Annotated in this window: 53 protein-coding genes and 2 tRNA genes (2 of these 55 cut by a window edge); 8 read left to right on the top strand and 47 right to left on the bottom strand. The window is 67.5% G+C overall.

All coding sequences use genetic code 11. The features are described from left to right. Window positions 1-2,739 carry the 5' portion of an isoleucine--tRNA ligase gene (ileS, locus tag ACIP5T_RS00875; protein WP_400859829.1) on the bottom strand. 627 nt of this gene lie to the left of the window's left edge, so the window shows 2,739 of its 3,366 coding nt (coding positions 1-2,739); its start codon is at window positions 2,737-2,739; its stop codon lies off the left edge, out of view. A gap of 439 nt (window positions 2,740-3,178) precedes the next feature. Continuing rightward, window positions 3,179-4,021, bottom strand: coding sequence for an endonuclease domain-containing protein (locus ACIP5T_RS00870; protein ID WP_400859827.1), 843 nt, complete (start codon window positions 4,019-4,021; stop codon window positions 3,179-3,181). A gap of 293 nt (window positions 4,022-4,314) precedes the next feature. Between ACIP5T_RS00870 and ACIP5T_RS00865 the strand changes: the two genes are divergently transcribed. Next, on the top strand, window positions 4,315-4,965 hold the full coding sequence (locus tag ACIP5T_RS00865; RefSeq protein ID WP_400859825.1) for a pentapeptide repeat-containing protein: 651 nt from the start codon (window positions 4,315-4,317) through the stop codon (window positions 4,963-4,965). Here the strand turns inward: ACIP5T_RS00865 and ACIP5T_RS00860 are convergent. From ACIP5T_RS00860 to ACIP5T_RS00845, 4 genes are all read right to left on the bottom strand, one after another. Next, complete coding sequence (locus ACIP5T_RS00860; protein WP_400859824.1) at window positions 4,955-6,463, bottom strand: ATP-binding cassette domain-containing protein; 1,509 nt, start codon at window positions 6,461-6,463, stop codon at window positions 4,955-4,957. The two genes, ACIP5T_RS00865 and ACIP5T_RS00860, sit on opposite strands and share 11 nt — an antisense overlap. Beyond that, the gene (locus ACIP5T_RS00855; protein WP_400859822.1) at window positions 6,460-7,272 is read right to left on the bottom strand and encodes an ABC transporter permease; all 813 of its coding nucleotides are present in this window, start codon (window positions 7,270-7,272) and stop codon (window positions 6,460-6,462) included. The genes ACIP5T_RS00860 and ACIP5T_RS00855 overlap by 4 nt, the downstream gene beginning before the upstream one ends. Further along, complete coding sequence (locus ACIP5T_RS00850) at window positions 7,269-8,210, bottom strand: ABC transporter permease (RefSeq protein ID WP_400859821.1); 942 nt, start codon at window positions 8,208-8,210, stop codon at window positions 7,269-7,271. Before ACIP5T_RS00850 ends, ACIP5T_RS00855 begins: the two co-directional genes overlap by 4 nt. A gap of 102 nt (window positions 8,211-8,312) precedes the next feature. Further along, window positions 8,313-9,923: an ABC transporter substrate-binding protein gene (locus tag ACIP5T_RS00845; RefSeq protein WP_400859819.1), complete on the bottom strand. Its 1,611-nt coding sequence runs from the start codon at window positions 9,921-9,923 to the stop codon at window positions 8,313-8,315. Window positions 9,924-10,124: 201 nt separating this feature from the next. On the opposite strand from ACIP5T_RS00845, the gene valS reads away from it, so the two are divergent. Beyond that, the gene (gene valS / locus ACIP5T_RS00840) at window positions 10,125-12,719 is read left to right on the top strand and encodes a valine--tRNA ligase (RefSeq protein ID WP_400859817.1); all 2,595 of its coding nucleotides are present in this window, start codon (window positions 10,125-10,127) and stop codon (window positions 12,717-12,719) included. Then, window positions 12,719-12,934, top strand: coding sequence for a hypothetical protein (locus ACIP5T_RS00835; RefSeq protein ID WP_400859815.1), 216 nt, complete (start codon window positions 12,719-12,721; stop codon window positions 12,932-12,934). Before valS ends, ACIP5T_RS00835 begins: the two co-directional genes overlap by 1 nt. A gap of 75 nt (window positions 12,935-13,009) precedes the next feature. On the opposite strand, the gene ACIP5T_RS00830 is transcribed toward ACIP5T_RS00835, so the two are convergent. Together ACIP5T_RS00830 and ACIP5T_RS00825 are read right to left on the bottom strand one after the other, a co-directional pair. Continuing rightward, complete coding sequence (locus tag ACIP5T_RS00830; RefSeq protein ID WP_400859813.1) at window positions 13,010-13,228, bottom strand: hypothetical protein; 219 nt, start codon at window positions 13,226-13,228, stop codon at window positions 13,010-13,012. Beyond that, the gene (locus ACIP5T_RS00825) at window positions 13,225-13,848 is read right to left on the bottom strand and encodes an ArsR/SmtB family transcription factor (RefSeq protein WP_400859812.1); all 624 of its coding nucleotides are present in this window, start codon (window positions 13,846-13,848) and stop codon (window positions 13,225-13,227) included. Before ACIP5T_RS00825 ends, ACIP5T_RS00830 begins: the two co-directional genes overlap by 4 nt. 115 nt (window positions 13,849-13,963) lie before the next feature. On the opposite strand from ACIP5T_RS00825, the gene ACIP5T_RS00820 reads away from it, so the two are divergent. Continuing rightward, window positions 13,964-16,015, top strand: coding sequence for a M3 family metallopeptidase (locus ACIP5T_RS00820; protein WP_400859810.1), 2,052 nt, complete (start codon window positions 13,964-13,966; stop codon window positions 16,013-16,015). Window positions 16,016-16,038: 23 nt separating this feature from the next. Here the strand turns inward: ACIP5T_RS00820 and ACIP5T_RS00815 are convergent, their stop codons facing one another. The 11 genes from ACIP5T_RS00815 to ACIP5T_RS00765 all read right to left on the bottom strand — a co-directional run bounded on the left by ACIP5T_RS00815 (window position 16,039) and on the right by ACIP5T_RS00765 (window position 25,980). Beyond that, complete coding sequence (locus tag ACIP5T_RS00815; RefSeq protein WP_400859808.1) at window positions 16,039-16,575, bottom strand: NUDIX hydrolase; 537 nt, start codon at window positions 16,573-16,575, stop codon at window positions 16,039-16,041. Further along, window positions 16,572-17,840 carry an ATP-dependent Clp protease ATP-binding subunit ClpX gene (gene clpX, locus ACIP5T_RS00810; RefSeq protein WP_400859807.1) on the bottom strand — a complete coding sequence of 423 codons (1,269 nt, stop codon included), beginning with the start codon at window positions 17,838-17,840 and terminating at the stop codon, window positions 16,572-16,574. The genes ACIP5T_RS00815 and clpX overlap by 4 nt, the downstream gene beginning before the upstream one ends. A 168-nt stretch (window positions 17,841-18,008) precedes the next feature. Next, window positions 18,009-18,860 carry an aldehyde dehydrogenase family protein gene (locus ACIP5T_RS00805; RefSeq protein ID WP_400859805.1) on the bottom strand — a complete coding sequence of 284 codons (852 nt, stop codon included), beginning with the start codon at window positions 18,858-18,860 and terminating at the stop codon, window positions 18,009-18,011. After that, complete coding sequence (locus ACIP5T_RS00800) at window positions 18,857-20,299, bottom strand: aldehyde dehydrogenase family protein (RefSeq protein WP_400859802.1); 1,443 nt, start codon at window positions 20,297-20,299, stop codon at window positions 18,857-18,859. Before ACIP5T_RS00800 ends, ACIP5T_RS00805 begins: the two co-directional genes overlap by 4 nt. Before the next feature lie 10 nt (window positions 20,300-20,309). Next, window positions 20,310-21,311, bottom strand: coding sequence for a deoxyribose-phosphate aldolase (gene deoC, locus ACIP5T_RS00795; protein WP_079113056.1), 1,002 nt, complete (start codon window positions 21,309-21,311; stop codon window positions 20,310-20,312). Then, complete coding sequence (locus ACIP5T_RS00790; RefSeq protein ID WP_400859800.1) at window positions 21,308-22,243, bottom strand: sugar-binding transcriptional regulator; 936 nt, start codon at window positions 22,241-22,243, stop codon at window positions 21,308-21,310. Before ACIP5T_RS00790 ends, deoC begins: the two co-directional genes overlap by 4 nt. Window positions 22,244-22,398: 155 nt before the next feature. After that, entirely contained in the window at window positions 22,399-23,040 is a 642-nt protein-coding gene (locus ACIP5T_RS00785) for an ATP-dependent Clp protease proteolytic subunit (protein ID WP_215172909.1), read from the bottom strand. 20 nt (window positions 23,041-23,060) lie between these two features. Then, the gene (locus ACIP5T_RS00780; RefSeq protein ID WP_053096644.1) at window positions 23,061-23,657 is read right to left on the bottom strand and encodes an ATP-dependent Clp protease proteolytic subunit; all 597 of its coding nucleotides are present in this window, start codon (window positions 23,655-23,657) and stop codon (window positions 23,061-23,063) included. Between the two features lie 81 nt (window positions 23,658-23,738). Further along, window positions 23,739-24,236 carry a tetratricopeptide repeat protein gene (locus ACIP5T_RS00775; RefSeq protein WP_400859797.1) on the bottom strand — a complete coding sequence of 166 codons (498 nt, stop codon included), beginning with the start codon at window positions 24,234-24,236 and terminating at the stop codon, window positions 23,739-23,741. 81 nt (window positions 24,237-24,317) lie between these two features. Further along, the gene (tig, locus tag ACIP5T_RS00770; RefSeq protein WP_400859795.1) at window positions 24,318-25,844 is read right to left on the bottom strand and encodes a trigger factor; all 1,527 of its coding nucleotides are present in this window, start codon (window positions 25,842-25,844) and stop codon (window positions 24,318-24,320) included. Window positions 25,845-25,906: 62 nt separating this feature from the next. Continuing rightward, window positions 25,907-25,980 (bottom strand) — tRNA-Pro (locus ACIP5T_RS00765). A gap of 110 nt (window positions 25,981-26,090) precedes the next feature. Between ACIP5T_RS00765 and ACIP5T_RS00760 the strand changes: the two genes are divergently transcribed. Beyond that, window positions 26,091-26,161 (top strand) — tRNA-Gly (locus ACIP5T_RS00760). A gap of 116 nt (window positions 26,162-26,277) precedes the next feature. Further along, the gene (locus ACIP5T_RS00755) at window positions 26,278-27,483 is read left to right on the top strand and encodes a hypothetical protein (protein ID WP_400859794.1); all 1,206 of its coding nucleotides are present in this window, start codon (window positions 26,278-26,280) and stop codon (window positions 27,481-27,483) included. A gap of 75 nt (window positions 27,484-27,558) precedes the next feature. Here the strand turns inward: ACIP5T_RS00755 and ACIP5T_RS00750 are convergent, their stop codons facing one another. The 16 genes from ACIP5T_RS00750 to ACIP5T_RS00675 all read right to left on the bottom strand — a co-directional run bounded on the left by ACIP5T_RS00750 (window position 27,559) and on the right by ACIP5T_RS00675 (window position 43,483). Next, a complete protein-coding gene (locus ACIP5T_RS00750; RefSeq protein ID WP_042540778.1) occupies window positions 27,559-27,912 on the bottom strand; it encodes an RNA polymerase-binding protein RbpA in 354 nt (117 codons plus the stop codon). Beyond that, window positions 27,912-28,160 (bottom strand): preprotein translocase subunit SecG, encoded by a 249-nt coding sequence (secG, locus tag ACIP5T_RS00745; protein ID WP_042540779.1) that lies wholly within the window; start codon window positions 28,158-28,160, stop codon window positions 27,912-27,914. The genes ACIP5T_RS00750 and secG overlap by 1 nt, the downstream gene beginning before the upstream one ends. Before the next feature lie 83 nt (window positions 28,161-28,243). Then, window positions 28,244-29,035, bottom strand: coding sequence for a triose-phosphate isomerase (gene tpiA, locus ACIP5T_RS00740; RefSeq protein WP_363569894.1), 792 nt, complete (start codon window positions 29,033-29,035; stop codon window positions 28,244-28,246). Then, window positions 29,026-30,240 carry a phosphoglycerate kinase gene (locus ACIP5T_RS00735; protein ID WP_400859792.1) on the bottom strand — a complete coding sequence of 405 codons (1,215 nt, stop codon included), beginning with the start codon at window positions 30,238-30,240 and terminating at the stop codon, window positions 29,026-29,028. Before ACIP5T_RS00735 ends, tpiA begins: the two co-directional genes overlap by 10 nt. Window positions 30,241-30,250: 10 nt before the next feature. After that, a complete protein-coding gene (gap, locus tag ACIP5T_RS00730; RefSeq protein WP_400784896.1) occupies window positions 30,251-31,261 on the bottom strand; it encodes a type I glyceraldehyde-3-phosphate dehydrogenase in 1,011 nt (336 codons plus the stop codon). Between the two features lie 115 nt (window positions 31,262-31,376). After that, a complete protein-coding gene (locus ACIP5T_RS00725; protein ID WP_311259274.1) occupies window positions 31,377-32,003 on the bottom strand; it encodes a superoxide dismutase in 627 nt (208 codons plus the stop codon). Window positions 32,004-32,191: 188 nt separating this feature from the next. Then, a complete protein-coding gene (whiA, locus tag ACIP5T_RS00720; RefSeq protein WP_042540784.1) occupies window positions 32,192-33,169 on the bottom strand; it encodes a DNA-binding protein WhiA in 978 nt (325 codons plus the stop codon). A gap of 68 nt (window positions 33,170-33,237) precedes the next feature. Then, window positions 33,238-34,110 (bottom strand): RNase adapter RapZ, encoded by an 873-nt coding sequence (gene rapZ, locus ACIP5T_RS00715; protein WP_400859790.1) that lies wholly within the window; start codon window positions 34,108-34,110, stop codon window positions 33,238-33,240. 30 nt (window positions 34,111-34,140) lie between these two features. After that, complete coding sequence (uvrC, locus tag ACIP5T_RS00710) at window positions 34,141-36,057, bottom strand: excinuclease ABC subunit UvrC (protein WP_400859789.1); 1,917 nt, start codon at window positions 36,055-36,057, stop codon at window positions 34,141-34,143. Further along, window positions 36,057-38,945, bottom strand: coding sequence for an excinuclease ABC subunit UvrA (uvrA, locus tag ACIP5T_RS00705; RefSeq protein ID WP_400859787.1), 2,889 nt, complete (start codon window positions 38,943-38,945; stop codon window positions 36,057-36,059). Before uvrA ends, uvrC begins: the two co-directional genes overlap by 1 nt. A 65-nt stretch (window positions 38,946-39,010) precedes the next feature. Next, a complete protein-coding gene (locus ACIP5T_RS00700; protein ID WP_400859786.1) occupies window positions 39,011-39,535 on the bottom strand; it encodes a hypothetical protein in 525 nt (174 codons plus the stop codon). Further along, complete coding sequence (locus ACIP5T_RS00695; RefSeq protein WP_400859784.1) at window positions 39,532-40,791, bottom strand: DUF58 domain-containing protein; 1,260 nt, start codon at window positions 40,789-40,791, stop codon at window positions 39,532-39,534. The genes ACIP5T_RS00700 and ACIP5T_RS00695 overlap by 4 nt, the downstream gene beginning before the upstream one ends. Next, a complete protein-coding gene (locus tag ACIP5T_RS00690; protein WP_400859782.1) occupies window positions 40,788-41,753 on the bottom strand; it encodes an AAA family ATPase in 966 nt (321 codons plus the stop codon). Before ACIP5T_RS00690 ends, ACIP5T_RS00695 begins: the two co-directional genes overlap by 4 nt. A 1-nt stretch (window position 41,754) precedes the next feature. Next, a complete protein-coding gene (locus ACIP5T_RS00685) occupies window positions 41,755-42,291 on the bottom strand; it encodes a hypothetical protein (RefSeq protein WP_400859780.1) in 537 nt (178 codons plus the stop codon). Continuing rightward, on the bottom strand, window positions 42,288-43,019 hold the full coding sequence (locus ACIP5T_RS00680) for a DUF4129 domain-containing protein (protein WP_400859778.1): 732 nt from the start codon (window positions 43,017-43,019) through the stop codon (window positions 42,288-42,290). The genes ACIP5T_RS00685 and ACIP5T_RS00680 overlap by 4 nt, the downstream gene beginning before the upstream one ends. Window positions 43,020-43,039: 20 nt before the next feature. Further along, entirely contained in the window at window positions 43,040-43,483 is a 444-nt protein-coding gene (locus tag ACIP5T_RS00675; RefSeq protein ID WP_400859777.1) for a MarR family winged helix-turn-helix transcriptional regulator, read from the bottom strand. Window positions 43,484-43,528: 45 nt separating this feature from the next. On the opposite strand from ACIP5T_RS00675, the gene ACIP5T_RS00670 reads away from it, so the two are divergent. Next, window positions 43,529-43,771, top strand: a complete 243-nt coding sequence (locus tag ACIP5T_RS00670) for a hypothetical protein (protein ID WP_400859775.1) — start codon at window positions 43,529-43,531, stop codon at window positions 43,769-43,771. An 8-nt stretch (window positions 43,772-43,779) separates the two neighbouring features. Here ACIP5T_RS00670 and ACIP5T_RS00665 read toward each other — a convergent pair whose 3' ends face one another. Both ACIP5T_RS00665 and uvrB read right to left on the bottom strand, forming a co-directional pair. Then, window positions 43,780-44,112, bottom strand: coding sequence for a TfoX/Sxy family protein (locus ACIP5T_RS00665; protein ID WP_400859773.1), 333 nt, complete (start codon window positions 44,110-44,112; stop codon window positions 43,780-43,782). 19 nt (window positions 44,113-44,131) lie between these two features. Beyond that, complete coding sequence (uvrB, locus tag ACIP5T_RS00660; protein ID WP_400859771.1) at window positions 44,132-46,204, bottom strand: excinuclease ABC subunit UvrB; 2,073 nt, start codon at window positions 46,202-46,204, stop codon at window positions 44,132-44,134. A 64-nt stretch (window positions 46,205-46,268) separates the two neighbouring features. On the opposite strand from uvrB, the gene ACIP5T_RS00655 reads away from it, so the two are divergent. Then, window positions 46,269-46,889: a DUF4126 domain-containing protein gene (locus ACIP5T_RS00655; protein ID WP_400859769.1), complete on the top strand. Its 621-nt coding sequence runs from the start codon at window positions 46,269-46,271 to the stop codon at window positions 46,887-46,889. Here ACIP5T_RS00655 and ACIP5T_RS00650 read toward each other — a convergent pair. The 10 genes from ACIP5T_RS00650 to rpsA all read right to left on the bottom strand — a co-directional run. Then, window positions 46,862-47,647 (bottom strand): GNAT family N-acetyltransferase, encoded by a 786-nt coding sequence (locus ACIP5T_RS00650; RefSeq protein ID WP_400859768.1) that lies wholly within the window; start codon window positions 47,645-47,647, stop codon window positions 46,862-46,864. The two genes, ACIP5T_RS00655 and ACIP5T_RS00650, sit on opposite strands and share 28 nt — an antisense overlap. Window positions 47,648-47,714: 67 nt before the next feature. Beyond that, window positions 47,715-48,947: an MFS transporter gene (locus tag ACIP5T_RS00645; RefSeq protein WP_400859766.1), complete on the bottom strand. Its 1,233-nt coding sequence runs from the start codon at window positions 48,945-48,947 to the stop codon at window positions 47,715-47,717. Beyond that, window positions 48,923-49,522, bottom strand: coding sequence for a dephospho-CoA kinase (coaE, locus tag ACIP5T_RS00640; RefSeq protein WP_400859763.1), 600 nt, complete (start codon window positions 49,520-49,522; stop codon window positions 48,923-48,925). Before coaE ends, ACIP5T_RS00645 begins: the two co-directional genes overlap by 25 nt. Before the next feature lie 31 nt (window positions 49,523-49,553). Continuing rightward, the gene (locus ACIP5T_RS00635; protein WP_400859761.1) at window positions 49,554-50,123 is read right to left on the bottom strand and encodes a CoA-binding protein; all 570 of its coding nucleotides are present in this window, start codon (window positions 50,121-50,123) and stop codon (window positions 49,554-49,556) included. Beyond that, complete coding sequence (locus tag ACIP5T_RS00630) at window positions 50,120-51,424, bottom strand: O-acetylhomoserine aminocarboxypropyltransferase/cysteine synthase family protein (protein WP_400859759.1); 1,305 nt, start codon at window positions 51,422-51,424, stop codon at window positions 50,120-50,122. The genes ACIP5T_RS00635 and ACIP5T_RS00630 overlap by 4 nt, the downstream gene beginning before the upstream one ends. Beyond that, window positions 51,421-53,472, bottom strand: a complete 2,052-nt coding sequence (acs, locus tag ACIP5T_RS00625) for an acetate--CoA ligase (protein WP_400859757.1) — start codon at window positions 53,470-53,472, stop codon at window positions 51,421-51,423. The genes ACIP5T_RS00630 and acs overlap by 4 nt, the downstream gene beginning before the upstream one ends. After that, complete coding sequence (locus ACIP5T_RS00620) at window positions 53,423-54,283, bottom strand: ABC transporter permease (protein WP_400859755.1); 861 nt, start codon at window positions 54,281-54,283, stop codon at window positions 53,423-53,425. The genes acs and ACIP5T_RS00620 overlap by 50 nt, the downstream gene beginning before the upstream one ends. Next, the gene (locus tag ACIP5T_RS00615) at window positions 54,280-55,326 is read right to left on the bottom strand and encodes an aliphatic sulfonate ABC transporter substrate-binding protein (protein ID WP_400859753.1); all 1,047 of its coding nucleotides are present in this window, start codon (window positions 55,324-55,326) and stop codon (window positions 54,280-54,282) included. Before ACIP5T_RS00615 ends, ACIP5T_RS00620 begins: the two co-directional genes overlap by 4 nt. Continuing rightward, on the bottom strand, window positions 55,323-56,177 hold the full coding sequence (locus tag ACIP5T_RS00610) for an ABC transporter ATP-binding protein (protein WP_400859751.1): 855 nt from the start codon (window positions 56,175-56,177) through the stop codon (window positions 55,323-55,325). Before ACIP5T_RS00610 ends, ACIP5T_RS00615 begins: the two co-directional genes overlap by 4 nt. Window positions 56,178-56,321: 144 nt before the next feature. Next, window positions 56,322-56,529, bottom strand: partial view of a 30S ribosomal protein S1 gene (gene rpsA, locus ACIP5T_RS00605; protein ID WP_056377208.1) — the end only. Its footprint extends 1,247 nt past the window's final position; the window shows 208 of its 1,455 coding nt (coding positions 1,248-1,455); its start codon lies beyond the right edge, outside the window — the gene reads right to left on this strand; it ends in the stop codon at window positions 56,322-56,324.

Here is a 56,529-nt window from a genome sequence, read left to right as displayed (position 1 = left end):
CGACTTGACGTTGAGCTCCTCACGGAGGATGTCTTCGAACTGACCGAGCGTCGCAGCCAGCGGCGACACGACCGTGAGGCGCGCGAGCGGCAGGCGCACGCGCAGCTTCTCCTTCTTGCGCAGTGCGTTGCCGACGCTCGACAGCTCGCGCACGGCATCCATCGCGTCGCGGATCTCGTCGGCCGCGGGGAATGCTGTCTCGTCGGGCCAGTCCTGCAGGTGCACGCTGCGTCCGCCGGTCAGGCCCTGCCAGACGCGCTCGCTGATGAGCGGCACCAGCGGAGCCGCGACGCGCGTGAGCGTCTCGAGCACCGTGTAGAGCGTGTCGAACGCGTCGGTGCTCGTGCCCTCCCAGAACCGATCGCGTGACCGGCGGATGTACCAGTTGGTGAGCACCTCCGCGAAGTCGCGCAGACGAGCCGAGGCCGTGGTGGAGTCGAGTCCTTCGAGGTCAGCGCGCACATCGCGCACGAGGTCGCCCAGACGGGCCAGGATGTAGCGGTCGAGCACGTCCGTGGAATCGGTGCGCCAGCTCGCCTCGTAGCCCCCGGGCTTCGCCGCATTCGCATACGTCGCGAAGAAGTACCACGAGTTCCACAGCGGGAGCAGGAACTCGCGGACGCCGGAGCGGATGCCCTCCTCGGTGACCGCGAGGTTGCCGCCGCGCAGCACCGAGCTCGACATGAGGAACCAGCGCATCGCGTCGGAGCCGTCGCGGTCGAGGACTTCGGAGACGTCGGGATAGTTGCGCAGCGACTTCGACATCTTGTATCCGTCGTTGCCCAGCACGATGCCGTGGCAGCTGACGCCGGTGAACGCCGGACGATCGAAGAGCGCGGTCGACAGCACGTGCATCACGTAGAACCAGCCACGCGTCTGCCCGATGTACTCGACGATGAAGTCGGCGGGTGCGTGCGTGTCGAACCACTCCTGGTTCTCGAACGGGTAGTGCACCTGCGCGTACGGCATGGAGCCCGAGTCGAACCACACGTCGAAGACGTCCTCGATGCGGCGCATGGTGCTCTTGCCGGTCGGGTCGTCGGGATTCGGACGTGTGAGGTCGTCGATGTACGGGCGGTGCAGGTCGATCTCGCCCTCGGGGTTGCGCGGGAGCGTGCCGAAGTCGCGCTCCATCTCTTCCAGGGAGCCGTAAGCGTCGACGCGCGGGTACTCGGGGTCGTCGCTCTTCCAGATCGGGATCGGCGAGCCCCAGTAGCGGTTGCGGCTGATCGACCAGTCGCGCGCACCCTCGAGCCATTTGCCGAACTGGCCGTGCTTGACGTTCTCGGGCACCCAGGTGATCTGCTCGTTGTTCGCGAGCAGGTCGTCCTTGATGTCGGTGACGCGGATGAACCAGCTCGACACGGCCTTGTAGATCAGAGGGTTGCGGCAGCGCCAGCAGTGCGGGTACGAGTGCACGTAGCTCTGCTCGCGCAGCAGACGCCCCTCGGAGCGCAGCAGACGGATGAGCGGCGTGTTCGCATCCATCCAGAGCTGGCCGGCGACGTCGGTCACGTTCGGCAGGAATCGTCCGCCGTCGTCGAGCGACAGGATCGTCGGGATGCCGGCGGCGCCGGCGACCCGCTGGTCGTCCTCACCATAGGCGGGCGCCTGGTGGACGATGCCGGTGCCGTCGCTGACCGTGACGTAGTCGTCGACCAGGATGCGCCAGGCGTTCTCGGTGCCGTAGGTCTCGGCGTCGGCGTAGTAGTCGAAGAGGCGGTCGTAGGTGACGTCTTCGAGCTCGGCTCCACGCACGGTCGCGTCGACTGCGGCGAGCGCGTCGTCGAGGCTCTCGTAGCCGAGGTCCTTCACGTAGCCGCCGAGCAGCTCGCGGGCGAGGAGGTAGCGGTGGGCGGAGGCCTCGACGGCTGCATCCGTCGTTCCGGCGATCTGGTGCACGTCGGCCGCACCGCCGGGGCCGGCCGGGAGCACGACGTACTCGATGTCGGGTCCGACGGCGAGCGCGAGGTTGGTGGGAAGCGTCCAGGGCGTCGTCGTCCAGGCGAGCGCCCGCACTGCGGTGAGACCGAGGCCTTCCGCCTTCGCCCCGGTCAGCGGGAACGTGACGGTGACCGACGGGTCCTGTCGGTTCTGGTACACGTCGTCGTCCATGCGCAGCTCGTGCGCAGACAGCGGGGTCTCGTCGCGCCAGCAGTACGGCAGCACCCGGTATCCCTCGTAGGCGAGGCCCTTGTCGAACAGCGTCTTGAACGCCCAGAGCACGCTCTCCATGTAGCCGAGGTCGAGGGTCTTGTATCCGCGCTCGAAGTCGACCCAGCGGGCCTGACGCGTGACGTAGTCCTGCCACTCGTGCGTGTACTTCAGCACCGAGTCCTTCGCCTTCGCGTTGAAGACGTCGATGCCCATGGCCTCGATCTCGCTCTTCTCGGTGATGCCCAGCTGCTTCATGGCCTCGAGCTCGGCGGGCAGACCGTGGGTGTCCCAGCCGAAGACACGATCGACCTTCTTGCCGATCATGGTCTGGAAGCGTGGGAACACATCCTTGGCGTACCCGGTGAGCAGGTGCCCGTAGTGCGGCAGGCCGTTGGCGAACGGCGGGCCGTCGTAGAAGACCCACTCGTCGTTGCCCTCGCGCTGCTCGATCGACGCACGGAAGGTCTGGTCGGTCTCCCAGAAGTCGAGCACGTCGCGCTCGATCTGAGGGAACCGAGGGCTCGGGGCGACGGAGGCAGCCTGGTCGGCGGCGGGGCCGAAGGAGGAACGCGGATAGGTCATGTCGTCTCGCAGGAGTCGTGGCGGATGCTGCTGCGAGGACGATCCGTCGGGAATGTCATCCCGGGAACCGCGGTACCACCTCGCGTGCTGCGCCTCACGGCGGAGCCACTCTCACTGCGGCTGTGACGGGCCTGCCCCGCTCGGTTCTACTGAGTCGGACTCTGCGAGACCGACCGTTCTTCCGAGAGCTCCCCGGTGATGTCCGGATCGATGCTCTTGGCATCCATTGTACGCGCGGTGCGGGGCGTGCGCTTCCGAGTGCCCTATGCGCTTCCGAGGTCCGGTATGCCTCCGGGGCCTGCGCCTGTGTCGGCCGAATGCACGTCCGTCGGCCATACTGCGAAAATTCGGCCGAGGCAAGAACATCTGTCCGACGGAGCGAAGTGCTTGGGTGGGTGAATAGCTGGGTGGGTGGATAGCTGGGTGGGTGGCGGGTCGCTCACGCCGAGCGGTGCAGCCCCTGCGCTATCGCGCGCATGATCAGGTCCTGCACGATGTGCCAATCGAACATGACGTCCGTGTACGACACGCGCATCACGTGATACCCCATCAGTCGCAGTTCGGCATCGTGCCGGATGTCTGCGGATCGCTGCGCACCGACGTGGTGGGCTCCGTCGATCTGTACGACGAATCGGTCGCCGATCAGCGTGTCGACGCGGTGACCCGCGATCCAGATCTGCACGCGGATCGGCTCTCTCAACCACCGCAGCCGCGCGCGAAAGTAGGTCTCCAGCCCCGCGTCGGCGAAAGGAGTCGCCCGAACGAGAATCCGCCGCGCCGCTGGCTTCCACGAGTATCCACGCAGAGCTTCCATCGTGACGAGTGACTTGTTGAGCGCTGACTCCCAGGTTGCGAGCGCCCGCTCGAAGGGCTCGCACTCGGCGATGTACGCCAGCACATTCTCGATCGGATCGACAAGCACATCCGGATGACGCTGCACGATCGGACTTCCCCAGTGCACCTGTGCGTCTAAACGCCGCCTCCCCGCGGCGTTCGGTCCGACAGCGACGTGCGGCTCGCCCGAATGGTCGTGCAGCCAGAGGCCGAGTCGAGCGGCTTGAGTACGACAGGTCAGCACGACGCCTCGGCGCGCGGCACTGATCAGCATCCCGTCGGCGGAAGGCACCGCGAGCCATCCTCGTCGCGGCCGGATCAGCACACCGCGTTCGACCGCCGAAGCGACCAGGCTCCGAGCAAATCCGCGCTCGTCGATAACAGTGACACGCACGACGCCGCCGAGCTCCATCATCGTCTCAAGCAAGTCCTCTGACGTTCTCCGCACCCAGCCAGTGTGGGACGTACCGGTTGCGCGTCGCCCCCGGTTCCAGGCTTATGTGGACAACGGTGTCCCGGGGTGTTCCGTGCAGGAGCGGTCGAGGCGTCCCCGACGGGCAACGGGTGGCACGTCCGTAGCTCGCTCACCCCACGCTCGTGCTCCCACTCTCGCTCGGCCGAATCCACCTCACTCGGTCCGATTCCGCGCAACGGGCCGAGTGAGGTGGATTTGGCCGGGCAGGAGCGGCCGTGGGAGCGGCCGGGGCAGGGAGTGTCGCACCCACCCCGTACCCTCGAAGCATGGCCCGCTCCCCCGAATCCCCCGTGGCTCCCCGCGTCTCGCCGCCCGACCTTCCGCGAGTCTTCACGCCCGCTGCAGCACGTCGCAGCGCGGATCTGATCGCTGCGAGCCTCGATCTCGACGGCACGGTCGACCTCGCCCATGCCGCGCTCGAGCAGTGCACGATCACCGCCGACGCCGACAGCGTCGACCTGACCGGCGCCACGCTCATCGACGTCGATCTCGTCGGCGTCCGGATCGCGTCACTGAAGATGCGGGATGCGAGCATTCGCCGCCTGCGCATCAGCGGGGGTCGCATAGGCACACTCGATCTGAGCAGCTCACGCATCGACGAGCTCCTGCTCGGTGACGTGCGGATCGACTATCTCAATCTCGGGGCGGCGAAGGCCAGCGACGTCGAGATCCGTGACTGCGGCATTCGCACACTCGACATGCCTCAGGCGGAACTCACTCGGGTCCGTTTCACCGGCACTCGGTCCGATGAGGTGGACTCACGAGGCATGCGCGCCACGCACGTCGACCTCCGAGGACTCGACGCCGCGGCGTTCCTCGATGCGAACAGCCTGCGGGGCACGACGCTCACAGGGTTCCAGGTGCAGCAGCTCGCGCCGCTGCTCGCCGCAGGCATCGGCATCCAGGTCACGGACTGACGGGCCGGTTCGCCTCGAGGAGCTCCCGGGTGAACGGATGCTGCGGTGCAGCGAACACGTCGCCGACCGCGCCCTGCTCGACGATGACGCCATCCTGCATCACGAGCACCTCGTCAGCCACTGCGCCGACGACATCCAGGTCGTGCGACACGACGATCATCGTCAGCTCGCGTTCACGCTGGAGGCGCAACAGCAGCTGCAGCACCTTCTCGCGCACCGAGGGATCCAGAGCCGACACCGGCTCGTCGAGGACCAGCACCTCGGGGTCGGCGGCGAGCGCCCGAGCGATCGCCGCGCGCTGGCGCTGCCCCCCGGACAGGGCGATCGGTCGACGGCTCGCGAGCACGGGATCGAGATCGACTTCCGCGAGGAGCGCCGACACTCGATCCGCGCGCTGCTGGCGAGGTACACCCCCGGCGGCGAGCGCCTCCCTCAGCGATCGCCCGATCGTCCACCGCGGGTCGAAGGCACCGAGAGGGTTCTGATGCACGAGCTGCACCCGGTGCTGCCCGATCCATCGCAGTCCGCCGTCATCCGCATCCTCCACTCCCACGATCATTCGGGCGAGAGTCGTCTTGCCGGATCCGGACTCGCCGACGATTCCGAGGGTGCGGCCCGCCGATACGGCGAACGACGCGTCCTGCACCGCGACGAGATCGCCGAACGCCTTCGTGACCCCGGCGGCGACGAGCACCGTCGTGGCCGCTCCGTCCCGCTCTGCACGCGGCTCGTGGATCGTCGCGTCGATGAGCTGCCGGGTGTACTCGTGCTGCGGCTTCTCGAGCACCTCGTCGACGGGCCCCGACTCGACGACGATGCCGTTGCGCATCACCAGCACCCGATCCGCGATCCTCCGCACGGCGGCGAAGTCATGACTGATGAACACGATGGCGGTGCCGGCGTCGGCGATCTCTCGCAACAGCCCGAGAATCCGTGCCTGCACGGTGGCGTCCAGGGCGGTGGTCGGCTCGTCGGCAACGAGGACTGCGGGCCCTGCGGCGATGGCCGACGCGATCAGCGCCCGCTGCCTGAGCCCCCCGGAGAGCTGATGCGGGTACTGCCGCGCCCGCCGAGCGGCATCGGGCATCCACACGCGGTGGAGCAGGTCCTGCACCCGTTCCTCCAGCGCCGCCCGCCCCGATGCGATCCTGTGCAGACGGAGCGGCTCGGCGATCTCCGATCCCACCCGCTGCAGCGGGTCGAGAGACACCAGCGCGTCCTGCGACACGAGTCCGATGCGGGCTCCCCGCAGTGCCCGCCATCCGCGCTCGCCGAGACGGGCGGCGTCCGTCCCGTCGACGACGAGCCGCTCGAATGCGACGCGCGCGCCCTGTGGGGCGAGCCCGAGCAGTGCCCTGGCCGTGAGGGTCTTGCCCGCCCCGGACTCTCCGACGATCGCCACGCATTCCCCTCGCGCCACCGACAGCGACACCCCGTCGACCACGGGCGTCCCCCCGAAGTCGATGCGCAGACCCTCGAGTTCCAGCGCCGCGGTCATGGCGCCACTCCGTCTGCCCTGGCACGCAGGAGCCGGCCGACGACCGTCGCTGCGATCACGGTCACGGTGATCGCGATGCCGGGGAACACGGCGATCCACCAGGCTTGGCCCAGCACGTTGCGCCCGCCCGCGAGCATGAGTCCCCACTCGGGCGTCGGCTCCGAGGGACCGAGGCCGAGGAAGCTGAGTCCGGCTGCGGCGAGGATGCTCGATCCGATGCCGATCGTCGCGAGCACGCTCAACGAGCCGAGCACTCCCGGCACGACGTGCCTCACGAAGGCAGGAACCGGGCGAACTCCGAGGATGCGGGCGGCTTCGACATGCTCTGCGCCGCGCAACGTGCGCGTCTGCACGCGCGCGAGGCGGATGTAGACGGGAACCGCCGCGAGGGTGACGGCGATCGCGATGTTCACCGGGCCTGGCCCGAGCACCGCCACCACCACGAGCGCGACCAGGAACTCGGGGAACGCCATCAGCACGTCGTTCACGCGCATGAGCGCCGCGTCGACGCCTCGTGGCGAGAGCCCGGCCACGGCTCCGACGAGGAGTCCGCCAGCGAGGGCGACGCCGGTGGCGAGCAATCCGATGCCGATCGAGCGCCCGGCTCCGTAGACCACCCGCGAGTACACGTCTCGGCCGCTCTGATCCGTGCCGAACAGGTGCTCGCCACTCGGCGGCAGCAGCGACGCACGCACATCCGTCTGGAGCGGGTCGTGCGTGGCGAGGACTCCGGGGAAGGCTGCAGCGAACGCGAGTGTCAGCAGCACGGCCACCGCGCACCAGAGCAGCACGACCTGCGCACGCTTCATCGCACACCCCCGCGTTCCGTGCGCAGACGCGGATCGATGAGCGGATGCAGGAGCTCGATCATGAGGTTCACGATCACGAACACGATGGCGCTGAGCAGGATGATCCCCGTGATCACTGGGAGATCGCGGTTGGTGATGGCCGCGAGGGTGACCCGCCCGAGGCCCGCACGGGCGAAGACGGTCTCGACTAGCACGGCTCCGCCGAGCACCGATCCGGTCAGGTAGGCAGCCAGCGTCACCGCATTGGCGGCGCCATGCCTCAGCCCATGCCGCAGGGTGAACCACGACGGGCTCGCACCCCGCGCACGAACCGTCTCGGCGAACGGCATCCGCTCGGCCTGCACGAGTCCGTCGCGCAGCACCTGACTGAGCAGGGCGGCCACCGGCAGTGCGAGGGTGACCGCAGGGAGCACGATCGTCGCAGGATTGCGCGCACCGGACACCGGGAACCAGCCGAGCCCGAACGCGAAGACGCTGAGCAGGATCAGGCCGATCCAGAAGACGGGCGACGAAAGGATGACGAGTTCGACGGCGGCGGCGACGGTGCGCCCGGTGCGCCCTCTCACGAACAGCGCGACGACCAGAGCCAGCACCACCGCGACGAGCAGCGCCAGTGCGGCGAGCTGCAGCGTGGAACCGAGCTGGCGTCCGATGACCTCGGCCACCGGCATCCGCAGCTGATAGGACTCCCCCAGGTCGCCCCGAGCGAGCTGTCCGATGAACGTGACGTACTGCTCGATCGGAGGACGATCGAGCCCGAGTTCCGCGCGGATGCCGTCTTTGACCTCATCGCTCACCTGCGCCTGCGGTCCGAGCATGACCGAGACCGGATCCCCCGGGATCACACGGAACGCGAGGAACACCAGCGTCGCCGCCCCCCAGAGGACGATGACGACGGATGCCGCGAGTCCGGCGACCCTGAGGAGCGCTGCCTTCACCGTGGACGCCCTCTCGACGGATCCTGAGCGCCCCTCGGCTCACGGCGCGCGCTCACGAAGATATCGCAGTGCTCGCGGGAGGGGCGCTCGACGATCCGGGTGTCAGCCGACGCTCACGTCGTAGAACAGCGGCCGACCGTAGAGGTCGTAGGCGAGCCCGTCCACCCGTTCCCCGACGGCCGTGATCGCCGACGGGCTGTAGAGGGGCACGATCGCCGTGTAGTCGGCGTTCCACTCCTGCAGCTGCGTGTAGATGTCATCGCGCTGATCCTGATCGTTCGACGCGACCGCCTGCTCGAGCAGCGCATCGATCTCCGGGTCGGAGACCTGCGAGGCGTTCTGGAACCCCTCGGTGTGCAGGTGCGCACGAAGGAAGTCGGGATCGACGCCCGAGAATCCCCAGTCGGTCAGGTCGAAGGTCTTCGGCCCGTACTGCTCGTTGTACGCGCCGGGCTCGAGCGTCTCGCGCACCACCTCGAAGCCGATCGTCTTGAGGTCCGACTGGATCGCGTTCGCCAGAGCCGCGCGATCGTCGGGAACCGGGGTCCACGCGATCCAGCGGGCGGACAGACGCTGGCCGTCCTTCATGCGGATGCCGTCGGAGTCGCGCTCCGTCCACCCGGCCTCGTCGAGGAGCGCGTTCGCCGCATCCGGGTCGAACGGACGAGCGTCCTCCAGGGAGGCGTCGTACCCGGGAGTGGTCGAACCGAGCACACTCCAGGCCCGCGGGAACTGTCCGAAGAAGATCTCCTCGACTGCCGCGTCCACGTCGATGCCGAGAGCGAAGGCCTGACGGACCTTCTCATCGGCGAAGACGCCGTACTTCTCGTTGAGGTACAGCGAGTACGGCAGACCGGGGTACTCGATCGAGTCGACGGTGATGCCGTCTCCGAGGTCCCCGGCGAGGTTCGGCGGGATGTTGCTCGCGAGATCCGCCTCGCCGCTCTGCACCACGCCCGTGCGCACGGAGGCCTCCGGCTGGATCTCGACGCGCAGCGTCTCGACCTTCGGTGCGTCTTCGCCGTGCGGCCCCCAGGCGTAGTCGTCGTTGCGGGTGTACACGAGCTCCTGGTCCGGCGTGTACTCGGTGAGCACGAACGGACCGGTGCCGACGGTGACGTCGGGGCCTCCGGCCTTCAGCTGATCGGCGGACTCGGCAAGTACGGCCGGTGAGTAGAAGCCGAGCTGCGGCGTACTCGCCGCCTGAAGGAACGGCGCGTACGGCTGGGTGAAGCTCACCTTCACCGTGTGCTCGTCGACGACCTCGGTGCCCTCGTAGAAGTCGGCCCCCATCATGCTCGCGGCCTGCGCGGACTCCGTCTCAGGGTCGACGATGCGATCGAAGTTCGCCTTGACCGCTTCGGCGTCGAACGGTTCGCCGTCGGAGAACGTCACGTCGTCGCGCAGGATGAAGGTGTATTCGGTGCTGTCGTCCGAGACGGACCAGTCCTTCGCCAGCCACGCGGTGAAGGAGCCGTCGTTCTCCTGGAACACCAGCGAGTCGAGCACGGCGCGCTGGACCATGCCCGAGACGTCGAGCTGGCTCACCTGCGGATCCATGTGCCCCGCCGAGAGGTTCGCACCTTCGATCGACCAGACGAGCTCACCGCCGTCGGACTCGGATGACGGTGCAGCGCAGGAGCTGAGCAGGAGTGCGCTCACGGCGACGGTCGCGCCGAGCGGGATGGCGCGACGCAGGAAGGAGATAGGCATGCTGTTCCTCGGGAGGGAATGCGGAAGACGACGCGGATGCATCAGTTCTTGGACTCGATCCAATTCTAGATCCTCCGTGGTGGCAGTGGGCTCTGCGGCCCGCGCCGCGTGCTCCCCAGCGAGGGCGATTAGACTGTGGGACACAATCCACACTCAGGCACGCTCACACAGTGCCGCATACATCGCTCGAGGAGAACCTTCATGTCCGCCATTCCCGACAAGCCCGTACTCGAAGGTCTCGAAGCGAAGTGGGGTGAGAGCTGGTCCGCACAGGGCACGTACCTGCTCGACCGCATCCGCGCCGCGGAGTCGGGCCGTGAGGGCGTCTACTCGATCGACACTCCCCCGCCGACCGCATCCGGCAGCCTGCACATCGGACACGTGTTCTCGTACACGCACACCGACGTCAAGGCGCGCTTCGAGCGCATGCGCGGCAAGAACGTCTTCTACCCGATGGGCTGGGATGACAACGGCCTCCCCACCGAGCGCCGGGTGCAGAACTACTACGGCGTGCGTTGCGATCCCTCGCTCCCCTATCAGGATGGCTTCACGCCGCCGTTCGAGGGCGGCGACAACAAGTCCAGCCGCGCCGCCGACCAGGTGCCCATCAGCCGCCGCAACTTCATCGAGCTCTGCGAGCGCCTGACGATCGAAGACGAGAAGCAGTTCGAGGCCCTGTTCCGCCAGCTCGGCCTCTCCGTCGACTGGTCACAGACGTACCGCACGATCTCGGATGACACGATCCGCCAGAGCCAGCTCGCGTTCCTGCGCAACCTCGAGCGCGGCGAGGCCTACCAGTCGCTCGCGCCGACGCTGTGGGACATCGACTTCCGCTCGGCGATCGCGCAGGCGGAACTCGAAGATCGCGACCAGCAGGCCGCGTATCACACCATCGACTTCCCGTTCGCAGACGGCTCCGGCTCGATCACGATCGAGACGACCCGCCCCGAGCTGCTTCCCGCCTGCATCGCGATCGTGACGCACCCCGAGGGCCCGCACAAGCATCTGATCGGCACGAAGGTGCGCACCCCCTTCTTCGGCGCCGAGATCGAGATCCACGGCCACCACCTCGCGCAGCCCGACAAGGGCACGGGCGCCGCCATGGTCTGCACGTTCGGCGACGTGACGGACATCATCTGGTGGCGCGAGCTGCGCACGACCACAGGCGACCACCTCCCGAACATGACGACGATCGGTCTCGACGGGCGCTTCCTGCCCACCGCCCCGTCGATCGTCGCGAACGCTGAGGCCATCGACTGGTATGCCGGCGAGCTCGCCGGCAAGACCGTGTTCTCGGCGCGCAAGGCGGTCGTCGAGAAGCTGCAGGAGACCGGCGATATGACGGCTGTCGGCAAGCCGTTCAACCACGCGGTGAAGTTCTTCGAGAAGGGCGACCGCCCGCTCGAGATCGTCTCGACGCGCCAGTGGTACATCCGCAACGGCGCGCGCGACGCGAAGCTGCGCGACGAGCTGCTCGAGCGCGGCACGCAGCTGGCCTGGCACCCGGACTTCATGCGGGTGCGATATGAGAACTGGGTCGGCGGGCTGACCGGTGACTGGCTCGTGTCGCGTCAGCGATTCTTCGGCGTGCCGATCCCTCTCTGGTACGGACTCGATGAGAACGGCGACCGCGACTACGACCGCGTGCTCGCGCCCGACCACGCCACCCTCCCCATCGATCCGACGACCGATGTGCCTGCGGGATACACCGAGGATCAGCGCGGAGTGGCCGGTGGATTCGAGGCCGAGGCCGACATCCTCGACACCTGGGCGACCTCGTCGCTCACGCCGCAGCTGGCCGGCGGATGGCAGCGCGATGAGGAGTTGTGGCAGCTCACTGCCCCGTTCGACCTGCGGCCCCAGGGCCAGGACATCATCCGCACCTGGCTCTTCTCGACGATGCTGCGCTCGACCCTCGAGGACGGCCGTTCGCCCTGGCGCAACGCCGCGATCTCGGGCTTCATCGTCGACCCCGACCGCAAGAAGATGTCGAAGTCCAAGGGCAACGTGGTGACCCCGGCGGACATCCTCGAGACCCACGGATCGGATGCGGTGCGCTACTGGGCCGCCTCCAGCCGCCTCGGCATGGACGCCGCGTTCGACCCGCAGAACCCGACCCAGGTCAAGATCGGACGCCGCCTGGCGATCAAGGTGCTCAACGCGGCGAAGTTCGTGCTGTCGTTCCCCGTGCCCGAGGGCGCGCAGGTGACCCATGCACTCGACGCCTCGATGCTGACCGCTCTCGACTCCGTGGTCGTCGACGCGACGAAGGCGTTCGAGCACTATGACCAGGCGAAGGCTCTCGAGGTCACCGAGGCGTTCTTCTGGACGTTCTGCGACGACTACCTCGAGCTCGTGAAAGAGCGCGCCTACAACCAGAACGACGTCGGACAGGCATCCGCCGCACTCGCTCTGCGGCTCGCGCTCTCGACGCTGCTGCGTCTGCTCGCCCCCATCCTCTCGTTCGCGACCGAAGAGGTGTGGTCGTGGTTCGAGGAGGGCTCGGTGCACACGGCATCGTGGCCCGAGCCGCTCGGCATCGAGGGCGACCCCGCCGTGCTGTCCGTGGCCAGCGAGGCTCTGATCAGCATCCGGCGAGCGAAGACCGAGGCGAAGGCATCGCAGAAGACCCCGGTCGCGAGCGCGATGATCACCGCTCCGGCCGAGAAGTACGAGGCGCTGCGAGCAGCCGCCGCCGACCTGTCGGCCGTCGGGCGCATCGCAGAGCTGGGACTCGCCGTGGGTGACGAGTTCGCGGTCACCGCGATCGAACTCGCCCCGGTCGAGGGCGTCTGATGCAGCTGGGCACGCGGTGGGCCACCGGCTCCGAGCCGCCGGCCTCCGTTCCCGCCGCGCTTCGTCCGGCGATCGCCGGGGTCGAATCGCGAGGTCTCTCCGGACACTGGACGCTCACGTGGCTCGAGGGCCGCGCGATCGCAGAGCTCGACGCGGGCTGGGAGGTCGTCCAGACCGGGGCGGGCGACGTGATCGCCCGCCCGTTCGAGGACTGACTGCGCGACCCTTCGTGCACGAAGCCCCCTGTCCGCATCTGCGGCAGGGGGCTTCATCGTTGCGGACAGTCCGGGTCAGCGCCGCGGAAGCCCGAGCTGGGCGAGCATGTGATCGACGGCGTGCGGGTCCTGGCGAGCGCTCTGCTGCTCGCGCAGGAGATCGAGTGCGAGTTCGCGCTTCCGGGCACGCCGCTCGATGCGATGCCGCACGAAGGCGGTGAGCACCTCGGCGAGGCCGAGCAGACGTCGCTCGACCTGAGTCGGAGCGACGAGATGAATGGTCGCACTGGTCATGATTCCTCCACACTCGTGTCTGCGGCATCTGCTAGGACCGGGCCCGATGCGGGAAGGTCGAAGAGCTCCGTGCGCATCGACACTCGGCGCACATCCGGTCCTGTCTGACCCCGGTAGCGCTCGACAGCCCGATCTACCACGGTCATGAGCTCGGCCTTGAGATCTTCCATCTGCGCCGACGTGACCTCGAGGAGCGTCGTGGCGATGAGGCCCGTGTCCTTCCACCCCTCGGGAACATCGGAATCGGGGCGATTCACCCACGACATCAGCGTCTCGTGTCGCAGACGGAAGAACTCGGACGAGACGATCTGCGCTGCAGCGCGGTTCGCCGGCGACATCGCCTCGCTCGGGCCGGGGATGTCGATCCGCCCCTGTGGAAGCTCCCACCAGCGCTCGCGAGCGGTGCCACGACCCTCGACCTCTCTGATCAGGTCGTGCGCCGAGAGGGTGCGCAGGTGATAGCTCGTCGAGCCGGACGTCTCCCCCAGCATCGCAGCCAGTAAACTCGCCGTCTGGGGCCCGTGAGCGCTGAGCAGATCGAAGATACGCACCCGAAGCGGATGCGCGAGCGCCTTGAGGGCACCCGGATCCAGCCGTCGCATCTGCTCGTCTTTCGTCATGCATGCAAATATACCTTTGCAAAGGCTTCTTTGCAACAGTTTCTTTGCAATCGGCTTGAGGCTCGCCATCGCAGAGGTCGCTCGTGCCGCGAAGCACGGTGGGTAGGCTCGGAAGATGACCGACGTCTCGAACCCGCTGCTCCAGCCGTCCACTCTCCCGTACGGACTTCCCGACTTCGCGGCCATCAGCCCCGAGCATTACCTCCCCGCATTCCAGGCGGCGTTCGACGAGCACCTTCACGAGATCTCTCGAATCACCATGGTGCGCTCCATGCCCACATTCGAGAACACGATCGAAGCGATCGAACGGTCCGGCGAGATGCTCGATCGCGTCGCTCACGCGTTCTATACCGTCGCCTCGGCCGACGCGACCCCCGCGATCCAGGAGGTCGACGAACAGCTCGCGCCCCTGATGGCCGCACACCAGGACGCGATCACCCTCGACAGCGCACTGTATTGGCGTGTCCAGCAGGTGTACGCGCAGCTCGAGCACCTCGAGCTCGACGACGAGCAGCGGTATCTCGTCGAGCGTCACCACCGCGAGATGAGCCACGCCGGAGCCGCTCTCGATGACGACGCCAAAGCACGGCTCACCGCGCTGAACCAACAGCTCTCGACGCTGAACAACACGTTCGAGCGCAATCTGCTGAACGACACCAACGACCTCGCGGTCGTGTTCGACTCCCCCGATGAGCTCGGGGGCCTCAGCACCGGCGAGCTCTCCGCCGCATCCCGCTCCGCCGCCGACCGCGGCCTCGAGGGCAGGTACGTCGTCTCGCTGCCGCTGTTCACCGGCCATCCGTACCTTGCGCAGCTGCGCGATCGGGAATCACGACGTCGCATCATGGACGCGTCCCGCGCGCGGGCGTCGAGAGACAATGCGAACGACAACCGTCCAGTACTGCGAGAGATCGTCCGGCTCCGCTCGGAGCGCGCCGCCCTCCTCGGCTACCCCTCTCACGCCGCGTACGTCACGGCAGACGAGACCGCCGGCAGCCCGGAGGCCGTCGAACGGATACTCCGCGAACTCGCCGCGCCGTCAGCACGCAACGCCCGCACCGAGCGCGAGACGCTCCAAGCCATCGTCGACGAGACCGAGAGCGACCCGTTCGCCGTGGAGGCGCACGACTGGGCGTACTACACCGAGAAGGTGCGCACTGCGCGCTACGACATCGACACGAGCGCGCTGCGTCCGTGGTTCGAGGCCGAGCGAGTGCTGCAGGACGGCGTGTTCTTCGCCGCCACACAGCTGTACGGCGTGACCTTCTCCGAGCGGCACGACCTCGTGGCCTACCACCCGGGAGCCCGGGTGTTCGAGGTGCATGACGCAGACGGCAGCGCTCTGGGTCTGTACGTGCTCGACCTCTATACCCGCGACTCGAAGCGTGGCGGCGCGTGGATGAATCCGATCGTGAGTCAGTCCCGCCTGCGAGGCACGCTGCCCGTCGTGGTCAACAACCTCAATGTCCCGCTGCCCGGGGACGGCGAGCCGACGCTGCTCACCCTCGACGAGGTGACGACGCTCTTCCACGAATTCGGCCACGCACTGCACGGCCTGTTCGCGGTGGTCACCTACCCGCACTTCTCGGGAACCAATGTCTTCCGCGACTTCGTCGAGTTCCCCAGCCAGGTCAACGAGATGTGGATCCTCTGGCCGGAGGTGCTCGACAACTATGCGCGGCACCACGACACGGGAGAGCCGCTCGACCCCGCGATCGTCGAACGACTGCGTGCGACGGAGACGTTCAACCAGGGCCACGACACCAGCGAGTACCTCGCGGCCGCCTGGCTCGACCAGGCATGGCACCGGGTGACATCGGAGTCCGAGATCACCGACGTCGCCTCGTTCGAGGCCGCCGCCCTCGCAGACATCGGCCTCGACGACCCTGTCGTGCCGACCCGCTACTCGTCGACCTACTTCGCCCACGTGTTCTCCGGCGGATACAGCGCGGGCTACTACTCGTACATCTGGAGCGAGGTGCTCGACGCAGACACGGTCGACTGGTTCCGCGAGAACGGTGGACTCACGCGCGAGAACGGCGACCGGTTCCGTTCCCGCCTGCTGGGCGTCGGCGGCTCGAAGAACCCTCTCGAGGCGTATCGCGACTTCCGCGGTCGCGATGCCGAGATCGCACCTCTGCTGAGGCGCCGCGGCCTCGAAGCCTGACCTCATCAGCCGGAGGCACAGCGTCAGCGGTCGAGGTGCTCCATGGCCTTGTACCAGGTGAGCTGGTGATAGCTCTGCGCGAGTTGCTCACCGAGACCGTCGAGAGCCACTCGGTGCACGGTGATCGCCTCGCTGTCATCCAGCGACTGCTCTGCGACGCGTACGCAGCCCCGTGCGAGGAAGTGATGCACCCGATTGGTGTGGTTCCCGAAGTTCGCCCAGGTAGCGCCGAGGTCGAGAATCTCATCGGCCTCGTACCCGGTCTCCTCCCGCAGCTCTCTGACTGCGGCATCCTCCGGTGTCTCGCCTGCCTCCACAGCGCCCCCGATCGTGCCGACCGCGACGATCCCCGCCCCGTGCCGATACTCTTCGACGACGATCGCCTGGCCCTCGCGATCCAGCGCGAGCACCGAGATCCAATCTCCGTACTCGAACACGTAGTAGGGGGTGATGGAGCGCCCGCGCTCGTCGCGGCAGTCGTCCGCGCGCACACGAATCCACCGGTCGGCGCGAATCAGCTCGCTGCCGAACACTCGCCAGGGCGAGGGAGCGGGGCTCACGCGCTCTTGCGCTTGCGCTCCATCACGATGGTCGGCGGGGCGCCTTCGTCGACGGCGGCCTGAGTGACGATGACCTTGGCGACGTCGTCGGCCGACGGAATCTCGAACATGATCGGACCGAGCACATCTTCGAGGATCGCGCGGAGTCCGCGAGCACCGGTCTTGCGCTCGACGGCGAGGTCGGCGATCGAGCGGAGCGCCCCCTCTTCGAATTCGAGCTGAACGCCGTCGAGTTCGAACATGCGCTGGTACTGCTTGACGAGCGCATTGCGCGGCCCCGTGAGAATGTCGATGAGCGCATCCTGGTCGAGCGGCGACACCGATGTCACGACGGGAAGACGACCGATGAACTCGGGGATCAGACCGAACTTGTGCAGGTCCTCGGGGAGCACCTCGCTGAACAGGTCGAGGTCTTTGCCCTTGTCGTGCAACGGAGCACCGAAACCGATGCCGTGCTTGCCGACGCGGGCCGACACGATGTCCTCGAGGCCGGCGAAAGCGCCCGCGACGATGAACAGCACGTTCGACGTGTCGATCTGCAGGAACTCCTGGTGGGGATGCTTACGCCCGCCCTGCGGAGGAACCGAGGCGACCGTGCCTTCGATGATCTTCAGAAGGGCCTGCTGCACACCTTCGCCCGAGACGTCGCGGGTGATCGAGGGGTTCTCTGCCTTGCGGGCGATCTTGTCGACCTCGTCGATGTAGATGATGCCCTGCTCGGCGCGCTTGACGTCGTAGTCGGCGGCCTGGATCAGCTTGAGAAGGATGTTCTCGACATCCTCGCCGACGTAGCCGGCCTCGGTGAGCGCCGTGGCGTCCGCGACCGCGAACGGCACGTTGAGCTTCTTCGCGAGAGTCTGGGCCAGATAGGTCTTGCCGCAGCCGGTCGGCCCGATGAGCAGGATGTTGCTCTTCGCGATCTCTACGCTCTCGGCCTTCTGCTCGGCCGTCTGGAGGGTGCCGTGCGCACGGATCCGCTTGTAGTGGTTGTAGACCGCGACGGCCAGCGCCTTCTTGGCAGGCTCCTGCCCGACGACGTACTCCTCGAGGAAGGAGAAGATCTCGCGGGGCTTGGGGAGTTCGAAGTCCGCCGTGCCGTCGGCCGACGATTCGGCCATCCGCTCCTCGATGATCTCGTTGCACAGCTCGACGCACTCGTCGCAGATGTACACACCGGGTCCTGCGATGAGCTGCTGCACCTGCTTCTGGCTCTTTCCGCAGAATGAGCACTTGAACAGGTCAGCGCTTTCGCCGATACGGGCCATGCGCGTCCTCCTAGGGGGATCCTGAGATCGTCTACTGAGCCTAACCGCTGCATCCGACACCGGGACGCATTGGCGCGGCGTCGCACATCTCGAGTCCGCATCGCCGCGCATAGAGCGAAGCCCGCCACCTGCTGTCGCAGATGACGGGCGTCGTACTCCTGATGCGTGTCAGACCATGCTCTTGGTGTGCCAGACGGTCTTGATCTCCGTGAAGGCTCCGATGCGCTCGGGCGATGCGGTGACCGCTCCCGGTGCAAGCACTCGCTTGAGCGTCTCTGCGGCAGCGATCTGCATGTCGATCCACTCGAGATCGCCGGCACCGGCCAGGTCGAGCGCGTTGACATCCTGGTGCGAGGCGAGCCAGGGCGCCATCTCGGCGGGCGAGCCGGTGAGCACGTTGACGACACCGCCGGGCACATCGCTCGTCGCGAGCACCTCGGCGAGGCTGATGGCCGACAGCGGGAACCGCTCGCTCGCGATCACGACGACCGTGTTGCCTGCCACCAGTGCAGGCGCCACGACCGAGATGAGACCGAGCAGTGCTGAGTCCTGGGGCGCGACGATCGCGACGACACCGGTCGGCTCGGGCACGGAGATGTTGAAGTACGGCCCCGACACCGGGTTCGCGTTGCCGGCGACCTGCGCGTACTTGTCGCACCACCCGGCATACCAGACCCACTGATCGATCGCCTCGTCGACCTGCGCGGCGGCGGTGGATGACGAGACCCCCTCCTGCGCGGCGATCTCGTCGATGAACTGCGCACGGCGCCCTTCGAGCACCTCGGCGACCCGGTAGAGCACCTGCCCGCGGTTGTACGCGGTGGCGCCCGACCAGCCCTTCACTGCGGCACGTGCGGCGACGACGGCATCCCGTGCGTCCTTGCGCGAGCCCTGCGCGGCGTTCGCGAGGAACGCCCCCTTCGCAGAGAGCACCTCGTAGGTGCGGCCGGACTCGCTGCGAGGGAACGCACCGCCGATGGCCAGCTTGTAGGTCTTCGGAACGGTCAATCGCTTGCTCATGCGGAGGCCCCCTTCAGGTAGGCGGTGAGACCCTGACGTCCGCCCTCGCGGCCGTATCCGGACTCCTTGTAGCCGCCGAACGGGCTCGACGGATCGAATTGGTTGAACGTGTTCGCCCAGATGACACCCGCGCGCAGACGGTCGGCGACCGCGAGGATGCGCGAGCCCTTGTCCGACCAGATGCCGGCCGACAGACCGTACGGCGTGTTGTTCGCCTTCGCGATCGCCTCGGCCGGCGTGCGGAACGTGAGCACCGAGAGCACGGGCCCGAACACCTCGTCCCGAGCGATGCGATGCGAGGCTTCGACGCCGGTGAAAATCGTCGGAGCGAACCAGAAGCCCTTGTCGGGGATCGCGCAGTCCGCGGTCCAGCGCTCTGCACCCTCGGCCTCGCCGATGTCGCTGAGCTCACGGATTCGGGCGAGCTGCGCCGCCGAGTTGATCGCGCCGATGTCGGTGTTCTTGTCGAGCGGGTCGCCGAGACGCAGCGTCGACAGGCGGCTCTTCAGCCGATCGATGACCTCGTCGTGGATCGACTCCTGCACGAGCAGCCGGCTTCCGGCGCAGCACACGTGCCCCTGGTTGAAGAAGATGCCGTTGACGATGCCTTCGATGGCCTGATCGATCGGCGCGTCGTCGAACACGATGTTGGCGGCCTTGCCCCCGAGCTCGAGCGTGACCTTCTTGTCGGTACCTGCGACAGCTCGGGCGATGTCCCGTCCGACACCGGTCGACCCCGTGAAGGCGACCTTGTCGACGTCGGGGTGACGCACGAGGGTGGCACCGGTGGCGCCGGCACCCGTGACGATGTTGACGACACCGGCCGGAAGATCCGCCTGCTGCAGGATCTCCGCGAAGATGAGCGCCGTCAACGGAGTGGTCTCCGCGGGCTTGAGCACCACCGTGTTGCCGGCCGCCAGAGCAGGAGCGAGCTTCCACGCGAGCATCAGCAGCGGGAAGTTCCACGGGATGATCTGACCGGCGACGCCGAGCGCGCGCGGGTTCGCGCCCAGTCCGGCGTAGTCGAGCTTGTCGGCCCACCCCGCGTAGTAGAAGAACCAGGACGCGACGAGAGGCACGTCGACGTCGCGGCTCTCCTTGATCGGCTTGCCGTTGTCGAGGCTCTCGGCTACGGCGAGCTCGCGGGCACGCTCCTGCACGAGGCGCGCGATGCGGAACAGGTACTTGCCCCGATCACGACCGCTCATCTTCGACCAGGTCTTCTCGTAGGCGCGACGTGCGGCGGCGACCGCACGGTCGATATCCGCGTCGTTCGCGGTGGCGATCTCGGCGATGCGGCTCTCATCGGCAGGTGAGATGGTCGTGAAGCTCGCACCCGAACCGTCGACGAACTCGCCGTCGATGAACAGCCCGTAGCTGTCCTTGAGGTTCAGCACGGCCTTCGACTCCGGGGCCGGAGCGTATTCCAGGAATGACATATGCGGGCTCCTAGTCGATCGTGACGTAGTCGGGGCCGGAGTAGTGGCCGGTGGTGAGCTTCTGACGCTGCAGAAGCACGTCGTTCAACAGGCTCGATGCGCCGAAGCGGAACAGGTGCGGCTGAAGCCACTCCTCCCCCACGGTCTCGGCGACCGTGACGAGGTACTTGACCGCATCCTTCGAGGCGCGGATGCCGCCGGCGGGCTTCACGCCGATGCGCTCACCCGTGCCGCGGTGCCAATCGCGCACCGTCTCGAGCATGAGCAGCGTGGTCGGAAGCGTCGCCGCCGGCTGCACCTTGCCCGTGGAGGTCTTGATGAAGTCTCCGCCCGCGAGGATGCCGAGCCACGACGCGCGCTTGATGTTGTCGTAGGTGTTCAGCTCGCCGGTCTCCAGGATCACCTTGAGCGAGGCGTAGGAGCCGTCAGCTCGCCGGCAGGCTTCCTTCACCTGCGCGATCTGGTCGTAGACGAGCCCGTATCGACCGGAGAGGAAGGCTCCTCGGTCGATGACCATGTCGATCTCGTCGGCACCTGCCGCGACTGCTTCTGCCGTATCGGCGAGCTTGATCGCCAGCGACGACCGGCCGCTCGGGAAGGCCGTGGCGACGGCCGCGACCGAGATCAGACCGTCGTCGGGGTCTCCGTGCAGGGCACCGAGCGCCTCGACGGCATCGCCGACCATGTCTCCGTAGACGCAGACCGCGGCGACCTTGGGGGTCGACGGATCAGCGGCATCCGGATTCTTGGCCTTGGCGACCAGAGACCGCACCTTGCCCGGGGTGTCCGAGCCTTCGAGCGTGGTCAGGTCGATCAGCTTGATGATCGTGTCGAGGGCCCAGGCCTTCGACGTCGTCTTGATCGAACGCGTGCCGAGGCCGGCAGCGCGCTGCTCGAGTCCGACAGCGTCGACGCCGGGGAGTCCGTGCAGGAACCGGCGGAGCGTGGCGTCGTCCGGCTCACCGCCGAGAACGTCCACCGCCGTCCTGCGGCTGAGTTCTTGGGTCGTCATCGTTCCTCCAACAATGCTCGTGCTGTGGTCTCATCTGTCACCAGAACGCTGCACAGGCCGCTGGTCACGACCGTGCGCGCGATGTCATGCTTGGCGTCACCAGCGGTGACGAAGATCGAGCGCTTCGCTGCGCGCAGTCGGCCGAGTTCCACACCGACGGTTCGCGCATCGAGCTGCGGGTCGACGATGTTGCCGTCGGCGTCGATGTAGCGGCCGAGCACATCGCCGACGGCGCCGCGGCGGGCGAGCTCCTCGACGTCGGATGCCGTGAGGTAGCCGTTCTCGACATGGGCCGAGCTCGCGTCGCAGGGGCCGGCTGTGAACAGGAACGCCTGCGCCTCGGCTGCTTCGACGAGCACTGCCGCGACGGTGCGGTCGGCTTCGATCGCCTGCTTCGTCTCGACACGTTCGAGGATGGCAGGGCTCGGCAGGAGGGAGACGTGTCCGGATGCGCGCTGCGCGATCGTGACGGCGAGGCCTGCGGCTCCGCCAGAGCGTCTATTCAGGCTCACTCCCCCGTTGAGCTGCACCACCGTGACGCCGGTCGCCCACCCGTCGGGCAGCGATTCGGCCACGGCACGCAGCGTGCGGCCCCAGCTGACACCGAGCGTGCGAGGCACAGGGCGCATCGCGGTGAGATAGTCGGCGGCCGCCTGAGCGACGCGCTCGAGCGTTCCGTCGTCACCGTCGGGTGACGGAACGACGACCGCGGCAACGAGTCCGTGGCGCTCGACGAGCTGGCGCTCGAGTCCGAGTCTGCGCGCGCGCGGGTGCACGATCTCGATCCGAACGATGCCGCGCTCTCGAGCCTGCGTGAGAAGCCGTCCCACCTTCCAACGGGAGAGCTTGAGGAGGGCGCCGATCTCGTCCTGCGTCTTGTCCTCGTCGTAGTAGAGCTCGGCGACGCGGACCATGACCAGTTCTTCTTCCATGGCATCCTCCTTCCTTCGACCAGCTTACGTCGACATCACCGTTCGCGCATCAGTCTGCTCTTATGAGCACTCCTGGCTGCGGTCGTCGCACATTCGCCGGATACGACGAAAGGACGCCGACCCGAGGGGTCGACGTCCTTCTCTCATCGAGATGCTTACATGCGCTTGCGCGAGGTGAGCACCTGATCGACGATGCCGTAGTCCAGCGCCTCAGCGGCGGACAGGATCTTGTCGCGGTCGATGTCGCGGTTGACCTGCTCGACCGGCTTGCCGGTGTGGCGAGCCATCGTCTCCTCGAGCCAGGTGCGCATCCGGAGGATCTCGGCAGCCTGGATCTCGATGTCGGATGCCTGGCCGTGTCCTGCCTCACCCATCGCCGGCTGGTGCATGAGCACGCGGGCGTTGGGCAGGGCGAGGCGCTTGCCGGGGTGACCGCCTGCGAGCAGGACGGACGCGGCCGAAGCCGCCTGACCGAGCACCACTGTCTGGATCTGGGGTGCGACGTACTGCATCGTGTCGTAGATCGCCGTCATCGCGGTGAACGAACCACCGGGCGAGTTGATGTACATCGTGATGTCACGCTCGGAGTCCTGGCTCTCGAGAACGAGAAGCTGGGCCATCACGTCATCGGCCGACGCATCGTCGACCTGGACACCGAGGAAGATCACGCGATCTTCGAACAGCTTGTTGTAGGGATCCTGACGCTTGAAGCCGTAAGCCGTGCGCTCCTCGAACTGAGGGAGCACATAGCGGCTGGAGGGCAGATCGCCGGCAGAGCGGAAGGTGGGTGCGTACATGAGAGTCCTTTCGCTTTCCGTTACTTGATGTCCTGGTCGGTTCCGCCGCCGCCGATGACGTCGGTGGCCGAATCGCGGATGTGGTCGACGAAGCCGTACTCCAGCGCCTCGTCAGCGGTGAACCAGCGGTCGCGGTCACCGTCTTCGTTGATCTGCTCGACGGACTTGCCGGTCTGCGCCGCGGTGATCTCGGCGAGGCGGTTCTTCATCGAGGTGATCAGCTGCGCCTGCGTCTGGATGTCGCTCGACGTGCCGCCGAAGCCACCGTGCGGCTGGTGCAGCAGCACCCGGGCGTTGGGCGTGATGTAACGCTTGCCCTTCGTGCCTGCGGTCAGCAGCAGCTGACCCATCGATGCAGCCATGCCGATCCCGACCGTGACGATGTCGTTCGGAACGAACTGCATCGTGTCGTAGATCGCCATGCCCGCGGTGATCGATCCACCGGGCGAGTTGATGTAGAGGTAGATGTCCTTCTCGGAGTCCTCTGCGGCGAGAAGGAGGATCTTCGCGCAGATCTCGTTCGCATTGTCGTCGCGCACCTCCGATCCCAGCCAGATGATGCGGTCTTTCAACAGTCGGTCGAAGACGCTCGTAGCGAGGAGGGGTTCTGCAGCCATGTCAGCTCCTGATTCCGTGTTTCAGTGATTCGAATCTACCGGCGACAACGCAGCGCTCAGGCCGTGTTCGCCGTCGGCATATCAGGCGTCGAGTTCGGCGATCTCGTGCGCGTAGGCGGTCATGGAACGGTGGTAGCGCGGCAGGTGCGGAACCAAGGCGAGCAGCGCGACGGACAGACCGCTCGCCGGGCGTCCGGAGCTGGCCAGGATCAGCGCGTGCACGGTGGCGACGGCATCACGGTAGGGGCTGTCCGCAGACAGCTCCTCCTCTGTGCGGATGACCCTCAGGGCATCGTCGTACTCGCCCAGATTGCGCAGCGAGCTCGCCAACTGGATCACGCATTGCGGGCGATGCTCGTCGTCGAGTCCCAGCGCGAGCGCGCGCCGGTACAGCTCGACCGCTTCGGCGGGGCGTCCGGCCGAGTCTCGCGCGCCGGCCCGCTCGAACTCCGCGCGTGCGTCATCGGTACCACGCTCGGCAGCCAGCGCGTCGATTCGAGCGATCGTCTCGTCGCCGACTTCCTCGCCTGTCGCATCGGCCCACACCTCATCGATGCGCTCATCCCAGGTCTTGGTCATGTCCTCGCTCCTCATCTCTTCCGTTCACGAGAAAGGGGCGGATGCCGCAGCATCCACCCCTTTCCACGAGATCGTGTTCGATCACTCAGCCTTGTCGGCAGCCTTCTTGGCCGGAGCCTTCTTCGCTGCGGGCTTCTTCGCGGCGGGCTTCTCAGCCGCCTCGGCGTCGTCGGCCTTCTTCGCAGGGGCCTTCTTCGCAGCAGGCTTCTTCGCAGCGGGCTTCTCAGCCGCCTCGGCGTCGTCGGCCTTCTTCGCAGGGGCCTTCTTCGCCGGAGCCTTCTTGGCCGGCTTCTCATCGGCAGCTGCCTCGGCCTCAGCCTCAGCCTCGTCGTCGGTCACGACGAAGTCGGACAGGTCGACCGGCTTGCCGTTGGTGTCGACGACCTTCACCTTGCCGAGCGCGATGGCGAGGGCCTTGTTGCGGGCGACCTCGCCCACGAGCGCGGGAAGCTGGTTGGAGGACTGCAGAGCCTCGACGAACTCCTGCGGAGCCATGCCGTACTGCGATGCGGACTGGATGAGGTACTGCGAGAGCTCCTCCTGCGAGACCTGCACGTCAGCCTGCTCGGCGATCGTGTCGAGCAGCACCTGCGTGCGGAACTGCTTCTCGCTGGCCTCGGTCACCTCGGCGCGGTGCACGTCGTCTTCGAGGCGGTTCTCACCCTCGAGGTGGTTGTGCACCTCGTCCTCGATGAGCTTCGGCGGCACCGGGATGTCGATCTGCTCGAGCAGCGCCTCGACGAGCTTGTCGCGCGCTGCGGAACCCTGAGCGAACACGCCCTGCTGCGAGACACGCTCGGCGAGGCTCGCGCGGAGCTCGGCGATCGTGTCGAACTCGCTGGCGATCTGCGCGAAGTCGTCGTCGGCCTCGGGAAGCTCGCGCTCCTTGACGGCCTTGACGGTCACGGCGACCTCGGCCTCGGAGCCGGCGTGGTCGCCGCCCACGAGTGCGGAGCGGAACGTCGTGTCCTCGCCTGCGGTGAGCGACTCGATGGCGTCGTCGATGCCCTCGAGCAGCTCGCCCGAACCGACCTCGTAGGAGACGCCCTCTGCGCGGTCGATCTCGGCGCCGTCGATCGTGGCGACGAGGTCGAGCTCGACGAAGTCGCCCTTCGCTGCGGGGCGGTCGACGGGAACGAGCGTGCCGAAGCGGGCGCGCAGGTTCTCGAGCTCGGCGTCGAGCGCCGCCTCGTCAGCTTCCACGGCGTCGACGGTGACCGTGATGCCGTCGTACGACGGCAGCTCGATCTCGGGACGGACGTCCACCTCGATGTCGACGAGCAGGTCGCCCGAGAAGTCCTTCTCGTTCGGCCACTGCGTGATGTCGGCAGCTGGACGCCCGACGACGCGGAGCTTGTGCTCGACGGTCGCGTCGCGGAAGAACTTGTCGAGGCCCTCGTTGACCGCGTGCTCGATGACCGCACCGCGCCCGATGCGCTGGTCGATGATCGGAGCGGGGACCTTGCCCTTGCGGAAGCCGGGGATCTGCACGTCCTGAGCGATGTGCTCGTAGGCGTGCGCGATGCTGGGCTTGAGGTCGTCGGGGGTGACCGTGATGCTGAGCTTGACCCGGGTCGGGGTCAGCTTCTCGACGGTGCTGTTCGCCATTCTGGTGTGCTCTCCTTGTGATTTCCGCGCTGAATCGCGGCTGTCAGGCCGTTGAAGCCATGTCGGGGCGACAGGAGTTGAACCTGCGACCTCCCGCTCCCAAAGCGGGCGCTCTACCAAGCTGAGCTACGCCCCGGGGAATCCGCTTGCAGATTCAGCCCCACCGAGTCTAACGGACACGAGCACCCGCGTCAGTCCGCTATGATCGATGAGTCGGTACAGACCGCAAGGTTTCCACCCGATATCGGGGCTGTAGCTTAGTGGTAAAGCCTCTGTCTTCCAAACAGATGATGCGAGTTCGATTCTCGTCAGCCCCTCATGAGAAAGGCCCCCGCGATGCGGGGGCCTTTCGTTCTTCTCCGGAAGCTCTCACGAGAGGCGGCGCACTCATTAGAGTCGTGATACGTCGGTTCCCCACGGAGGTCCCCACCGCATGACCGCACCCGTCGACGTGGCTTCCTCCGCCGGTGGAGGCCACGCGCTCCCCCTGCGCTTCGCGAGCCCGGTCGACGCGACATCGAGGACCCGGAGACGACGCCCCTGGCTCACGGTGGGCGTTGTCGCGGTGACGGTCGCCGCGGCGACGGTCGGCCTGCTGCAGATCACCGCGAATCTCGGTTATGACGAGGCGCGCACCGGCTTCGATGCCAGCCGCACCACGACCGCGAACACCGGCGAGACCCTACGACAGGAGCTCGACTCGCTCACTTCCACGCTCGGCATCGCCGACCTTCTGGTGCAGACCGACTCCGGTGTGCTCGTCGCTCCAGCTGCGCGAGAGGTGCTGTCTGCCGCTACGGCCGACGCCCGCAGCGCCATGACGCCCGCCGAGCGCCTTCTCGACCGGGATCTGCCCGCCGCAGACGCGAAACCCGGCGCCTTCTGGGAGCTGTTCGCCGCATCCGCCGAACTGGCTGCGCAGACACGCGATCTCGACGAACTGGCCGCCGACCTCGACGCGGCTACGCCTGCGACGAGTGCCGCCGGCACCGCCGTGACCGAGGCGGGCGTCGCTCTGCTCCGTTCTGCGGCCGAGGCCGCCCCCGCGTTCGAGTCTGCGCATCTCTCGGCCAAGAACGATGCGGTGATCGCACTGCGGGAAGCGGCGTCGAGTGCGTCCGACACGACGATCCTCGACGAATCGGCCGTCGAGGCGCTCGTGTCGCTGCAGGACGCGGCGGCGCAGGTCGTGACGACCGAACAGGCCGAGCTCGCCGAGAAGACAGGACCTCTGCAGAGCGCGCGAACGGAGATCGAGGCGTTCGCGCGCTCGCTCGCCCCCGGCGTGCTGCTCGAGTTCGACTGGAACCAGATCGTCAACAACGCGGGCTACAACGGAAGCATGGGCGGCCTCACCACGTGGTGGTGGGATGACCCCGACCGGGCGGCCATCGAGCTCTCCGACTCGGTCGCAGAGCAATGGCCGGCCGACCGGAGCAAGGCTCTCGTCGCCCATGAGGTCGGCCACGCGATCAGCGTCAAATGCGAGGATATGTACGACTCGTCGACGCAGGACAGCATCGAGAAATGGGCGACCGCCTGGGCGATCAGCATGGGCTTCAGCGACGACGCCAACGGGGTCTGGGCCTACGGCTATCCGCCCCAGTCCTACATCGACGCCGCGTACGGATGCCGCTGAGCACTCGCGTCGCAGACGAGAGGAGCCGCCGCGATCGAATCGCGGCGGCTCCTCCCATGAGAGATCAGATCGAAGTCACTGGCCCCGACGCTCACGAAGCTGGGTGAGCGCGTCCTCGAGAAGCTGGACCGCTTCTGCGTCGGTGCGACGCTCCTTCACATAGGCGAGGTGGGTCTTGTAAGGCTCCGGCTTCGCGAGCGCGGGCGGGTTCGCCTTGTCGCGGCCGGCAGGAAGACCGGACTGAGGGTGGTCGATCGTCTCGGGGATCTCCTCTTCAGGGAGCCCCGCGGCGAAGTAGCGGACCGTCTCGTTGCCGAGGCCGTCCCAGTACGAGACCGCGATGCGGTCGGCGTGGTAGCCGTGGTCCTGCTCGCCCATGGGGCCGGAACCGACTCGGGTCCCTCGGATCGCATTGCCGCCGGTAGCCATCAGATCACCTCGAACTTCGTGATGAGACCGAGCGCCACGATCGCCACGAACCACGCGAGTGCGAGGACGACCGTGAAGCGGTTGAGATTGCGCTCAGCGAGACCCGACGAGCCGACGGCCGACGTCATGCCGCCACCGAACATGTCGGAGAGGCCGCCACCGCGACCCTTGTGGAGGAGGATGAGGAGAGTCAGCAGGACGCTGGTTATGCCCAGCACCACCTGCAGGACGAACTCGAGAATTTCCACGAGGAAGAGCCTTTCGCTGGGGCAGGATTGCCCCGGTAACGGTCAAGTATACGGTGCGGCGGGGCCGAAGCCCCGCCACACACTCACACGCCGACGTGCTTCTCGAAGCGGATGATCGCAGCGAACTCGTCGACCACGAGGCTCGCGCCTCCGACCAGTGCGCCGTCGACGTCGGGCTCACGCATGAAGCTGGCGATGTTGGCCGCCTTGACCGATCCGCCGTACAGGATCCGGGTGCGCGCCGCAGCGTCGTCACCGAGGACCTTGGCGATCACCTTGCGCAGCGCGGCGCAGACATCCTGCGCCTGCTGAGGCGTCGCCGCCTGTCCGGAGCCGATGGCCCAGACCGGCTCGTACGCCACCACGATGTCGGCATCCTTCGAGAGCCCCTGCAGAGCGGCTTCGAGCTGCCCGGCCGGAACCGCACTGGCGCCGAACTTCTCGAGGTCTTCAGCGGTCTCGCCGACGCAGATGACCGGCGAGAGGCCGTGCTTGAGCGCTGCCTTCGTCTTGGCCGCCACGACGTCATCCGACTCCGCGTGGTACTCACGGCGCTCGGAGTGGCCGATGATGACGTACTTCGCGTCGAGCTTCGCCAGGAACGCACCGGACACCTCGCCGGTGTACGCACCGGAGTCGTGAGCCGAGATGTCCTGCGCGCCCAGCGCGAACGGGATCTTGTCCGCGTCGATCAGCGTCTGCACGCTGCGGATGTCGGTGAAGGGCGGGAATACCGCGACCTCGACCGATCCGTCCTCATGCTTGGCGTCCTTGAGGGTCCAGTGCAGCTTCTGCACGAACGCGACCGCCTGCAGGTGGTCGAGGTTCATCTTCCAGTTTCCCGCGATCAGCGGGGTACGAGTGTTCACGCCCATCCGAGCACCTCCAGGCCGGGTAGTTTCTTGCCCTCGAGGAACTCGAGGCTGGCGCCGCCGCCGGTCGAGATGTGACCGAACTGGTCGTCGGTGAAGCCGAGCTGACGCACGGCCGCAGCCGAGTCGCCGCCGCCGACGACGCTGAGACCGTCGACCTCGGTGAGCGCCTGCGCGACCGTCTTCGTGCCACCCGCGAACGCGGGGAACTCGAACACGCCCATCGGACCGTTCCAGAACACCGTCTTCGACTCGCGGATGACCTCCGCGAATCGTGCGGCGGTCTCCGGCCCGATGTCCAGACCGATGCCCGAGGAGCCGAAAGCAGTGCTCTCGATGGCGTCCGCGGCCGTCACCTCGTGCTCGGCGTCTGCCGAGAACGAGGATGCGACCACGACGTCGGTCGGAAGCACCAGCTCGACACCGCGCTTCTCCGCCTCGGCGATGTAGCCACGGACCGTCTCGAGCTGGTCTTCCTCGAGGAGGCTGGATGCCACGGCGTGGCCCTGCGCCTTCAGGAAGGTGAACAGCATCCCGCCGCCGACGAGGATGCGATCCACGCGGGGCAGCAGGTGCGAGATGACTCCGAGCTTGTCGCTCACCTTCGAGCCGCCGAGCACGACCGCGTACGGGCGCTCCGGGTTCTCGGTGAGACGGTCGAGCACGTCGAGCTCGGCTGCGATGAGCAGACCGGCAGCCGAAGGCAGCAGTTCGGCGAGGTCGTAGACGCTCGCCTGCTTGCGGTGCACGACGCCGAATCCGTCGGAGACGAGCACGTCTCCGAGTTCAGCGAGCTGAGCCGCGAAGGCGCCGCGCTCTGCGTCGTCCTTCGAGGTCTCCCCCGGGTTGAACCGCAGGTTCTCGATGACGACGATGCCGCCATCCTCGAGCGAGGCCACGGCCTCCTGCGCCGACTCGCCGACGGTGTCGCGTGCGAACGCGACCGGCTTGCCGAGCAGCTCGGACAGTCGCTGGGCGACCGGCGCGAGGCTGTACTGCGGGTCGGGCGCACCGTCGGGGCGTCCGAGGTGCGAGCACACGACGACGCGGGCGCCCGCGTTGATCAGTGCGTTGAGGGTAGGCAACGAGGCGCGGACACGGCCATCGTCCGTGATGATCCCGTCCCGGAGGGGGACATTGAGATCACAACGGACGATGACGCGCTTGCCCTCGAGCGAACCCAGTGAATCCAGGGTGCGCAGAGTCATGGGAGGTGTCTCAGAGACGCTCGGCCACGTACTCGGTCAGGTCGACGAGACGGTTGGAGTAGCCCCACTCGTTGTCGTACCAGCTGGAGACCTTGACCAGGTTGCCGCTGACGTTGGTCAGCGTGGCGTCGAAGATCGACGAGTGCGGGTTGTGCACGATGTCGCTCGAGACGATCTGGTCTTCGTTGTACTGCAGGAAGCCGGCGAGGCGACCGTCGGCAGCTGCCTTCTTGTAGGCCTCGTTGACCTCTTCGACCGTGAGGTTCTCGCGGTCCGTGATCAGCGTCAGGTCGACGATCGATCCGGTGGGAACCGGAACGCGGTACGACGAGCCGCTCAGCTTGCCCTGAAGCTCGGGCAGAACCTCGCCGATCGCCTTGGCGGCGCCCGTCGAGGCCGGCGTGATGTTGATCGCCGCGGCGCGAGCACGACGCAGGTCGCTGTGCGGGCCGTCCTGCAGGTTCTGGTCTGCGGTGTAGGCGTGAGCGGTCATCATGAAGCCGCGGTCGATGCCGAACGCGTCGTTGAAGACCTGGGCCAGCGGCGCGAGGCAGTTGGTCGTGCAGGAGGCGTTGGAGATGATGTGATCCGTCTCCGGGTTGTACGTGTCCTCGTTCACGCCCATCACGAACGTGCCGTCGACACCCGTGCCGGGAGCCGAGATGAGCACCTTCTTGGCGCCGGCCTCGATGTGCTTCTTGGCGAGCTCGGCCTTGGTGAAGAATCCGGTCGACTCGATGACGATGTCGACACCCAGCTCGCCCCACGGGAGGCCTGCGGGGTCGCGCTCGGCGAACGCCTTGATCGTCTTGCCGTTGACCGTGATGCTCTCGTCGTCGTAGCTGATGTCAGCGTCGAGAACGCCGCCGACAGAGTCGTACTTCAGAAGGTGGGCAAGGGTCTTGTTGTCGGTGAGGTCGTTGACCGCGACGATCTCGATGTCCGCTCCCTGCGCGAGAGCCGCGCGGAAGTAGTTGCGTCCGATGCGGCCGAAGCCGTTGATACCGATCTTGACAGACACTCAGGTCTCCCTGTTTCTCGTGCGCTGTGCGCAGCAAAAGTGCTTACGCGATGCGCGGGGGTTTTTGGCTGAGATGGCGTCCCGACGAGACTTGGCCCGTCGGGACGCGACCCGATTACGACAGTACCAGCAGGCCGTTCGTCTTCTCGCGGGCGACCTCGAAGCGCTGCGCGACGTTCTCCCAGTTGGCGATGTTCCACGCGGCCTTGACGTAGTCGGCCTTGACGTTGAGGTAGTCGAGGTAGAAGGCGTGCTCCCACATGTCGAGCTGGAACAGCGGCACGGTGCCGGCCGCGGTGTTCGACTGCTGGTCGAACAGCTGCTGGATGATCAGACGCTGGCCGATCGAGTCCCAGCTGAGCACAGACCAGCCGGAGCCCTGGATTCCCAGTGCGTTGGCGGTGAAGTGCGCCTGGAACTTCTCGAACGAGCCGAAGAACTCGTCGATGGCCGCCTTGAGCTCGCCCTCGGGCTGTCCGCCACCGGTCGGCGAGAGGTTGGTCCAGAAGATGGAGTGGTTGACGTGACCGCCGAGGTTGAACGCGAGGTCCTTCTCGAGCTTGTTCACGTTCGCGAGGTTGCCGCTGTCGCGCGCCTCAGCGAGCTGCTCGAGCGCGGTGTTGGCGCCCGCGACGTAGGTCGCGTGGTGCTTGTCATGGTGCAGCTCCATGATCTTGCCGCTGATGTGCGGCTCGAGGGCTGCGAAGTCGTAGGGAAGGTCGGGGAGCGTATAAGTCGCCATGTCGCTTTCATCCAATCCGCGCCGCGCCGCGGCGCTTGCCGATCCTCTGCGCCGCCGATGTGCGGCGAAGAGCGGACGTAACTCATCCTAGTGACGACAACGCATGACTGTCCTGGATCCTTCCTCCGTATGACGAAGCGAGGCGGCCCCTGATCGGGGCCGCCTCGCTCAGGAGAATCCGGTGGTGGTCAGACGTCGAGCCCTGCGGGCACGGCGGCCTCGGTTCCGGGGATGCCCTCCTGCTGGGCGCGCTTGTCTGCCATGGCCAGAAGGCGGCGGATGCGGCCGGCGACGGCATCCTTCGTCATCGGCGGGTCCGCATGGTGACCCAGCTCGTCGAGGCTCGCATCCCGGTGAGCGAGGCGCAGCTCGCCGGCGACCTTGAGGTGGTCGGGCACCTCGTCGGCGAGGATCTCGAGAGCGCGCTCCACCCGGGCGCAGGCGGCGACCGCGGCCTGCGCAGAACGACGCAGATTGGCGTCATCGAAGTTCACGAGACGGTTCACACCCGCGCGCACCTCGCGGCGCTGGCGCATCTCTTCCCAGGCCACAGCGGTCTTCTGCGCGCCCATCTCGCTGAGGATCGTGCGGATGGCCTCGCCCTCGCGGACCACGACGCGGGGCATGCCGCGCACCTCGCGCGCCTTCGCGGCCACTCCGAGGCGGTGAGCAGCACCGACGAGCGCCATGGCGGCCTCGGACGAGGGGCAGGCGACCTCGAGCATGGCCGAGCGGCCCGGCTCGCTCAATGTGCCCGCCGCAAGGAACGCTCCGCGCCACAGACCGGCCACCTCGGCGCGCGAGCCGGTGGTGAGACGGTTGGGCAGTCCTCGAACCGGGCGACGACGCTGATCGAGCAGACCCGTCTGACGCGCAAGGGTCTCCCCTGACGCGATCACCCTGACTGCCCACCGCGCTCCGTCGTTCGCGGTGCTCGACTGCACCTGGGCGATCTCGGGCCGAACACCGTAGATCTCCGCGAGATCGCGCGCGACACGCTGCGCGAGGATCTCGGCATCCACCTCCGCCTCGACGGCGACCCGCCCGGCGATGGAGTGCAGTCCGCCGGCGAACCGGAGGATAGAGGTGACCTCCGCGACACGCACCGTCGGGGGTGCATTACGGATGCTGACCAGCTCAGCTTTGACGTCGGTGGTTAGTGCCACGACACTCCTCTACGCTCACGCGCCGGATCGCGGCGCAAACCTCCAGCCTACTCTGACGGAGGCTCCTGCTATTCCCTGCCGAGGTCCCGATGACGCACGTTGACCGCCACTCCCGGCACGGACGCGAGGCGACGAGCAAGCTCTTCCACCATGGCGACGGAGCGGTGCTTGCCGCCGGTACAGCCGATCGCGATCGTCGAGTGGCTCTTGTTCTCGCGCTGATACCCCTCGAGGACCGGGGCGAGCGCGGCGGTATAGGCGTCGAGGAACTCTGCGGCGCCTTCACGGGACAGCACGTAGTCTCTGACCGGCTCGTCTTTGCCGGTGAGTCCGCGCAGTTCTTCGTTCCAGAACGGGTTCGGGAGGAAACGCATGTCGGCGACGAGGTCGACATCCGTCGGCAATCCGTACTTGAACCCGAAGCTCATGAGCGTCACCCGATGCCGCGCCGCGCCCTCCTCGGAGAAGAGGTCCGACACCTGGGTGGCGAGCTGGTGGATGTTGAGCGCGGAGGTGTCGACCACGAGGTCGGCCGACTCGCGGATCGGCGCGAGTCGGAGGCGCTCGATCCGGATGCCGTCGAGCAACGTGCCGTCGCCCTGGAGCGGATGCGGCCTGCGCACCGACTCGAACCGCCGAACGAGCACATCGTCCGACGCATCCAGGAACAGCACGCGCACGGATCCGCGTGATCTCAGCGCCCTCGCCACGCCGGGGAAGTCGTCGAAGAGATTGCGACCTCGCACATCGACCACCGCTGCGACCTTCGGCAGGGCATCGCCGCCCATGTCCGTGAGGTCGAGAAGCGGACGCAGGATCTGCGGCGGCAGGTTGTCGACGACGTACCAGCCGAGGTCCTCGAGTGCGTTGGCGACCGTCGTGCGCCCCGCGCCCGACATGCCCGTGACGATGAGGAACTCGCCTTTGTCCCCGTCAGTCATGGTTACTCCTTCTCCCCCGCTCGTCCCAGCCTAGCGAGTGGAGAGATGCGTATGGATGTTCTGAGCGAGCACGGGTCCGATCCCCTGCACCTCTTGGATCGCCTCAGGAGGAGCTGAGCGGAGCGCGGTGACGGAACCGAAGTGCTTGAGAAGGACCTTGATGCGCGACGCACCGAGCCCCGGCACCTCGGCGAGGATCGACGTGATGTCGTTCCGGCGCCGCTTGCGCTGGTGCGTGATCGCGAATCGGTGCGCTTCGTCTCTCAGGCGCTGAAGCAGATAGAGCGACTCGCTGGTGCGCGGCAGGATCACCGGGAAGTCATCGCCGGGGAGCCAGATCTCCTCGAGCCTCTTCGCGATGCCGCACACCGCGATCTCGGTGTGACCCGCATCTCGGAGGGCGCGCGCGGCCGCCTCGACCTGCGGCTGCCCGCCGTCGACCAACAGCAGCTGCGGTGGGTAGGCGAAGCGGGGCTTGCGCTTGACCTCGACGACGACCTCCTCGAGGTCGTCTCCCGACTCTCCGGGAACCGCCACGGCCGCTGCGAGCTCTTCGACCTCCTCGGGGCGATCGAGGTACGCCAGACGACGACGCAGCACCTGATACATCGAGTCGGTGTCATCGGTGGTCTCGGCGATGTTGAACGAACGGTACTGGTCTTTTCGCGGCAACCCGTCTTCGAAGACCACCATCGACGCGACCACGTTGGTGCCGCCGAGATGCGAGATGTCGAAGCACTCGATGCGCAGTGGCGCCTCCGACATCCCGAGCGCCTCCTGCAGGTCGGTCAGGGCCTGCGTGCGCGCGATGTAGTCGCTCGTACGACGGGTCTTGTAGCGGATCAACGACTGCTGCGCGTTGAGTGTCGCGGTGCGCATGAGATCGGCGCGCTGGCCGCGCTGAGCGACGGCGATCTCTACCTTCCTGCCTCGCCGCTCACGGAGCCACACCTCGAGCTCGGCTGCGTCGTCGGGCAGCGTCGGCACGATGATGCGGCGCGGCACATCCTGGGCGTCGCCGTACGCGCGCTGCAGCACCTGGTCGACCAGGTCGGCCGTCGAGATGTCGATCTCCTTCTCGATCGTCATCGCGCGGACGCCCCGCACGCGTCCGCCGCGGATCACGAAATGCTGCACGGCGGCAGCGAGCTCGTCTTCGGCGATTCCGAACAGGTCGGCGTCCTCATCGGTCGCGAGCACCAGCGCGCTCTTGCCGAGCACCGCCTCGATCGCGGTGAGCTTGTCACGGAATCTGGCGGCGGCTTCGTAGTCCATCGCGGCGGAGGCAGCCAGCATCCGCTTCGTCAGCTCTCGGGTGAAGCGCTCGTCGCCGCCGGCCATGAACGCGACGAAGTCGTCGACCATGGCACGATGCTCCTCGATGGTGACCGTCATCGAACACGGTCCGCCGCACTTGCCGATCTGTCCGGGGAAGCACGGTCTCCCCGTCTGCATCGCGCGCTTGTAGCTGGAGTCGCTGCAGGTGCGGATGGGGAACGCCTTCACCATCAGGTCGATCGTCTCGTGAACCGCCCAGACCTTCGGGTAGGGACCGAAGTAGCGTGCACCCGGGATCTTTTGGTTGCGGGTGACGATCACTCGCGGCGACTCATCGCCCAGGGTCACGGCCATGAACGGGTAGGACTTGTCGTCCTTGTACCGGACGTTGAAGGGCGGATCGAACTCCTTGATCCACATGTACTCGAGCTGCAACGAGTCCACGTCGGTCGAGACGACGGTCCATTCGACGGAAGACGCCGTGGTGACCATGCGTCTGGTGCGTTCGTGGAGAGTGCGCAACGGCGCGAAATAGTTCGACAGACGTTGACGCAGGTTCTTCGCCTTGCCGACGTAGAGCACGCGTCCATCGGCGTCGCGGAATCGGTACACGCCGGGGTTGGTGGGGACCTCACCAACCCGCGGCTTGTACGGCAGGACGTCGGCCATCAGCTGGCCTTCCGCGCGGAGCGCCCCTCACCCAGGATCTCGGCGAGGAACTGGCCCGTGTGGCTGTCCTCGACTCGCGCGATCTGCTCGGGGGTTCCCGTCGCCAGGATCTCACCACCACCGGACCCACCCTCCGGTCCGAGGTCGATCACCCAGTCGGCGGACTTGATCACATCGAGGTTGTGCTCGATGACGATCACCGTGTTGCCCTTGTCGACGAGTCCGTTCAGCACCTCGAGGAGCTTGCGCACGTCTTCGAAGTGCAACCCCGTGGTCGGCTCGTCGAGCACGTAGATGCTGCGGCCGTTGCTGCGGCGCTGAAGCTCGGTGGCGAGCTTGACGCGCTGCGCCTCGCCGCCGGACAAGGTGGTAGCCGACTGACCGAGACGCACGTAGCCGAGGCCCACGTCGACGAGCGTCTTCATGTAGCGGTGGATCGCCTGGATGGGCTCGAAGAACTCCGCCGCCTCGGCGATCGGCATCTCGAGGACCTCGGCGATGTTCTTGCCCTTGTAGTGCACCGACAGCGTGTCGCGGTTGTAGCGCTTGCCGTGGCAGACCTCGCAGTCGACGTACACGTCCGGGAGGAAGTTCATCTCGATCTTGATCGTGCCGTCGCCCGAGCATGCCTCGCAGCGACCGCCCTTGACGTTGAAGCTGAAGCGTCCCGGCTGGTAACCGCGGACCTTGGCCTCCGGCGTCTCGCTGAAGAGCGAGCGGATGCGGTCGAAGACGCCGGTGTAGGTGGCCGGGTTCGAGCGCGGCGTGCGGCCGATCGGCGCCTGATCGACGTGCACGACCTTGTCGAGATTGTCGAGTCCCGAGACGCGGGTGTGCTTTCCGGGAACCGTGCGGGCCCCGTTGAGCCGCGAGGCGAGCACCTGGTATAGGATGTCGTTGACCAGCGACGACTTGCCCGAGCCGGACACTCCGGTGACCGCCGTCAGCACACCCAGCGGGAAGTTCACGCTGACGTTCTTCAGATTGTTCTCGCGGGCTCCGACGACGCTGAGCATCCGCTTCTTGTCGAGCTTGCGGCGCTTGGCAGGGGTGGGGATCTCGCGACGACCGGAGAGGTACTGTCCCGTCATCGAATTCGGCTCGTTCAGGAGTGCGGAGTACGAGCCGGAATGCACGACCTCGCCACCGTTCACCCCCGCGCCCGGCCCGATGTCGACGACCCAGTCGGCCGATTCGATGGTCTCTTCGTCATGCTCGACGACGATCAGCGTGTTGCCGAGATCGCGGAGCTTCAGAAGAGTGTCGATCAGCCGGCGGTTGTCGCGCTGGTGCAGACCGATCGAAGGCTCGTCGAGCACATAGAGCACACCGGTGAGACCAGAGCCGATCTGCGTGGCGAGGCGGATGCGCTGTGCTTCGCCGCCCGAGAGCGATCCGGCTGAGCGGCTGAGGTTGAGATACGAGAGCCCGACCTGCAGCAGGAAGTCGAGCCGCAGACGGATCTCGCGCAGCACCTGGGCCGCGATCTTCGCCTCGCGATCGGTGAGAGTGAGCGTCTCCATGAACGAGCGCGCGTCGGCGAGGCTCAGGTGGGACACCTCGGCGATCGAGTGGCCGTGCACCTGCACCGCGAGCACCTCGGGCTTGAGCCGGTTGCCGTCGCACACAGGGCACGGGACCTCGCGGAGGTACTCGCCCCACCGCGAGCGCTGCGTGTCGGACTCGGCCTGCGCGTACTGACGCTCGATGTAGGGCACCACGCCCTCGAAGCCGGATGCGTAGCGCATCTCGCGTCCGTACCGATTCTTGAACTTGACCGTGACCTTGTAGTTGTCGCCCCGAAGGATCGCATCCTGCACGTCGACCCTGAGGTCCTGCCACGGAGTGTCGAGCGAGAATTTGAGGTCGTCGGCCAGCCCCTCCAGCAGTCGCTCGTAGTACTGGAAGAGCCCCTTGCCCTGGGTGGTCCAGGGCACGATGGCACCCTCGCGGATGGAGAGCTCCTCATCGCCGAGCATGAGGTCGATGTCCACGGACATGCGCGTGCCGAGACCCGAGCAGGCGGGACAGGCGCCGAACGGCGCGTTGAACGAGAAGGTGCGTGGCTCGATCTCGGTGAGGGACAGAGCATGCCCGTTCGGGCAGGCGAGCTTCTCGGAGAACGACTGCCAGGCGTCGTCACCCTCTTCATCGACGAAGTTCACCTGCACGACTCCGCCGGCGAGTCCCAGTGCGGTCTCGACCGAGTCGGTGACACGACCGAGGATGTCATCAGCCGCGACCAGACGGTCGACGACCACCGCGATGTCGTGCTTGTAGCTCTTCTTGAGCGTCGGGGGCTCGGCGAGCTGGATCAGGTCGCCGTCGACGATCGCACGGGAGTATCCCTTGGCGCCCAGTTCGCGGAACAGATCGACGAACTCGCCCTTCTTCTGGGAGACGATGGGCGCGACGATCTGGTAGCGCGTGCGCTCGGGCAGCTCCATGAGCTGGTCGGCGATCTGCTGCACGGTCTGTCGCTGGATCCGCTCACCGCACTCGGGGCAGTGCGGGATGCCGATGCGCGCCCAGAGCAGGCGCATGTAGTCGTAGATCTCGGTGATCGTTCCGACCGTCGACCGCGGGTTGCGGTTGGTCGACTTCTGGTCGATCGACACCGCGGGGCTGAGCCCCTCGATGAAGTCGACGTCCGGTCGGTCGACCTGGCCGAGGAACTGGCGCGCGTAGGCGCTCAGCGACTCGACGTAGCGACGCTGCCCTTCGGCGAAGATCGTGTCGAACGCGAGACTGGACTTTCCCGATCCGGACAGGCCGGTGAACACGACGAGCGAGTCGCGTGGGATGTCGATGTCGACGTTCTTGAGATTGTGGACGCGGGCACCGCGCACACTGAGTTTTCCTGGGGTTGCAACCGGGACGATAGGCACTGATCAAGTCTACGAGGGGCTACCGACATTGGCTCCGTGAGGGCTCACAGACAAGGCGAACGCCCTCACGATGCGCGACGATTCGCGCGCACGAGGAGGGTGACGGCGAGCGTGACGACGGCTGCCGCTCCTGCGACGACGGCCCACGCCACGGTCGGCGGCGATCCCTGCGCGGAGGCCGCGACGAGGAGCATGATCGCGACGGTCGCCGGCTGGGCCATTGCCTGGACGGCGAGCAGCCGCAGCGCACTGGGCCGGAGGGCGGCGATCACCACGCGGGAACCCGCAGGGATCACGAGAGACAGCGACGTCAGCACGTGGATCAGCTGCACGACGAGCACCGCGAGCATCGCGCGCCCCAGATCGGGCTCCGAGATCAGCATCCCGACCACGAAGCATCCGACGGACCCCCACGCCGCGAACGTCTGCGGAACAGCCGCGGCGACGACCGCGAGCACGATCGCGGCGATCTGCCACCCGATCAGCGGACACAGCAGGGCGGAGCCGATCGCGACGACGACCACCAGCGCGCCTCGCACGACGAGCCAGGAGACGGCCGGACCGGTCTGCAGCGAGTCGTTCGCCCTCATCGGCGCGCCCTCGATATCGCGAGCAGCGCCGATGACGGATCAACGGCCCAGGAGACCACGTCGACTCCTGCACCGTGCAGATCGGCGAACACGTTCTCCCTCTCGGCGAGGACGGTACGGAGCCCGATGAGCTGCGCGCGCGTGAGACGCGTACGGTCGAGCGGTGGGAGCACGTCGACCGCCACGACCCGGTGACCACTCGCCCTCCACATCAGCGCCGTCCGTGCCGCCGCGCCCTCGAAGAAGGTCGACAGCACGAACACGACGGATCCATGCGGGACAGGAGGCGTCCGACGGAAGGTCGCATCGCCTCGTGCCTGACCGGTCGACGCGATGGCCGCCACCACGCGGGAGAGGTGCCTCGACCCGCTGCCGCCGCGCAGCGATCGCCCTCCGTGCACGAGCACATGCAGCGCGACGCGGTCGCCCTCGCCGATGGCGGAGTCCGCGATCGCTCGCGCGGCCTCCCTCGCGAGGTCGAGCGATGTCACGCCGCTGCGTTCGAAGTCGCCGCTCCCCCACGACGAGACCACCTCGCCGAGGTCCTCTGAGGTGTCCATCGCGATCACGACCGAGGAGTCGCTGAGGGTGTTGGTGCGACGCACCAGAAGATCCCCTGGCCTGCGGGCCATCCGCGCCGTCGCCCGCCAGTCCACGCGGCGGAGCTCGTCTCCGGGGGCGAAGGCATGGATGTCCCTGAAGTCACCGCCCTGGCCCTGACGGCGACCCTCGTGGGAGCCGTGCGACCCGATCAGTCGTCGAGGCAGCGGCAGAGCATCGAGTGCGCGACGGGGCGGCGCCACCTGGCGTCCGGCAGCGACGACCTCCGACGTCGTCGAGAGCGCTGCTCCCTCGAACGAGAACCCTCTCGCCGCCACTTGGACGGGAATCGCCGGCCCGGAGTGCAGGACCCTGCTGCATGCAGTCACGGATGAACCACCACCGGGCATGATCACGTGTCTGACGCGACGTTGCGACTGCACGATCGCCATCTCGACGGCTTCCGCATCGCTCTCGACGGTGATCGAGGTGAGCAGCTCGCCGTCCGGTCCCGGCAGCGCCTCGATCGTGATGCCAACCTCGCCTCCGGCGGTGCCGCGCGCTATCGCGAACACGCTCCAGACGGCGAGGGGCAGGCCCATGGCCACGACGTCGGGACGGGCCGACAGGAGGCCGACCACGGCGACGAGGACGGCGCCGCCGATCGCCACGGACAGCGACGGCCCGCGACGCCCTGCGACGCGAGCATCCGTCATCCGATCGCCCCGACGGTCGGCGGCACCGCCACCTGACCGACGACCGCACGAACCACATCGCCCGCGGAGGCCCCCTGAGCCCACGCCTGCGGGGTGAGGGTGAGCCGATGGGCCAGCACCGGCACCGCGATCCGCTTGATGTCGTCCGGGCGCACGAAGTCGCGGCCGTCCAGCGCCGCCAGTGCTCGTCCGAGCAGCAGCAGGCCAAGTGCCCCCCGTGGCGACGCTCCGACCTCGACGTTCGGCGCGTTCCGCGTGGCGCGGGTGATCTCGACGCAGTATCGGGCGATGTCCTGATCGACGTGGATAGCCTCGACCGCGTCCTGCAGATCGACGAGCTGAGCCGCGTCGATCACGGGGGCGACGTGGGTCGCCTCCTGTCGTCTGCTCACCCGCCTCTCGAGGATCCGCGCCTCGCCCTCCGCCTCGGGATAGCCGACGGAGAGCCGCACCATGAATCTGTCGAGCTGCGCCTCGGGAAGCGCGTAGGTGCCTTCGTACTCGATCGGATTCGACGTCGCGATCACATGGAACGGCGCTGGCAACGCGAAGCTGTTGCCCTCGACCGTCACCTGTCGCTCCGCCATCGCCTCGAGCATCGCGGACTGGGTCTTCGGCGTGGTCCTGTTGATCTCGTCGGCGAGCAGCAGACCGGTGAAGATCGGCCCTGGCCGGAAGACGAAGTCTCCCGAGTCCGGTGCGTACACGTACGATCCGGTCACGTCGCCCGGGAGCATGTCGGGGGTGCACTGCAACCGTCGGAACGACAGCCCCAGGGCGGAGGCGAGACTGCGCGCGGCGAGGGTCTTGCCCAGTCCGGGCACGTCCTCGAACAGCACGTGGCCTCCCGCGAGGATCGTCGCGAGCGCTATCTCGACGGGGTCGTCCATGCCCACCACGACGGTCCTCACCGCGTCGAGGATCCTGGCTCCGGTCTCGGCGATCTCTGCGGGGCTCGTCATGTCATCTCCTTGATCGACGGAACAGCGAGGGCTGCCCCGGGCCGGTGGCCGGGGCGTGCGGCGCGAGCGACAGCTCGCCGGGGTTTGTGGGGCTCAATCGATCGACGGCATCCAGGGCCCGTTCGATGTCGATGATCGTCGGGGCGGGCCCGGTCAGCCGATCCCAGAGCTCGGCTCCGATCGCCGCGCTGAGACGCGCCCTGTCCTCAGAGTCATCCGGATCGATTCCCTGGCGCAGCAGACGATGGCGCAGGATCCCGGTGACGCGGCGCGTGATCTGCTGGCCGGCGATCCCGGTGTGGGTATTCAGGGCCCACGCCATGCGGGAGATCTCGGTCGGGCGGCGATCGGGTTCCGTCGCTATTCGCGGGGCGTCGAAGCCCGGCTCGAGCGGCATCACGAGTTGTCCGAGCAGCCCGACCGCACAGATCAGCAGGCTCCACCCGATCACGAACGGCCAGTCGAAGCCGAAGCCGAAGAGGGCGAGAGCTGCGACGGCTGCCGCGCCGATCGCGAGGAGTGTTCTCCGCGTACTCATCGCCACACCCCTTCGATGCGCCGCAGGGCCTGTCGGGCCGAGGCCCGATCACCCTCATCGGCCACCCGCGTTCCGAAGCGGACGCTCTCGTAGAGGCGCAGCAGTGCCGCAGCCTCGTCGGCGACACCCGGGCGCAGAGTGATGATCCGCACCGCGAATTCCCCCGGAGTCTCACTCGCCGCCCGCCTGACCCCCGCGTCCGCGGCGCTCTCCTCGAGCCCTATCCACGCCGCGATGATCGCATCCGATGCGGTGACACGCTCATCGATCGTCTGCAGCGCGCCTGCGATCCCTCGTTGCATCACCCCTACCGCGATGTCGGCCGACGGCGTCGACGCGAGCTGGTCGACCTCGGATGCGACGAGCGATGCGTCGCGGCGCCGGAGCGGGCGCTCGCGCCAGGCTCGGAGCACGGCTCTCACGATGACCACCATGAGCGCGATGATCCCGCCCGCCACCAGCACCATCAGGATCATCGTGAGAATCTGCACGACCACAGCGCTGGTGGAGTCGACCTCCACCGGCTCGGGCAGCCCCGTCCCACCCGGCTCCGCAGTGGGCAACGGCTCGGCGGTTCCCGCAGGAATCGGCGCGGCGGGGCGGAACGTCGGCCGCCCCTCGATCGCTGCCGCGATCATGACCACGACGAAGAGGGACACGACGACGGACGGCAGGACCACCCGGTCGACACTCCGGCGCGCAGGACGCGTCTGGTGTTCGATCGGCATGCCCACACCCTATGACGCGGTCACTCGGGCGCTGAACGGCGCCCCGCGAACGCCGACAACCCGTCGCGCAGTGTCGCGATCTGCTGCAGGTCCATCCCCACTGCGGCCATCACCTGGCGAGGCACGTCGAGGGCTCGGTCACGCAGGGCCCGTCCGGCGTCCGTGAGCGTGATGTCGAGACGGCGCTCGTCCTCGACGCTGCGCTGCCGCGCCACCAGACCGTCTGCCTCCAGCCGCTTCACGAGCGGTGATGCCGTAGCGGGCTCGAGCGCGAGATCGGCCGCGAGGTCGTTCAGTGGGCGTGGAGCACGTTCCCAGAGCGCCAGCATCACGAGATACTGCGGATGCGTGAGCCCGAGGGGATCGAGGATCGGCCTGTAGATCGCCACGACGTTGCGTGCTGCTGTCACCAGAGCGAAGCAGAGCTGGTTGTCGAGCTTGAGCAGGTCATCCGATGCGGTCACGGATTCGAATATACATTGACACTAATAGTTAGTACACTAAGCAACATGGCCAGTTCTGATGATCGTCCTCCGCTCCGCACTCGGATCCGCGAGGCCGGCGGTCTGTACGCCTGGTTCAACTCGAATCTGATCCGCTTCGCCGGCCCCGCCTCGGTCGGACCCTACGAGAAGACTCCCCCGCCGAGCCCGTCCGAACGCGCCGAGCGCGCCTGTCCGCTGTGCGGATCGCCGATGAGCGAGCACGAGATCGACCGGTCGGGCCCGAAGACTCTCGTCCACTGCCCCTGAAGCCGCTTTCAGCCGTCTCGCTGCGCGTCCTCACGCGCGATGTCGAGCCAGGCTGCGAGGTCATCGTCACCGACGAGCGCGCTCGGCGACACGTCGAGCCAGCCTGTCCCCATCGTCCGCGGACCCATGATCGCAGTGGCGACCCCTTGCCGGGTGATCAGCGAGGCGCCGTGCTCCTCATCGACGCGAACGAGCAGCACTCCGCCAGTGCGCGCTCCGACGAGGATGTGACCGCCGAGAAGGAACGCGCGCGTGCCGAACATCCGCTTCTCCTCGACGTTCCCATCGAGCGTGAGGAGCGCTCTCACGCGGTCGGCGAGCTCTTCTCCTGCTGCATCCATCCTCGTCACTCCCGTGTCGTCAGGCGTGGCCGGCCTTCTCCATCGCGCGCAGTTCCTTCTTCATGTCCTGCACCTCGTCACGCAGTCGTCCGGCGAGTTCGAACTTGAGTTCTGCGGCCGCTGCGAGCATCTGATCGGAGAGGTCCTGGATCACAGCTTCGAGCTGCTGAGCGCCCTCGGCCGCGATCCCCGTGCGCCGCAGGTTAGGCGTCGGCGACTTCCCCTTGCCGGTCGCGCGTCCGCGGCCGGACATCATCGCGGCGGTGTCCGCGCCTTCACGCGCGAGCACCTCGGTGATGTCGGCGATCCGCTTGCGCAGCGGCTGCGGGTCGATCCCGTGCTCGAGGTTGTAGGCGACCTGCTTCTCACGACGTCGATCGGTCTCTTCGATCGCTTTGGCCATCGAGTCGGTGATCCTGTCGGCGTACATGTGCACTTCACCGGACACGTTGCGCGCCGCGCGGCCGATCGTCTGGATGAGCGACGTGCCCGATCGCAGGAAGCCCTCCTTGTCGGCGTCGAGGATCGCGACCAGCGACACTTCGGGCAGGTCGAGTCCTTCACGCAGCAGGTTGATTCCCACCAGGACGTCGTAGACGCCCGCCCTCAGCTCGCTGAGCAGCTCGACTCGTCGCAGCGTGTCGACGTCCGAGTGGAGGTACCGCACGCGCACGCCGTGCTCACCGAGGAAGTCGGTGAGCTCTTCTGACATCTTCTTGGTGAGCGTCGTCACGAGCACCCGCTCGTCACGCCCGACACGCAGCCTGATCTCTTCGAGAAGGTCATCGATCTGCCCCTTCGACGGCTTCACGATGATGTGCGGGTCGACCAGACCCGTCGGGCGGATGATCTGCTCCACCACGCCGTCGGCGATGCCCATCTCGTATTTGCCGGGCGTCGCCGACAGGTAGACGGTCTGCCCGATCCGGTTCTTGAACTCATCCCACCGCAGCGGCCGGTTGTCCATCGCACTCGGCAGGCGGAAGCCGTGGTCGACGAGTGTGCGCTTGCGGGAGGCGTCGCCCTCGTACATCGCGCCGATCTGGGGCACCGTGACGTGCGACTCGTCGATCACGAGCATGAAATCGTCGGGGAAGAAGTCGAGCAGCGTGTGCGGCGGCTCGCCCGGCTGACGCCCGTCCATGTGCCGGGAGTAGTTCTCGATTCCCGAGCAGAAGCCGAGCTGCTGCAGCATCTCGAGGTCGAAGGTCGTGCGCATCCTGAGCCGCTGGGCCTCGAGCAGCTTGCCCTGACGCTCGAACTCCTTGAGCCGCTCCTCGAGTTCGTGCTCGATCGTTCCGATGGAACGCTGGATCACGTCGGTGCCAGCCACGTAGTGCGAGGCGGGGAAGATCGGCACGGAGTCGAGCTTCTCGATGACCTCTCCGGTGAGCGGATGCAGCGAGTAGAGCGCTTCGATCTCGTCGCCGAACAGCTCGATGCGGATCGCGTGCTCCTCGTACACGGGGATGATCTCGATGGTGTCGCCCCGCACGCGGAAGTTGCCTCGCGAGAAGTCGACGTCGTTGCGGTTGTACTGCATCGAGATGAACTGGCGGATGAGCGCGTCCCGGTCGTACCGCTCCCCCACCTGGAGAGCGACCATCGCTCTGAGGTACTCCTCCGGCGCTCCGAGGCCGTAGATGCACGACACGGTGGAGACCACGATCACGTCTCTTCGACTCAGCAGCGAGTTGGTGGTCGAGTGGCGCAGCCGTTCGACCTCCGAGTTGATCGACGAGTCCTTCTCGATGAAGGTGTCGGTCTGCGGCACGTACGCCTCAGGCTGGTAGTAGTCGTAGTACGAGACGAAGTACTCGACTGCGTTGTTCGGCATCAGCTCGCGGAACTCGTTGGCGAGCTGCGCGGCGAGAGTCTTGTTGTGCGCGAGGACGAGCGTCGGACGCTGCACCTGCTCCACGAGCCAGGCGGTGGTCGCGGACTTTCCCGTACCCGTCGCTCCGAGCAGGACGATGTCGGTCTCACCGGCGTTGATGCGCGATGCGAGCTCGGCGATGGCCTTGGGCTGGTCGCCGGCGGGCGCGTACTCGCTGATGACCTCGAAAGGACGGACGCTGCGCGTGGGTTGCATACCTCCAGCGTATGCCGGGCCACCGACATCGGGGCCACGAGGGGCGTCGGCCTAGAGTGGGGGCGTGATCGAGTTCCTCATCGGCACCAGCCTCGCCGCTTCCGCCGGCCTCAATGCCTGGATGCCGCTGTTCCTGCTCGGGCTCGCCGATCGGCTGCTTCCCGCCGTCGTGCTGCCTTCGTCGTGGTCGTGGCTCTCGAGCGATCTCGCACTCTGGATCCTCGGGGGGCTCCTGCTGCTCGAGATCGTGGCCGACAAGATCCCGGCGCTCGACTCAGTGAACGACGTGATCCAGAGCATTCTGCGTCCGGCATCCGGAGGCATCGCGTTCGGTGCGGGCTCCGGAGCTCAGACGATCGCGGTCGACGACCCTGCCGCGTTCTTCACCGACAACACCTGGGTGCCGGTGGTCGTGGGCATCGCGATCGCCCTGGTCGTGCACATCGTGAAGGCCACGGCGCGCGTCGCCGCCAACACCGTGACCGGAGGCCTTGCGGCTCCCGTCCTGAGCACCGCCGAGGACGGCGCGTCGTTCATGCTCGCCGCCACGGCGATCATCATCCCCGTCCTGGCGGCCCTGCTGCTGGTGGCGCTGGTCGTCGTCGTGGTGGTGGGCCTGCGCCGCTTGGCGCGCAGGCGTCGAGAGGGCGGTTCCGGTCAGTCGGGCGAGCGCGTCCACACATAGGGGGTGGTCGTCGACACCTTGACGAGCCCTGCGCGCTCGAGGATCGGCCGCGAGAACTCGGTGCAGTCCGACTGCAGATACGACTTGCCGAGGGCGAGGGCGGATCGCGCGCGCTGGGCCGTCAGCGCTCGGTAGATCCCCCGACCCCGCCATTCAGTCAACGTCGCTCCGCCCCACAGGCCGGCGAAGCTGGTGCCTGCCACGGGCTCCAGCCGCCCGGCGCTGACCACCCGGCCGCCGGCCACGGCGGTCCAGAGCTCCACGGAGTCGTCCTCCCGGATGCGCTGGAGCGTCGTCTCGACGCGCACGCGCCACCGTGGGTCGCCGAAGACCCTGCCCTGCATCTCCTCCATCGCGAACACCTCGGCGTCGGTGCGCGCGCGCCGAAGCTCCACGTCGGAGGGAAGATCCACGGGCTGGGCGAGCAGAGCCGCCTCGCCGATCATCACCGACTCCACCTCCTCCGGAACGAACCCCCGGCTCTCCAGAGCTGGGCCGAGGCCTGGCGCTCGATCATGCCCTCGCGTCTTCCACTCGATCGAATCGATGCCGCTCAGGTTCACGAAGTGTGCAAGCGCGACATCCACGAGCGTCTCGATGCCGCGAGGGTCGAAGCCGTCGAGGTCGGCATAAGACACGAACCCGCGCCCGCCGGGGAAGACTGCGAGTCGCAGGGGCCCGTGCGCCGCCACGCTGAGCGCGTGGGTGACCTCGGCATCCGTGCGCAGCTCACGGTCGTAGGCTGCGAGATGGGTCATGCGCATGACGGCGATCCTCCCGGTCGACGGCGACAGCGGATCCCGGTGACGAGCCGCCGCTTCGCGATCATACGCGTCCGGTCGGTGACAGCCGCAGGACGCGTGCGGCCAGCGCCGCGGACACCGCGCACATCGCCGCGATCGCCGCCACGAACCACGCCCAGTCAGCTGCGCCGAACACGGTCCCCAGGGCCCAGCCGAAGAGGCTCGACCCCGCGTAGTAGCCGAAGTAGTAGAGCGACGACGCCTGCGCCCTGGTCTCGGGTGCGGCCGCGATGGGAGCCCACCCCGAGGCGACGGCATGCGCGCCGAAGAATCCACCGGTGAAGATCAGCAGCCCGAGGATCACCACGATGAGCACCTCGCTGAGCAGGGCGAGGGCGCCGAGGCCCATCACTGCGATCGAGCACAGCAGCACCGGATACCGACCGAAGCGGGATGCGAGCGCACCTGCCGTCGGTGACGAGACGGTGCCTGCGAGGTAGGCCAGGAACAGCAGCGTGACCAACCACCCCGGAAGGGCGAACGGCGCGTCGATCAGGTGGAAACCGAGGTAGTTGTAGACCGCGACGAAGGCCCCCATGAGAAGAAAGCCCTGCATGTAGAGCGCGAGCTGCGGCGCGGAGCGCAGCGGCATCGCCAGGCGCGCGAGCATTCCCGGCCGCGCATCGTCGCGAAAGCGACCGGGCACGAACCCTCGAGCCTTCGGAGTGAGCCAGAGGAACAGCATGGCTGCCACCGCGCACACCCCGGCGACGGTCCAGATGCCCGCACGCCATCCCCACGGCTCGCCCACCAGTCCTGACAGAACACGACCGAGCAGGCCGCCCACGGTCGTCCCGGCTATATAGCTCCCCGCCGCAGTCGCCGCATCGCGTGCGCTCACCTCCTCGCTGAGATACGCGAGCGCGACCGCGGGTACGGCTCCCAGCGCCACGCCCTCCAGCAGACGCAGCGCCAACAGCATCTCCAAGCCCGAGCTCAGCGGTGCGAGAAGTCCCAGAGCGGTCGCCGTGAGGATGCCGATCCCCATCGCGGGCACACGTCCGATGCGATCCGCGACCATCGACCACGGAATGACGGCGACCGCGAGGCCGAGCGTCGCAGCCGACACCGCGAGTGCCGCGGTGGCCGGAGAGATCCCGAGATCCGAGGACAGCTGCGGCAGAACCGCCTGCGGCGAATACAGCTGCGCGAACGTCGCGATGCCGGCGAAGAAGAGCCCGACGATGAGTCGCCGATAGGCGGGAGAGCCAGGTGCATGACCGGTGAAGGTCACGACGAAGTGATCCGCTCCCACAGCGCCTCGGTCTGCTGGATCGTCTGCTCGAGAGAACCGGAGGTGTCGATCGTCTCGTCGGCGATCGCCAGTCGACGCTCGTCCGACACCTGCGCGTCGATCCGCTCCTGCGCGGCCTGCTCCGTCATACCGCGCAGCTCGACGAGCCGCCGCCTGCGCTCGCCTGCAGGCGCATGGGCGACGACGATCAGATCCCACGGGTCATCGACGCGAGCCTCGACCAGCAGAGGGACGTCGTAGACGACGACTCCCTCGGGGTCGACAGCCGAGGCCGCTTCGAATCGCCGCTGCGATTCGGCACGGACCGCGGGGTGGACGATCGCGTTCAACCGGGCCAGCTGCTCGGGGTCGCCGAAGACCTTCGCCCCCAGCGCAGCGCGATCGAGTGCACCGTCTGCGGCGATGACCTCCGGCCCGAAGGTCTCCTCGATCCGCGCCAGCACCGCCGAGCCGGGCGCCTGCACGTCGCGCACGATCTGGTCTGCGTCGACGATGACCGCTCCGAGCTCCGCGAGTCGTCGTGCGATGGTCGACTTGCCCGACGCGATACCGCCGGTGAGCGCGATGAGAGGCATCCCGCCAGTCTAGGCTCGGCGGCGAGCTCGGTCAGCGCGCCAGCAGCTGCCGACGCGAGCTGATGACCCCGGTGTCGAATCCGGCGAGGTGGAGTCCGCCGTGGAACCGGGCGTGCTCGATCTTGATGCACCGATCCATCACCACAGAGAGTCCTGCGCGCTCGGCGATCGCAGCGGCATCCTCATTCCAGGAACCCAGCTGCAACCAGAGCGTCTGCGCCCCGGCCTCGATCGCCTCCTCGGCGACTCCCGGCAGGTCGTCGTGCCGGCGGAAGACGTCGACGATGTCGGGCACCACAGGCAGATCTGCGAGCGAGGCGTAGACCGGCCGGCCGAGGATCTCCGACTCGCGCGGGTTGACGAGGTAGACGTCATATGCGGTGCTGGAGAGCAGGTAGGTCGCGACGAAGTACGACGCACGTGCCGGGTTGTTCGATGCGCCGACGATGGCGACGGATTTCGCACGTCGGAGGATGCCGAAGCGCTGCGGCTGACTGGGGCCGGTCCAGGCCCGATCGGACTGCTGCGGTGCAGCGCCGGGCAGAGCACAGGCCACGGGTAGCGCGCAGGCGTCGGCACCGGTGGTCTCGGTTCCGCTCATCGTGTCGCTCCTGTCGCTGTGGTGAGGGCCTGATCGAGATCCCAGATGATGTCTTCGGCATCCTCGAGGCCCACCGAGATCCGGATGAGGTCGGGGCGCACTCCCGCCGCCACGAGCTGCGACTCCGTGAGCTGTCGGTGCGTGGTGGATGCCGGGTGGATGACGAGCGTGCGCGCGTCACCGATGTTCGCGAGGTGCGACGCCAGCTGCAGGTTCTCGATCAGCGTCTCCCCCGCTGCGCGACCGTCGTCGGCCTTGACTCCGAAGGCGAACACCGACCCGGGACCGAGCGGCAGGTACTTGGCCGCACGATCGTGGTGCGGGTGATGGGCCAGGCCCGCCCACGTCACGTACTCGACCCGGGGGTCAGAGTCGAGCCACTCGGCGACGATCCGCGCGTTGGCGAGGTGGGCGTCGATGCGCTGCGGCAGCGTCTCGACACCCTGCAGGAGGTTGAAAGCCGATTGCGGGCTCAGCGCCGGACCGATGTCGCGGAGCTGCTCGGTGCGGAGCTTGGTGAGGAAGCCGTACTCGCCGAAGTTGTCCCACCACTTGATGCCGCCGTACGACTCGACCGGCTCGGTCATCTGCGGGAAGCGGCCGTTGCCCCAGTCGAACGTGCCCTTCTCGATCACGACGCCCCCGAGGGTCGTCCCATGACCCCCGAGGAACTTCGTCACCGAGTGGATGACGATGTCAGCGCCGTGTTCGAGCGGACGCGAGAGGTAGGGGGTGGCGAGCGTCGCGTCGACGACGAGAGGCACGCCGGCCGCGTGCGCGACCTCCGCGAGGCCTTCGACGTCGGCGATCTCTCCGGACGGGTTGCCGATCATCTCGACGTAGACGACCTTGGTCTCGGGGCGGATCGCCGCCGCGTAGTCGGCCGGATCCGTGGAAGCGACGAACGTGGTCTCGACGCCGAATCGACGCAGCGTCACATCCAGCTGGGTCACGGTACCGCCGTAGAGCTGCGCCGAGGCGACCACGTGGTCTCCGGCTCCGACGAGCGCGGCGAACGTGATGAACTCGGCGCTCATGCCCGATGCGGTCGCGACGGCGCCGATCCCGCCCTCGAGCGATGCCAGCCGTTCCTCGAGCGCGGCGACGGTGGGGTTGCCGATGCGCGAGTAGATGTTGCCGTACTTCTGCAGAGCGAAGAGGTTGCCGGCGTCCGTCGCATCCTCGAACACGAACGACGTCGTCTGGTAGATCGGCACGGCGCGGGCACCCGTCGCGGCATCCGGTGTGCCCCCGGCATGGAGAGCCCTCGTGCGAAACCCGAAGCGGTGTTCTTCCGTCATTGTGTCCTCAGTTCAGCGGTCTCGAGCACGGCGGCGATCTCGTCGACGGCCCACGGGTTCTGCAGAGATGTCGTGTCCCCGAGCGCGGCGGGTGCGCGCCCTGCGCGCCGGTCCTGCTCCGCCTCCCACAGCTGCGCGAGAAGGCGGCGCATGATCTTCCCCGAGCGGGTCTTGGGCAGATCGGCGACCACGACGATGTGCTTCGGCTTGGCGACGGGTCCGATCGCCGTGGCGACCTGTCCTCGCAGCTGCGAGGTCGAGACCTCCGCGCGTCCTGACGCGGTGACGAACGCGACCACGGCCTGCCCGGTGACAGGATCGGCGACGCCGGCGGTGCCTGCCTCCCCCACCGTGTCGTGCGCCACGAGCGCCGATTCGATCTCGATCGTCGAGAGCCTGTGGCCGGATACGTTCACGACGTCGTCGAGGCGGCCGAGGATCCAGATGTGGCCGTCGGCATCTCGGGTCGCCCCATCACCGGCGACGTAGTATCCGCCGTGCTCGCCGTGCCCGGCGTACGCCGACCAGTACGCGTCACGGTAACGCTGCGGGTTCCCCCACACCGTCCGCGCCATTCCCGGCCACGGTCGCCGCACCACGAGCGTTCCGGATCGCCCTGGCGCCACCTCGTCACCGTTCTCATCGACCACGGTCGCGTCGATGCCGGGCAGCGGCACGGACGCCGAGCCGGGCTTGAGAGTCGTGACCCCTGGAAGCGGCGCGATCATCGCCGCCCCGGTCTCCGACTGCCACCAGGTGTCGACCACCGGGAGCTCGTCGCGCCCGAAGTTGCGACGGAACCAGATCCAGGCCTCGGGGTTGATCGCTTCACCGACCGTTCCGAGCAGGCGCAGCGTCGACAGGTCGTGCCCCTGCGGCAGCTCGGCGCCGAACCAGGTCATGAAGGCGCGGATCAGCGTGGGGGCCGTGTAGTAGACGGTCACGCCGTAGCGCTCGATGATCTCGAGATGCCGCTCACGATGGGGAGTGTCCGGCGTCCCCTCGTAGATGACCTGCGTCAGACCGTTCGAGAGCGGACCGTAGATCTCGTACGTGTGGGCGGTCACCCAGGCGAGGTCCGCCGTGCACCAGTGCACATCGTCGGGCTTCGCGTCGAAATGGGCCCAGTGCGCCCAGCTCGCATGCGTGAGGTACCCGCCGGACGTGTGGACGAGCCCCTTCGGCTTCCCCGTCGTGCCCGACGTGTAGATGATGAAGAGCGGATGCTCGGCATCGAACGCCTGGGGTTCATGCTCGGAGGAGGCGGTGTCGACGACGTCGTGCCACCAGACGTCGCGCCCCTCGGTCCAGGGAACGTCCTGCCCGGTGCGCCGGAGCACGAGGACGTGTTCGAGGTCGGGAAGATCCGCAGCGGCGAGGTCGGCCGTCGATTTGACCTCGGTGGCGGTGCCCCGGCGGAACTGGCCATCGCTCGTCACGAGCAGCTTGGCTCCGGTGTCGGCGAGGCGGAACCGCACCGCCTCGGCGGAGAACCCGCCGAACACCAGCGAGTGCACGGCTCCGATGCGCGCGCAGGCCAGGGTGATCACGACCGTCTCGATCAGCACCGGGAGGTAGACGACGACACGGTCGCCCGGACGGATGCCGAGTGCGATGAGCGCGTTGGCCGCGCGCGACACCCTGTCCTGGAGGTCCGCGTACGTCACGGCGGTGCGGTCGCCCGGCTCACCCTCGAAGTGCAGGGCGACCTTGTCGCCGCGGCCGGCCTCGACATGGCGATCGACGCAGTTGTACGCGACGTTGAGCCGTCCGCCGACGAACCACCGAGCGGCGGGAACGGCATCCTCCACGGGCGGGTCCCATTCGTGAGCCGTGTGCCACGGCTCGGCCCAGTCGAGCCGCTCGGCCGCCTGCTCCCAGAAGAGCGTCGGATCCGCCGCGGCCCGCGCATACGCCTCCGCGGTCACGTTCGCCGCCTCGGCGAACCCCGCGGGCGCCGGGTACGTGCGGGTCTCGTGCAAACGGGCTTCCGTCACGTCACACCCACCGTCGGAGCAGGTACTTCTCCACGAGCACGAGAAGCGCATTGGTGATCGTGCCGAGAAGCGCGAGCAGAACGATCGACAGGATGATCCTGTCGACGCGTCCGCTGTTCTGCGAGTCCGTGAGCAGGAACCCGAGACCCATCGACGACGCGATCAGCTCGGCGGCGACGAGGAACAGCCAGGCCTGCGCGAGTGCGAGGCGGAGGCCTGCGACCACCGACGGCACGACGGCGGGCAGCTGCACGGTGCGGAACAGCGACCAGCCGCGGAGGCTGAACGAGCGCCCTGCCTCGACGAGCTGGGGATCGACGTGCCGGAGGGCCGATGCGACGGTGGTGTAGACCGGGAAGAACGCACCGATGGCGATCAGTGTGACCTTCGACTCCTCGCCGATCTGCATCCAGAGGATCAGGAGCGGCACCCACGCCAGAGACGGGACAGCACGAACCGCCGAGAGCGTGGGGCTGAGCAGCACGTCGCCGATCCTCGAGAGTCCGACGATCCCCGCGATCGCGAGTCCGATCACGGATCCGATCGCGAAGCCGAGCAGCACGCGCTGCACCGAGATCGCGATGTGGGTCCAGAGCAGACCGCGCTCGGCCAGTTCGACGCCGGCTGCGAAGACGGACTCCGGAGACGGGAGGAGGTACGGCGCGACGAGTCCGGTGGTCGTCACGACCTGCCAGGCGACGATGATGAGGGCGGGCAGCAGGAACCCGCCGATGACGCGCACCACCGGACGGTCCCATGCATGCCGCGCGCCCACCTCAGGGCGCCGTCGGACACCACGAGCGGCGTCGAGCGCCTCCCGTGCGGCCGCGGGCACCACCACGCGCTGGTCGGGAAGGCTCACTCGCCCCCGACCGCCTTCTCTGCGAAGGTCGCGTTCACGATCGAGTCCAGCGCCTTGTCGACCGAGTCCTTGCCGCCCTGGACATCACCGGAGTCGACGAGCACGGGAGCGATCTTCTCGAGCACCGCGATCTGGTCCTCTCCGGGGATTCCGCTCACATCGAGGTTCGAGCGCTCGGTGATGACGGTCTTCGCGACCTCGATGTCGATTCCCGCGACCTCGGCCAGCAGCGCAGCCGTCTCGTCGGGGTTCTCGAGGGCCCACTCGCGCGCCTGCTCGTAGGCGTCGACGACCGCCTGTGCGAGGTCCGCGTGGTTCTCGATGAAGTCCTCGGTCGCGTTCAGGAATCCGTAGGTGTTGAAGTCGACGTTGCGGTAGATGAGCTGGTCGCCAGACTCCACCTCGGCCGCGGCCATGATCGGGTCGAGGCCCGCCCAGGCGTCGACCGAGCCGCCGTCGAGCGCTGCACGGCCATCGGCGTGCTGGAGGTTCTGCACCTCGACGTCATCGACCGACAGGCCGGCCTCCTCGAGGGACTGCAGCAGGAAGAAGTAGGGGTCCGTGCCCTTCGTGGCGGCGACAGACTTGCCCGCGAGGTCCTCGACCGAGGTGATGTCGCTGTCGGGGCCGACGACGATCGCCGACCACTCGGGCTGCGAGAAGATGTCGATGACCTGGATGGGCGAATTGTTCGCGCGAGCCAGGAGCGCGGCGGAGCCGGCGGTCGATCCCACGTCGATCGAGCCGGAGCGCAGCAGCTCGTTGGCCTTGTTGGAGCCGGCGGACTGCACCCACTCGACGTCGACGTCGTCGCCGAGGATCTCCTCGAGGATTCCCTGGTCGCGGATCACGAGGCTCAGCGGATTGTACGTCGCGAAGTCGATAGACAGCGTGTCGGAGGACCACTCTCCGGTGGCGGCGGCATCGTCGTCCGACGTGTCGGAGGCCGTGGCGTTCTCCCCGGCGACGCAGCCGGACGCGACGAGCATCATCATGCCGGCGATGGCGATCGCGGGGATGATTCGGCGGGTGATGGTGCTCATCGGGTCTCCTCGGTGGCGGTGCTGTGGTGGGTGTCGACGCCGAGTCCCTCGAGGAGCTCGGCACGGAGGTCCGCGAGGCCGCGATCGGCGCGGTCGCGGGGGCGGATGCCGGGGACCGTGATCGTGCGCGCGATGGAGGGCGCGTCCGTCTCGGCGTCGCCGACCAGCGTGCGCAGCAGCAGCACGCGATCGGCCAGGTAGAGGGCCTCTTCGACGTCGTGGGTGACGAGGAGGACGGTGGTCGGCTCGGCGGCGTGGATCTTCAGGAGGAGATCGTGCATCCGCAGTCGGGTGAGCGCATCGAGCGCACCGAACGGCTCGTCCAGCAGCAGGACGCCGGGGTTGCGAGCGAGGGCACGTGCGAGCGAGGCGCGCTGCGCCATCCCGCCGGACACCTCACGCGGGCGCTGGTCTGCCGCCTGCTCAAGGCCGACGAGCTCGATGAGCTCCCGTACTCGTTCCCGTCCGTCACGGCGCGCGGTTCCTCGGGGCAGACCCAGTTCGATGTTCTGCGCGATGGTCCGCCATGGCAGGAGTCGGGGCTCCTGAAAGGCGATCGCGGTGCGCTCGTCGACATCTGCGACGCGGGAGTCATCGAGCAGGATGCTGCCACTCGTCGGCGCATCCAGGCCGCCGACCAGACGCAGGAGCGTGGATTTGCCGCATCCGGAAGGGCCGACGATCGCGACGATCTCACCGGCGGCGACATCGACATCCACCCCTCGGAGAACCTCGCGCCGACCGCGTGCGACGGGGAAGCTCCGCTCCACCCCGTGCAGACGCACGGGCTGAGCAGTGCCGGCGATCGCCGGTCCGCGTGCCGTGGAGGGCGCGGAGAGCAGAGAGGTCATACCCCCATGCTGTCCAACCCGCAGAAATGTGACGAATGCAGACGTAATGTTCGGTCACGTTGCCCTGCGCGGCCATCGCGGACGGGCGGAAACGCGGAACGGGCCGCCATCCCGAAGGATGACGGCCCGTTCAGAGCGTGATGCTTAAGCGTTGCCGCCCGAGAGCTTCTCGCGCAGAGCGGCGAGAGCCTCGTCATCCGCGAGCGTGCCCGCGCCTGCGACCTCGCTCGAGAAGACCTGGCCACCGAAGTCGTCGCCAGCGGCCGCCTCGGCCTCGGCTGCCTTGGCAACCTGAGCCTTGTGAGCCTCCCAGCGAGCCTGGGCTGCAGCGTACTCCTGCTCCCATGCCTCG

This window comes from Microbacterium sp. NPDC088619, assembly GCF_044752825.1.
Lineage (GTDB): Bacteria > Actinomycetota > Actinomycetes > Actinomycetales > Microbacteriaceae > Microbacterium.
Note: the sequence above shows the minus strand (reverse complement) of the source record. Positions and strands in the feature narration are given on the sequence as shown.

Coding starts and splice junctions, on each gene's coding strand:
- ACIP5T_RS00865 (WP_400859825.1), top strand. CDS start 4,315: ATGGCCCGCTCCCCCGAATCCCCCGTGGCTCCCCGCGTCTCGCCGCCC.
- ACIP5T_RS00860 (WP_400859824.1), bottom strand. CDS start 6,463: ATGACCGCGGCGCTGGAACTCGAGGGTCTGCGCATCGACTTCGGGGGG.
- ACIP5T_RS00855 (WP_400859822.1), bottom strand. CDS start 7,272: ATGAAGCGTGCGCAGGTCGTGCTGCTCTGGTGCGCGGTGGCCGTGCTG.
- ACIP5T_RS00845 (WP_400859819.1), bottom strand. CDS start 9,923: ATGCCTATCTCCTTCCTGCGTCGCGCCATCCCGCTCGGCGCGACCGTC.
- valS (WP_400859817.1), top strand. CDS start 10,125: ATGTCCGCCATTCCCGACAAGCCCGTACTCGAAGGTCTCGAAGCGAAG.
- ACIP5T_RS00835 (WP_400859815.1), top strand. CDS start 12,719: ATGCAGCTGGGCACGCGGTGGGCCACCGGCTCCGAGCCGCCGGCCTCC.
- ACIP5T_RS00830 (WP_400859813.1), bottom strand. CDS start 13,228: ATGACCAGTGCGACCATTCATCTCGTCGCTCCGACTCAGGTCGAGCGA.
- ACIP5T_RS00825 (WP_400859812.1), bottom strand. CDS start 13,848: ATGACGAAAGACGAGCAGATGCGACGGCTGGATCCGGGTGCCCTCAAG.
- ACIP5T_RS00820 (WP_400859810.1), top strand. CDS start 13,964: ATGACCGACGTCTCGAACCCGCTGCTCCAGCCGTCCACTCTCCCGTAC.
- clpX (WP_400859807.1), bottom strand. CDS start 17,840: ATGGCCCGTATCGGCGAAAGCGCTGACCTGTTCAAGTGCTCATTCTGC.
- ACIP5T_RS00805 (WP_400859805.1), bottom strand. CDS start 18,860: ATGAGCAAGCGATTGACCGTTCCGAAGACCTACAAGCTGGCCATCGGC.
- ACIP5T_RS00800 (WP_400859802.1), bottom strand. CDS start 20,299: ATGTCATTCCTGGAATACGCTCCGGCCCCGGAGTCGAAGGCCGTGCTG.
- deoC (WP_079113056.1), bottom strand. CDS start 21,311: ATGACGACCCAAGAACTCAGCCGCAGGACGGCGGTGGACGTTCTCGGC.
- ACIP5T_RS00790 (WP_400859800.1), bottom strand. CDS start 22,243: ATGGAAGAAGAACTGGTCATGGTCCGCGTCGCCGAGCTCTACTACGAC.
- ACIP5T_RS00785 (WP_215172909.1), bottom strand. CDS start 23,040: ATGTACGCACCCACCTTCCGCTCTGCCGGCGATCTGCCCTCCAGCCGC.
- ACIP5T_RS00780 (WP_053096644.1), bottom strand. CDS start 23,657: ATGGCTGCAGAACCCCTCCTCGCTACGAGCGTCTTCGACCGACTGTTG.
- ACIP5T_RS00775 (WP_400859797.1), bottom strand. CDS start 24,236: ATGACCAAGACCTGGGATGAGCGCATCGATGAGGTGTGGGCCGATGCG.
- tig (WP_400859795.1), bottom strand. CDS start 25,844: ATGGCGAACAGCACCGTCGAGAAGCTGACCCCGACCCGGGTCAAGCTC.
- ACIP5T_RS00755 (WP_400859794.1), top strand. CDS start 26,278: ATGACCGCACCCGTCGACGTGGCTTCCTCCGCCGGTGGAGGCCACGCG.
- ACIP5T_RS00750 (WP_042540778.1), bottom strand. CDS start 27,912: ATGGCTACCGGCGGCAATGCGATCCGAGGGACCCGAGTCGGTTCCGGC.
- tpiA (WP_363569894.1), bottom strand. CDS start 29,035: ATGGGCGTGAACACTCGTACCCCGCTGATCGCGGGAAACTGGAAGATG.
- ACIP5T_RS00735 (WP_400859792.1), bottom strand. CDS start 30,240: ATGACTCTGCGCACCCTGGATTCACTGGGTTCGCTCGAGGGCAAGCGC.
- ACIP5T_RS00725 (WP_311259274.1), bottom strand. CDS start 32,003: ATGGCGACTTATACGCTCCCCGACCTTCCCTACGACTTCGCAGCCCTC.
- rapZ (WP_400859790.1), bottom strand. CDS start 34,110: ATGACTGACGGGGACAAAGGCGAGTTCCTCATCGTCACGGGCATGTCG.
- uvrC (WP_400859789.1), bottom strand. CDS start 36,057: ATGGCCGACGTCCTGCCGTACAAGCCGCGGGTTGGTGAGGTCCCCACC.
- ACIP5T_RS00700 (WP_400859786.1), bottom strand. CDS start 39,535: ATGAGGGCGAACGACTCGCTGCAGACCGGTCCGGCCGTCTCCTGGCTC.
- ACIP5T_RS00695 (WP_400859784.1), bottom strand. CDS start 40,791: ATGACGGATGCTCGCGTCGCAGGGCGTCGCGGGCCGTCGCTGTCCGTG.
- ACIP5T_RS00690 (WP_400859782.1), bottom strand. CDS start 41,753: ATGACGAGCCCCGCAGAGATCGCCGAGACCGGAGCCAGGATCCTCGAC.
- ACIP5T_RS00685 (WP_400859780.1), bottom strand. CDS start 42,291: ATGAGTACGCGGAGAACACTCCTCGCGATCGGCGCGGCAGCCGTCGCA.
- ACIP5T_RS00680 (WP_400859778.1), bottom strand. CDS start 43,019: ATGCCGATCGAACACCAGACGCGTCCTGCGCGCCGGAGTGTCGACCGG.
- ACIP5T_RS00670 (WP_400859775.1), top strand. CDS start 43,529: ATGGCCAGTTCTGATGATCGTCCTCCGCTCCGCACTCGGATCCGCGAG.
- ACIP5T_RS00665 (WP_400859773.1), bottom strand. CDS start 44,112: ATGGATGCAGCAGGAGAAGAGCTCGCCGACCGCGTGAGAGCGCTCCTC.
- uvrB (WP_400859771.1), bottom strand. CDS start 46,204: ATGCAACCCACGCGCAGCGTCCGTCCTTTCGAGGTCATCAGCGAGTAC.
- ACIP5T_RS00650 (WP_400859768.1), bottom strand. CDS start 47,647: ATGACCCATCTCGCAGCCTACGACCGTGAGCTGCGCACGGATGCCGAG.
- coaE (WP_400859763.1), bottom strand. CDS start 49,522: ATGCCTCTCATCGCGCTCACCGGCGGTATCGCGTCGGGCAAGTCGACC.
- ACIP5T_RS00635 (WP_400859761.1), bottom strand. CDS start 50,123: ATGAGCGGAACCGAGACCACCGGTGCCGACGCCTGCGCGCTACCCGTG.
- ACIP5T_RS00630 (WP_400859759.1), bottom strand. CDS start 51,424: ATGACGGAAGAACACCGCTTCGGGTTTCGCACGAGGGCTCTCCATGCC.
- acs (WP_400859757.1), bottom strand. CDS start 53,472: ATGCGCTTCTCGTGCTCGTGGAGAAGTACCTGCTCCGACGGTGGGTGT.
- ACIP5T_RS00615 (WP_400859753.1), bottom strand. CDS start 55,326: ATGAGCACCATCACCCGCCGAATCATCCCCGCGATCGCCATCGCCGGC.
- ACIP5T_RS00610 (WP_400859751.1), bottom strand. CDS start 56,177: ATGACCTCTCTGCTCTCCGCGCCCTCCACGGCACGCGGACCGGCGATC.